Origin of the sequence: Hyphomonas sp., assembly GCF_046313975.1 — a bacterium.
GTDB lineage: Bacteria > Pseudomonadota > Alphaproteobacteria > Caulobacterales > Hyphomonadaceae > Hyphomonas.
Map to the genome: position 1 here is coordinate 1 of NZ_JBKBXB010000027.1, position 45,089 is coordinate 45,089.

Annotated in this window: 41 protein-coding genes and 1 tRNA gene; 11 read left to right on the forward strand and 31 right to left on the reverse strand. The window is 63.2% G+C overall.

Going from position 1 to position 45,089, the window contains the following annotated elements; genetic code table 11:
- From ACK4TE_RS10545 to ACK4TE_RS10560, 4 genes are all read left to right on the forward strand, one after another.
- The coding region (locus ACK4TE_RS10545; RefSeq protein WP_409911470.1) for a membrane dipeptidase at positions 1-458 on the forward strand (458 nt) is incomplete at its 5' end.
- Complete coding sequence (locus tag ACK4TE_RS10550) at positions 459-1,817, forward strand: Na+/H+ antiporter NhaC family protein (RefSeq protein WP_409911471.1); 1,359 nt, start codon at positions 459-461, stop codon at positions 1,815-1,817.
- A 77-nt stretch (positions 1,818-1,894) separates the two neighbouring features.
- Complete coding sequence (locus tag ACK4TE_RS10555) at positions 1,895-2,638, forward strand: SDR family NAD(P)-dependent oxidoreductase (protein WP_409911472.1); 744 nt, start codon at positions 1,895-1,897, stop codon at positions 2,636-2,638.
- Between the two features lie 116 nt (positions 2,639-2,754).
- Positions 2,755-4,872, forward strand: coding sequence for a TonB-dependent receptor (locus tag ACK4TE_RS10560; protein ID WP_409911473.1), 2,118 nt, complete (start codon positions 2,755-2,757; stop codon positions 4,870-4,872).
- 2 nt (positions 4,873-4,874) lie between these two features.
- Here ACK4TE_RS10560 and ACK4TE_RS10565 read toward each other — a convergent pair whose 3' ends face one another.
- From ACK4TE_RS10565 to ACK4TE_RS10635, 15 genes are all read right to left on the reverse strand, one after another.
- Complete coding sequence (locus ACK4TE_RS10565; protein WP_409911509.1) at positions 4,875-5,720, reverse strand: biotin-dependent carboxyltransferase family protein; 846 nt, start codon at positions 5,718-5,720, stop codon at positions 4,875-4,877.
- A 74-nt stretch (positions 5,721-5,794) separates the two neighbouring features.
- The gene (locus ACK4TE_RS10570; protein WP_409911474.1) at positions 5,795-6,436 is read right to left on the reverse strand and encodes a 5-oxoprolinase subunit B family protein; all 642 of its coding nucleotides are present in this window, start codon (positions 6,434-6,436) and stop codon (positions 5,795-5,797) included.
- Positions 6,433-7,185 (reverse strand): 5-oxoprolinase subunit PxpA, encoded by a 753-nt coding sequence (pxpA, locus tag ACK4TE_RS10575; RefSeq protein WP_409911475.1) that lies wholly within the window; start codon positions 7,183-7,185, stop codon positions 6,433-6,435. The genes ACK4TE_RS10570 and pxpA overlap by 4 nt, the downstream gene beginning before the upstream one ends.
- Positions 7,182-8,390, reverse strand: coding sequence for an Nramp family divalent metal transporter (locus ACK4TE_RS10580; protein ID WP_409911476.1), 1,209 nt, complete (start codon positions 8,388-8,390; stop codon positions 7,182-7,184). The genes pxpA and ACK4TE_RS10580 overlap by 4 nt, the downstream gene beginning before the upstream one ends.
- Before the next feature lie 169 nt (positions 8,391-8,559).
- Positions 8,560-9,975: a dihydrolipoyl dehydrogenase gene (gene lpdA / locus ACK4TE_RS10585; RefSeq protein WP_409911477.1), complete on the reverse strand. Its 1,416-nt coding sequence runs from the start codon at positions 9,973-9,975 to the stop codon at positions 8,560-8,562.
- Positions 9,976-9,999: 24 nt separating this feature from the next.
- Positions 10,000-11,361 (reverse strand): pyruvate dehydrogenase complex dihydrolipoamide acetyltransferase, encoded by a 1,362-nt coding sequence (locus ACK4TE_RS10590; RefSeq protein ID WP_409911478.1) that lies wholly within the window; start codon positions 11,359-11,361, stop codon positions 10,000-10,002.
- Entirely contained in the window at positions 11,361-12,743 is a 1,383-nt protein-coding gene (locus tag ACK4TE_RS10595) for a pyruvate dehydrogenase complex E1 component subunit beta (RefSeq protein WP_409911479.1), read from the reverse strand. Before ACK4TE_RS10595 ends, ACK4TE_RS10590 begins: the two co-directional genes overlap by 1 nt.
- Before the next feature lie 64 nt (positions 12,744-12,807).
- Positions 12,808-13,818, reverse strand: coding sequence for a pyruvate dehydrogenase (acetyl-transferring) E1 component subunit alpha (pdhA, locus tag ACK4TE_RS10600; RefSeq protein ID WP_409911480.1), 1,011 nt, complete (start codon positions 13,816-13,818; stop codon positions 12,808-12,810).
- Between the two features lie 66 nt (positions 13,819-13,884).
- Positions 13,885-14,184, reverse strand: coding sequence for an FtsB family cell division protein (locus tag ACK4TE_RS10605; RefSeq protein WP_409911481.1), 300 nt, complete (start codon positions 14,182-14,184; stop codon positions 13,885-13,887).
- Between the two features lie 35 nt (positions 14,185-14,219).
- The gene (locus ACK4TE_RS10610; RefSeq protein WP_409911482.1) at positions 14,220-15,359 is read right to left on the reverse strand and encodes a toll/interleukin-1 receptor domain-containing protein; all 1,140 of its coding nucleotides are present in this window, start codon (positions 15,357-15,359) and stop codon (positions 14,220-14,222) included.
- An 81-nt stretch (positions 15,360-15,440) separates the two neighbouring features.
- Positions 15,441-16,721 (reverse strand): phosphopyruvate hydratase, encoded by a 1,281-nt coding sequence (gene eno / locus ACK4TE_RS10615; RefSeq protein WP_409911483.1) that lies wholly within the window; start codon positions 16,719-16,721, stop codon positions 15,441-15,443.
- A 74-nt stretch (positions 16,722-16,795) separates the two neighbouring features.
- Positions 16,796-17,767: a glycosyltransferase family A protein gene (locus ACK4TE_RS10620; RefSeq protein ID WP_409911484.1), complete on the reverse strand. Its 972-nt coding sequence runs from the start codon at positions 17,765-17,767 to the stop codon at positions 16,796-16,798.
- 142 nt (positions 17,768-17,909) lie between these two features.
- Complete coding sequence (gene rpmF / locus ACK4TE_RS10625; RefSeq protein WP_409911485.1) at positions 17,910-18,092, reverse strand: 50S ribosomal protein L32; 183 nt, start codon at positions 18,090-18,092, stop codon at positions 17,910-17,912.
- Positions 18,093-18,431: 339 nt separating this feature from the next.
- On the reverse strand, positions 18,432-19,175 hold the full coding sequence (locus ACK4TE_RS10630; protein ID WP_409911486.1) for a histidine phosphatase family protein: 744 nt from the start codon (positions 19,173-19,175) through the stop codon (positions 18,432-18,434).
- Positions 19,172-20,272: a CaiB/BaiF CoA transferase family protein gene (locus ACK4TE_RS10635; protein ID WP_409911487.1), complete on the reverse strand. Its 1,101-nt coding sequence runs from the start codon at positions 20,270-20,272 to the stop codon at positions 19,172-19,174. The genes ACK4TE_RS10630 and ACK4TE_RS10635 overlap by 4 nt, the downstream gene beginning before the upstream one ends.
- A 124-nt stretch (positions 20,273-20,396) precedes the next feature.
- Between ACK4TE_RS10635 and ACK4TE_RS10640 the strand changes: the two genes are divergently transcribed.
- Entirely contained in the window at positions 20,397-21,662 is a 1,266-nt protein-coding gene (locus ACK4TE_RS10640) for a hypothetical protein (RefSeq protein WP_409911488.1), read from the forward strand.
- On the opposite strand, the gene mfd is transcribed toward ACK4TE_RS10640, so the two are convergent.
- A complete protein-coding gene (gene mfd / locus ACK4TE_RS10645) occupies positions 21,659-25,219 on the reverse strand; it encodes a transcription-repair coupling factor (RefSeq protein ID WP_409911489.1) in 3,561 nt (1,186 codons plus the stop codon). The genes ACK4TE_RS10640 and mfd overlap by 4 nt on opposite strands.
- 22 nt (positions 25,220-25,241) lie before the next feature.
- Complete coding sequence (locus ACK4TE_RS10650; RefSeq protein WP_409911490.1) at positions 25,242-25,508, reverse strand: succinate dehydrogenase assembly factor 2; 267 nt, start codon at positions 25,506-25,508, stop codon at positions 25,242-25,244.
- A gap of 107 nt (positions 25,509-25,615) precedes the next feature.
- On the opposite strand from ACK4TE_RS10650, the gene recG reads away from it, so the two are divergent.
- Complete coding sequence (gene recG / locus ACK4TE_RS10655; protein ID WP_409911491.1) at positions 25,616-27,694, forward strand: ATP-dependent DNA helicase RecG; 2,079 nt, start codon at positions 25,616-25,618, stop codon at positions 27,692-27,694.
- On the opposite strand, the gene ACK4TE_RS10660 is transcribed toward recG, so the two are convergent.
- The gene (locus ACK4TE_RS10660; RefSeq protein WP_409911492.1) at positions 27,695-28,396 is read right to left on the reverse strand and encodes a DUF502 domain-containing protein; all 702 of its coding nucleotides are present in this window, start codon (positions 28,394-28,396) and stop codon (positions 27,695-27,697) included.
- Positions 28,397-28,474: 78 nt separating this feature from the next.
- Between ACK4TE_RS10660 and ACK4TE_RS10665 the strand changes: the two genes are divergently transcribed.
- The 3 genes from ACK4TE_RS10665 to ACK4TE_RS10675 are packed head-to-tail and all read left to right on the forward strand — an operon-like array spanning position 28,475 to position 30,656.
- Entirely contained in the window at positions 28,475-29,485 is a 1,011-nt protein-coding gene (locus ACK4TE_RS10665; protein ID WP_409911493.1) for a phosphotransferase family protein, read from the forward strand.
- Complete coding sequence (locus tag ACK4TE_RS10670; RefSeq protein ID WP_409911494.1) at positions 29,478-29,849, forward strand: DUF6285 domain-containing protein; 372 nt, start codon at positions 29,478-29,480, stop codon at positions 29,847-29,849. Before ACK4TE_RS10665 ends, ACK4TE_RS10670 begins: the two co-directional genes overlap by 8 nt.
- An 18-nt stretch (positions 29,850-29,867) precedes the next feature.
- Positions 29,868-30,656: a hypothetical protein gene (locus ACK4TE_RS10675; protein ID WP_409911495.1), complete on the forward strand. Its 789-nt coding sequence runs from the start codon at positions 29,868-29,870 to the stop codon at positions 30,654-30,656.
- Between the two features lie 3 nt (positions 30,657-30,659).
- On the opposite strand, the gene maiA is transcribed toward ACK4TE_RS10675, so the two are convergent.
- The 12 genes from maiA to ACK4TE_RS10735 all read right to left on the reverse strand — a co-directional run bounded on the left by maiA (position 30,660) and on the right by ACK4TE_RS10735 (position 42,248).
- The gene (maiA, locus tag ACK4TE_RS10680) at positions 30,660-31,301 is read right to left on the reverse strand and encodes a maleylacetoacetate isomerase (RefSeq protein ID WP_409911496.1); all 642 of its coding nucleotides are present in this window, start codon (positions 31,299-31,301) and stop codon (positions 30,660-30,662) included.
- Positions 31,298-32,620, reverse strand: a complete 1,323-nt coding sequence (locus ACK4TE_RS10685) for an N-succinylarginine dihydrolase (RefSeq protein WP_409911497.1) — start codon at positions 32,618-32,620, stop codon at positions 31,298-31,300. Before ACK4TE_RS10685 ends, maiA begins: the two co-directional genes overlap by 4 nt.
- On the reverse strand, positions 32,617-33,444 hold the full coding sequence (locus ACK4TE_RS10690; protein ID WP_409911498.1) for a class I SAM-dependent methyltransferase: 828 nt from the start codon (positions 33,442-33,444) through the stop codon (positions 32,617-32,619). Before ACK4TE_RS10690 ends, ACK4TE_RS10685 begins: the two co-directional genes overlap by 4 nt.
- Positions 33,445-33,453: 9 nt before the next feature.
- Positions 33,454-34,908, reverse strand: a complete 1,455-nt coding sequence (gene astD, locus ACK4TE_RS10695; RefSeq protein WP_409911499.1) for a succinylglutamate-semialdehyde dehydrogenase — start codon at positions 34,906-34,908, stop codon at positions 33,454-33,456.
- Positions 34,908-35,948 (reverse strand): arginine N-succinyltransferase, encoded by a 1,041-nt coding sequence (locus ACK4TE_RS10700; RefSeq protein WP_409911500.1) that lies wholly within the window; start codon positions 35,946-35,948, stop codon positions 34,908-34,910. Before ACK4TE_RS10700 ends, astD begins: the two co-directional genes overlap by 1 nt.
- 1 nt (position 35,949) lies before the next feature.
- Complete coding sequence (locus tag ACK4TE_RS10705; RefSeq protein WP_409911501.1) at positions 35,950-37,209, reverse strand: hydrolase; 1,260 nt, start codon at positions 37,207-37,209, stop codon at positions 35,950-35,952.
- A gap of 112 nt (positions 37,210-37,321) precedes the next feature.
- Positions 37,322-38,494: an OmpA family protein gene (locus ACK4TE_RS10710; RefSeq protein WP_409911502.1), complete on the reverse strand. Its 1,173-nt coding sequence runs from the start codon at positions 38,492-38,494 to the stop codon at positions 37,322-37,324.
- A 319-nt stretch (positions 38,495-38,813) separates the two neighbouring features.
- Positions 38,814-38,890 (reverse strand) — tRNA-His (locus ACK4TE_RS10715).
- 85 nt (positions 38,891-38,975) lie between these two features.
- A complete protein-coding gene (gene nusG / locus ACK4TE_RS10720; RefSeq protein WP_409911503.1) occupies positions 38,976-39,518 on the reverse strand; it encodes a transcription termination/antitermination protein NusG in 543 nt (180 codons plus the stop codon).
- A 44-nt stretch (positions 39,519-39,562) separates the two neighbouring features.
- Positions 39,563-39,799, reverse strand: coding sequence for a preprotein translocase subunit SecE (gene secE / locus ACK4TE_RS10725; RefSeq protein ID WP_409911504.1), 237 nt, complete (start codon positions 39,797-39,799; stop codon positions 39,563-39,565).
- A 206-nt stretch (positions 39,800-40,005) separates the two neighbouring features.
- A complete protein-coding gene (locus ACK4TE_RS10730; protein WP_409911510.1) occupies positions 40,006-41,223 on the reverse strand; it encodes an MFS transporter in 1,218 nt (405 codons plus the stop codon).
- A 95-nt stretch (positions 41,224-41,318) separates the two neighbouring features.
- On the reverse strand, positions 41,319-42,248 hold the full coding sequence (locus ACK4TE_RS10735; RefSeq protein ID WP_409911505.1) for an oxidoreductase: 930 nt from the start codon (positions 42,246-42,248) through the stop codon (positions 41,319-41,321).
- A gap of 77 nt (positions 42,249-42,325) precedes the next feature.
- On the opposite strand from ACK4TE_RS10735, the gene ACK4TE_RS10740 reads away from it, so the two are divergent.
- Positions 42,326-42,928: a TetR/AcrR family transcriptional regulator gene (locus ACK4TE_RS10740; protein WP_409911506.1), complete on the forward strand. Its 603-nt coding sequence runs from the start codon at positions 42,326-42,328 to the stop codon at positions 42,926-42,928.
- A 9-nt stretch (positions 42,929-42,937) separates the two neighbouring features.
- Here the strand turns inward: ACK4TE_RS10740 and ACK4TE_RS10745 are convergent, their stop codons facing one another.
- On the reverse strand, positions 42,938-43,717 hold the full coding sequence (locus ACK4TE_RS10745; RefSeq protein ID WP_409911507.1) for a DUF2189 domain-containing protein: 780 nt from the start codon (positions 43,715-43,717) through the stop codon (positions 42,938-42,940).
- A 164-nt stretch (positions 43,718-43,881) separates the two neighbouring features.
- On the opposite strand from ACK4TE_RS10745, the gene ACK4TE_RS10750 reads away from it, so the two are divergent.
- A complete protein-coding gene (locus ACK4TE_RS10750; RefSeq protein WP_409911508.1) occupies positions 43,882-45,048 on the forward strand; it encodes an acyl-CoA dehydrogenase family protein in 1,167 nt (388 codons plus the stop codon).
- Positions 45,049-45,089: the final 41 nt, after the last annotated feature.

Consider the following 45,089-nt stretch of genomic DNA (forward strand, 5'->3'; position numbering starts at 1 on the left):
GTGTCATCCAGATCAATGCGCTCGGCGCTTATCTGGAATTGCTGACGGCAACATCGGAGCGCACGGCGGCGCTGGCAGCCCTGCAGGAGCAATTCGGTGGCAATCTCAGCGCCCTGACACCCGATCAGCGCGCCAAATACCGTGATGCCCGCCGGGAACTCGACAAACAGTTTCCGCCGCCGCGCTCCACGTTCGAGAAATTCATGGAGCACCTCCTCTACACACTCGAACTCGTCGGGCCGGATCATGTCGGTATTGGTGCTGACTGGGATGGTGGCGGCGGTGTCGAAGGCATGAAAGACGTCAGTTTCCTGCCGAAGATTACCGAAGCCCTGCTCGAGGCAGGCTATACCGAAGAGGACCTTGCGAAGATCTGGGGCGGCAACCAACTGCGCCTGATGCGTGCGGCGGAAGCAGCCAGAACTTCGACGATCACTTCACCCAATGTCCTGAACTAGATGGAGTGGCTTGCCGCCCTGCCCCCGCTCGCAGCCCTGCTGGTGGCGGTGCTGACGCGGAATGTCTATTGGGCGCTCGGCTTTGCGATTTTCCTCTCGGAAATGTTCATGGCCGGCCTCAACCCGGCCATGGGCGCGCTATCCAGCATTGATCGGGCGGCAGGCGTGTTTTCGGATGCCGGCAACACGCGCGTGCTCATGTTCTGCCTGATCATCGGCGCGCTGATAGCCTATCTCGAACGGGCAAATGCCTTCGGCGCCATGGTGATCTGGCTGAGCCGCACCGGGCTAGCAGGCGGCCCGAAACGGGCGGGCTTCGTCACCGCGCTGTCCGGCGTGATCATCTTTGTGGAGACAAATGTCAGCCTCCTGGCGACAGGCCTGCTGGGCCGGCGGCTGTTTGACCGGACGGGCCTCAGCCGGGCTCGGCTCGCCTATGTGATCGACTCGACCTGTGCGCCGATCAGCGTGCTTGTGCTCCTGAATGGCTGGGGCGCTTTCGTGCTGGGCTTGCTGGCGACCAATGGGGTCGAGGCGCCGCTGGGTGTGCTGGTGGAATCCGTGCCGCTGAACGCTTACGCGCTGCTGACCGTGGGGATCGTGTTCCTGGTGGTACTGACGAACCGGTCCATCGGCCCGATGCGCGAAGCGGACGCGAGGATCGCGGCTGCGAGCACAGAGGAAGCAGACACCTCTGAAGAGGGCTCGTTGCTGGCTTTCGTGCTGCCGATGCTGATTCTCGTCGGCGGTTCGATCGGGTTCATGGCCTGGACAGGTGGCGGAAACATTCTGGCAGGCTCGGGCTCACGCTCGATTCTCTGGGCGGTGTGCCTCGCGACAGCGGCGGCCTTCATTCTCCTCTGGGTGCGCCGCCAGCCTGCGAAGGAACTCATCGACTCCGGCTTCAAGGGCATGGGCGATCTGCTGCCGGCCGTGACGATCATCTTCATGGCGCTGGCGCTGGGTGACAGCCTGCGGGCGCTCGGCACAGGCGCCTTCATTGCGCAGCTCGCCTCGACAATGCCCTATGACTGGGCCATTCCGGCGATCCTGTTCCTAGCGGCTTCCGTCACATCCTTCACCACGGGCACCAGCTGGGGCACCTATGGCATTCTTGTGCCGCTTGCCATTCCGCTGGCAGTCGGCGCAGGTGTGCCGCTGCCGCTCGCACTCGCCGCAGTGCTTGGCGGCGGTGTCTTTGGCGACCATTGCTCGCCGATTTCAGACACGACCATCATCGCCTCCCTCGCTTCCGGATGCGATCACATCGAGCATGTGCGCACGCAGCTGCCCTATGCGCTGATTGCCGGTGCCGGAGCGATCCTGTTCTATCTCGCCGCCGGCCTGCTCTGGAGCTGAGCGCGCCTTTCCGCGCGGACAAGGATTGATCTCGCCAGACTGGTGCAGAACACTTCCTGCCAAAGGGAGAAACGCTCATGACGTCGCCATACTTCGATCTGACCGGCAAAGTGGCTCTCGTAACGGGTGGCAGCCGAGGCCTTGGCTATCAGATGGTGAAGGCGTTTGCCGAACATGGCGCCGACATCATTGTCGCCAGCCGCAAGCTGGATGCGTGCGAGGCCGTTGCGGAAGAGGTCAGGAACATGGGACGCCGCGCGATGGCGCATGCGGCACATTGCGGCCGGTGGGATGATATCGATGCCCTGATCGAGGCGAGTTACTCCGCCTTCGGACGGGTCGACATTCTCGTCAACAATGCCGGGTCCGGTCCGCGTATGCCGAGCCATGACGTGACCGAAGCGCTGTTCGACAGTGTGCTGAATCTCAACTTCAAAGGCCCCTTCCGGCTCGCGAGCCAAGTGGCGAAGCGGATGGCCGACGGAGAGGGCGGCAGCATCATCAACATCTCGTCCTCTGGCAGCCTTGTGCCCCTTCCCGCCGTGGTGCCGTATGGCTCGGCAAAGGCCGCCTTGAACGCGATGAGCCTGTCGCTGGCGCATGAGTATGCGCCCAAAGTGCGCGTGAACACGATCTGCCCCGGGCCGTTCCTGACCGACATCTCCAAGGCCTGGCCGGAAGAAATGCGTCAGAGTGCCAGCAATGCCCTGCGGCGGCCGGGCAAGCCGCACGAAATCATCTCTGCCGCGCTCTACCTAGCTAGCCCCTCCTCGTCTTTCACGACCGGGTCCCTGCTGCGCGTGGATGGCAGTGGAACCTGACACCCGGTGCCGCGAAGAAACCTGTAAACGACAACCTGACGCAGCCGCCGAATTGACGCTTGCCAATACTCTGCCGGCCTCTTAGTGTTACGGTATTACATTACGGAGATTTGGACATGAAACGGATGCTGATGGTAACGGCGGTTTCGGCGCAGGCCCTGCTGGCCGGCGCGGCGCACGCTCAGGGCGCAGACCCGGACCGGCGGATGGAACCCGTCATCATCACAACCGCTCCCGGCCCGGACCGCTCCAGTGACGAATTGATCGGCAATGCAACCGCGCTTGACCGGGAACAGATCGTCCGCACGCTTTCCTCGACGCTGGGCGACACGCTTTCCGGCGCGCCCGGCGTTGCCTCGACTTATTTCGGACAGGGCGCCAGCCGGCCCGTGCTTCGCGGTCTGGGAGCGGAACGTGTGCTGGTGCTGACAAACGGGATCGGCGTGATCGACGTGTCCGCGGCAAGCCCGGACCATCAGGTTACGGCTGACGGTATCGACGCAAACAAGATCGAAATCCTGCGCGGGCCTGCCGCGCTCGCTTATGGCGGCCAGGCGATTGGTGGGGTCGTCAACGTGATCGACGGCCTTATCGCGGAAGAGCTGCCCGGAAAGGCAATGTCCGGAGAAGGGTTCGGCGCCTGGAACAGCGTCAATGAAGGCTCCGAGCTGGGCGGCCGCGTGAACCTTGCCACCGGCCCGTTTGTAGTCGCCCTGTCGGCGTCGAAACGCGACTTCGGAGACTTTGACATCCCCGGCCTCGCAGAGTCTCGGCAGCTGCGTCACCGCGAAGAGCTTGAGCATTACGAAGAAGACGAAGATCACGATCATGAGCACGAAGACGCAGGCGCCGGCATCGTTCCAAACTCTTTCCTCGAAACGGAAACGTATGGCGCAGGACTCTCATGGGTCGGAGACCGGGTATTTGCCGGTGTCGCTGTCCGCCGCCAGACCGCACTCTACGGCCTGCCGGGTGCTCACGCACATGAGCACGAAGAAGAAGAAGGCGAAGAGGAGGAACACGAGGAAGGTGCGCCTTTCATCGACCTGGAGCAGACGCGGTATGATTTTCGAGGAGGTATCCGGTTTGACGGACCTGTCCTGAAAGCCCTCACCGCCACGCTCAGCTATTCCGACTACGAACATATCGAGTTCGAAGCGCCTGGCGAAGCCGGCTCCATGTTCAAGACAGACGGTCTCGAAGGGCGTATTGAACTGGATCATTCGATTGCGGGTCTCGAAGGCGCAGCCGGAGTGCAATTCCTTGACAAGTCTCTGGACGCGAGCGGCGCGGAAGCGTTCCTGACGCCTACGGATACAAAGTCCCTTGCTGTTTTCATCTATGAGACGAAGGACTGGGAGTCCGGATTCGGCATTGAAGGCGGCGCCCGTCTCGAGACCCTCGAGCATGACAATCAGGTCGAAGGCAAAGTCGACTTCAATCTGTTCAGTGCTTCTGCAGGGGTCCACCAGCATTTCGGCGACGGATGGTTTGCCGGTGCGCAGATCGCGCTGACTGAGCGCGCGCCGAATGAAAGCGAACTGTTCGCTTTCGGTCCGCATCTTGCGACCTCGCAGTTTGAAGTGGGCGATCCTGAACTCGACAAGGAACGCGGCCTGAACCTGGAAGGCACGCTGCGCTGGCGCGGAAACCGCGCGAGCTTTGGCGCCAATATCTTCGTCACGCGCTTTGACAATTTCATCTACCTGACGCCCGGTGTGATCATCGAAGATGGCGAAGAGATTGACGAAGAGGACGGCCTGCCGGTGTTCCTGTTCACGCAGTCGGATGCGGACTTCAAAGGTGGTGAGCTTTACGGCGAATATCATTTCGGCCGAGGTCTTCTCGGCGCCGAGTGGAGCGTTCGCTCCGGCCTAGACTATGTGTTTGCCGAGCTCGACGGCAACGGCCGCGCGCCTTTCATTCCGCCTCTGCGGTTCACCTCCAGTGTCGATGCCGATTGGGGTTGGCTTGAGGCTGGCGCATCGCTTGAATGGGCTGACAACCAGAAACGCGTCGGCGCAGGCCAACTCGGCACCAGCGACTATACGCGGGTCAACTTGCGCACTGCCCTGAACCTCGACGAACTCGGCTACGGGAATGAAGGCACGCAACTGTTTGTCGAAGTACGGAACGTGACGGACGAGGAGGCACGCCTTGCCACCTCCGTTTTGCGCGACACTGTGCCCCTTCCCGGACGCAACGTGCGCGCGGGCCTGCGCGTGACGTTCTGACCCTAGAGACGGAAGCCGGGCAGCCATGTTTCAAGCAGTTTCTGCTTGGCCTTGAGTGCGGCTTCCGCTTCCGTCTGTGAACGGAGCAGAAACTGGAGCCTGTCACTCGGGCGGAGTTGGCCAAGCAGGTGGCGATCCGCCCGGATGACTTGCAGGAGGTGGGGATAGCCGCCGGTTGTCTGTCCGTCCGCCAGCAGAAGAAATCCGCGCCCGCTCGGCGTCACCTGAAGCGCGCCGGGCATGACAGCAGAACTGGGCCGCACTGACTGACCGCTCAGGACCGGAAGCACGCCTTCAATCTCTGCGCCCATCCGGCTGATCCGCTGCGTGACGGTATATGTACCGAGCTGTGCTTGCTGGCCGTCCTGCCAGTCCGGTCCGGCAACGGCGCGCAGGGCGTAGCTGCGCGATGCGGCAAACCTGAGATCTACGGGCATACGGAGGATAGGCACAGAGGCGATATCCTTCACACCGATGACATCCCCGGTTTGGAGCGCACGGCCTTCATGCCCTCCGAGGCCCGCAGGCAGATACGTCGAGGGCGATCCGAATGCGACCTGCGCCGGTAGCTTGCCGGACACTGCAAGATACAGTCTTGATCCAGCCCGCAAGGCAGACACTTCAAGCGTTGCGCCTGCATCTATGCTCAAGGTCTGCCCATATGGTTGCAATATGCCATCAAGGCGCAGTTCAGCGTCTGCGCCCGCAACTCCCGCCTGCATCGCGGCATCAAAGCGTAACGTGGCTGGCCCGTACGAGATTTCAAATGCAGTCGCCTCGGCTTCCTGACCCGCCAGCCGGTTGGCGATGGCCAGGGATACCGGATCAGCGGCCCCGGCATATGGCATCCCGAAATGACGAAGGCCGCGGCGCGGCGCACCTTGGAGAGTTGCCTGAGGCCCGGGAGCGACAACGACAATACTCACCGGCGCGCCTCCGGCACAAGTCGAACCCGGTCTCCCGGCATCAGACGGAAGGGCTTATCCGCGTACGGATCGAACAGGCTCACCGTCACACGCCCGATGATCGGCCAACCACCCGGACCATCCAGGGCGTACAGGCCTGCCTGCCCGGTGAGGATGCCGACTGCCCCGGCGGGCACGCGCACCCGCGGCACCGCAAGACGTTCCGCCTGCACCGCAGGGGCCATTCCCGTGAGATACGAAAATCCGGGCGTGAACCCGATCAGATCAACTTCAAACTCGGCTTGCGTAACCGCTTCTATCAGAGTCTCCACTGAAACGCCGTTGAACCCGGCAACCTGTTCGAGGTCTGGACCCTGCGGACCCCCGAAGACGACCGGCAGAGTATGTGAAGCAACTGACAAGCTGTCACCGGCAGGCAATGCGGACAACTGCGCGCGCAATTTCTCCGCCGCTTCCGTGAGCCTATATGCGTGCACATCGACAAGCACTGTGACATCTTCCTTGCCCGGAACAATCTCGGACCAGTCTGCGAATTCTGAAAGGTGCCGTGCCAGTTGGTAGCGGATGTGGCCGGGACCGCACAGGATGCGCAGTGCATCATCACCGCATGGCATGATCCGGAACGGTCCTTCAGTCATGCCTCTATACGCACTCCCGCTGATTGCAGCGCCGCGCGCACCTGAGCCGCATGCTGCGCGGCGCCAGGCGTATCACTATGCAGGCAGATTGTTCTGATACCGAGCGAAAGAGTTTCCCCCGTCCGCGCAATCACAACCCCTTCCAGTGCCATGCGCCGGGCTACGGCCTCAACCAGATTCTCGTCCGAAATTACGGCGCCCGGCACACTGCGCGGTGTCAACGCGCCATCGGATTCATACGTGCGATCCGCAAAGCCCTCTGCGATATACACCAGCGCCGCATCGCGCGCGGCAAGCTCCAGAGCGGACTTTGGCGGCCCGACCAGTTCGTGCAATCCGGCGCGTTGGGTTGCCTGAACAATCATACGGGCCAACCCGGGATTTTTTGCAGAGTCATTGTAAAGCGCGCCATGGGGTTTGAGATGGGTAATGCTTGCACCCTCCTCGGAGGCAATCTTCAGGAGCGCCTCGACCTGATCATCCAGCGCCGCAGCAAGCTCTTCCGGCGCCATCTGCAAACTGAGACGGCCAAAATTCGGCCGGTCCGGATAGGACGGGTGAGCACCGATGCGCACGCCATATGCCGAGGCGCGCTGCACTGTTTCGCGCATTGATGCTTCATCCCCCGCATGGCCGCCGCACGCAATACTGCAACGCGTCACAATACCCAGGATCGCCGCATCCAGCGCGCGCCCTTCGGGGCCCGGCAATTCGCCCAGATCTGCGTTCAGGCAGATGGACCGCGTCATGGCCAGACACCCATCGCACGGAGGATCAGACGGGCGCCCAGTCCGATCGTGACGATCAGGACCAGCCCTCCCAGAAGGTTCTGCACAGGGCCATTCACCTGGTCTCCGAGTAGGCTCCTGCGGTTCATGGCGATCAGCAGGAACACAGCCACCACGGGCAGCAGTATGCCATTAGCTGCCTGCGCCGCGAGGATGACCTGAAGCGGGTTGAATCCCGCGAAGGCGACCAGCGCCCCGGCCATCAGCACACTGAGCGCCACACCGCGGAACATCCAGCCATCCGGCCGCCTTCCGGATAGTTCACACACGGCAAAGGCTGCTGCCATGGGCGCGGTGATCGCCGAGCTAAGGCCTGCGGCGAGCAGGCCTGTTCCAATGAGGTATTGGGCGAAAGGTCCGTAAGCCGGTTCAATTGCGCGCGCAAAATCCGCGGCACTGTTCACGCCGAGACCTGCAGAAAAAATGCTGGCCGCGGCAGTCACCAGAATGAAGATCGAGATCAATCCGCCGAGACCGACGGAGATTGCCGTGTCGGCACGCGCTTCCTTCAAGGCGTTCACGTCCCCGCCCGGCCATTTCGTCTTGGCGGTCGCCGCATGCAGGAAGAGATTGTACGGCACAATCGTCGTTCCGATCAGCGCCATCGTTGTGAACAGGCTGCCTTCCGGCAGGCGCGGCACAAATCCTGCGGCGAGGGCGGCGATGTCCGGGCGTGCGATCAGGACGCTGCCGGCAAAGGCAAGGCTCATCATCACGACAAGCGCGATCAGAAACCGTTCCAGCACTTTGTAGCTGCCGGTCAGCAGCAACGCTGCGGCAGCCACGGCCAGTACACCGATCACCGCCGCACGCCCGGGCGACTTGTCTCCCAACAGGGCCTCGCCGCCCAGCGCCGCGCCGGTAAGGTTGCCCGCCTGATAGGCCGCGTTGCCGATGGCGAGTGCGATGACAATCAGCACAGCGACCGCGAGGCGCAGCGGTAACGAGCCTGCGCCCGCCATCAGGGCCTCGCCAAGACCCTTGCCCGTGACGACGCCCAGACGCGCCGACATTTCCTGCAGGATGATGGTTGCCGCCGTTGCGAAAGCGAGCGCCCAGACGAGCGCATACCCGAAATTCGCACCTGCCAGCATGCAGGCCGTCACCGTGCCAGGGCCGATGAAGGCGGCTGCGACGAGCGCTCCGGGACCAATTCGCAGTTTCATGTGGCCGCGATGCCCTCGCGAGGACATCGGGCGTACATGCCGGGATCAGTAGACATGCGTGCCCCTCCGCTGGCGACGAAGGCCGGGAGAATGGTACACACCCTGATCCGACCCGCCTGACTTGACAGGCGTATCAGGCGGCAAGGCTGGACGGCAAGCCGCGGGCGCCTCAAATGTGCAGCACACGGCCCTCAGCATCGAGCACGGCTTCGTGCATCGTCTCCGACAGGGTCGGATGCGGAAAGATTGTGTGGATCAGGTCCGCTTCTGTCAGCTCGCCTTGCCGGGCGATAACATAGCCCTGGATCAGTTCGGTCACTTCCGCACCGATCATGTGGGCGCCGAGAAGTTCACCGGTCTTCTTGTCGAAGATCGTCTTCACGAGGCCATTCTCCGCCCCCAGAGCAATCGCCTTGCCATTGCCGATGAAGGGGAAGCGCCCGACCTTGATGTCATGGCCTTTCGCCTTGGCGGCGGCCTCCGTCAGACCGACGCTGGCGACCTGCGGATGGGAATAGGTGCAGCCCGGAATGTTGGACGCATCGAAGGGCTCGGCATGGTTCTTCCCGTGAATGCCCTCGACGCAGACAACGCCCTCATGGCTCGCCTTGTGTGCCAGCCAGGGCGGACCGGTGAGATCGCCGATAGCATAGAGACCCGGCACGCCTGTGCGCCCGAAACCGTCTACCACGACATGCGTCTTCTCGATCTTCACGCCGAGGGCTTCAAGGCCAAGATTTTCCACGTTTCCGACAATGCCGACGGCAAGGATGGCCCGGTCGAATTCCTTCGTTTCCTTCTTGCCATCCTTCGTGGTGATGTCTGCGGTGAGTGTATCTTTCCCGGGTTTGAGGTTTTCCACCTTTGCGCCGGTGAGGATGTTCAGGCCCTGCTTCCTGAAGTCCTTCTCGGCCAGCGCAGAAATCTCCGCATCCTCCACCGGCAGGATGCGCTCCATCACTTCGGCGACAGTCACTTCGCTGCCCAGCTCGTTATAAAAACTCGCAAACTCGATGCCGATGGCGCCGGAGCCGATGACCAGCAGCCGCTTCGGCATCACATCCGGCGTCATGGCTTCACGGTAGGTCCAGACCAGCTTGCCATCCGCCTTCAGTCCCGCCTGCGGAATATCGCGCGCGCGGGCGCCGGTGGCGAGTAGGACGTGTTTGGCCGTGTACGGCGTATCCTTGCCATCCTTGCCATTGACGATGACCTTTGGCGCAGGAGCGCCTTTCTCCAGCCGGGCCGTGCCCTCGATCACGTCGATCTTGTTTTTCTTCATCAGGAACTTGACGCCGTTCGACAGCTGCGAGGCGACGCCGCGCGAACGTTTCACGACCGCGTCCAGATCAAAGGACGGGTTTTCGATCTTCAGGCCGAACGCCTTAGCGTTCTTCGCGAGATGCAGCACTTCAGCCGAGCGTAGCAGCGCCTTGGTCGGGATACATCCCCAGTTGAGACAGATGCCGCCAAGGCTCTCGCGCTCGACGATGGCTGTCTTCATGCCAAGCTGGCTCGCGCGGATGGCGGCGACGTAACCGCCGGGACCGGAGCCGATGACGATGAGATCATATTGAGTGGACATGATTCAGATCCTTGTCATCTGCTGTTAGAGCAGCATCGCTTCAGGTGTTTCGACATAGCGCTTGAACGCGGCGAGCCATTTCGCGCCCTCGGCGCCGCCGATGACACGGTGATCGCAGGTCAGGGTGACGCTTATCACGTTGCGCACGACGATGTTGCCCTTCTCGTCCACCACCGCGCGTTTGTCGCCCGCGCCGACTGAGAGGATCATGCCCTCCGGCGGGTTGATGATCGAAGCAAACGACTTGATGCCGAACATGCCAAGGTTCGAGATCGAGAAAGTGCCGCCCATGTATTCCTGCGGCTTCAACTTGCGCTCGCGGGCGCGGGCGGCAAGGTCTTTCATCTCGTCCGAAATCTCGGCGAGGCCTTTTTCTTCCGCCTTGAAGATCACCGGCGTGATCAGGCCACCCTCAATAGCCACAGCGACAGAGATGTTGGCATGCTTGTGATAGGCGATACCCTTGTCCGTGTACGAAGCGTTGCAGTCCGGCTCATCGATCAGCGCAAGCGCGGCCGCTTTGATCAGCAGGTCGTTGACGGAAATCTTCACATCCTTCGGCGCCGCCGCGTTGATCGCCGTCCGGCTCGACAGGAGATTGTCGAGCGAGATGTCGATGTTCAGCGGGAAATGCGGCACCTGCATGAAGCTCTGCGTCAGGCGCTTCGCCACGGTCTTGCGCATGCCGTCAAGCGGTTTCAGTTCGTAACTGTCCGGCGCATAGACGCGGTCATCCAGGATTTGCGGCAGGATCAGGCCATCGGCCGTCAGCGGCGCAGATGCTCCGCCCACGGAGGCAGGCGCTGCGCCGGGCTTTGCGTTCTCGACGTCGCGCCGGATTATCCGGCCATGCGGGCCGGAGCCTTTCAGTGCCCGCAAGTCGATGCCCTTGTTGGCCGCAATACGTTTGGCGAGCGGGGAAGCCATGATGCGGGCGCCGCTCGGGCGCTCCATAACCGCTGCAGCCCCCTCCGTCCCGGCACCTTTCGGTGCCGGTCCACCTCCCCCGCTTCGCGAGGGAGGATTGAGAGCCGATGCAGGCGCAACGTCTTTCTTCCCCTGCGGAGCGGGGGAGGTGGCAGCGGGCTCTGGCCGGCTGACGGAGGGGGCAGTCGCCGGCGCCTTCACGGACGACGCGTCTTCACCCTCCTCTGCCAGCACGGCGATCACGGCATTCACTTTCACGCCTTCGGTGCCTGCCGGAACGATAATCTTCGCGACCTTGCCTTCGTCCACGGCTTCGACTTCCATCGTGGCCTTGTCGGTCTCGATCTCGGCGATGATCATGCCAGATTTGATCTCGTCGCCTTCCTTGACCAGCCATTTGGCAAGCGTGCCCTCTTCCATCGTGGGGCTGAGGGCGGGCATGGTGATGTTGATACTCATCAGACCGCTCCCTCGCAGACTTTCTTCGCCGCCTCGACGATATCATCCGTATTCGGAAGGCTCAGCGCTTCGAGGTTTGCCGCATAGGGTAGCGGAACATCCTTCTGATGCACCCGCACGGGCGGCGCATCGAGATAATCAAACGCCTCGGCCACGACAGTTGCCGCGATCTCCGCGCCGACGCCCATGAAGCGCCAGCCTTCTTCGCAGCAGACTAGGCGGCTTGTCTTCTTCACGCTTTCAACCACTGTCGCAGTGTCCAGCGGGCGCAGCGTGCGCAGGTCGATCACTTCCGCGCTGATGCCGTCTGCCGCGAGGCGCTCGGCTGCCTGCAGCGCAAAGCCGACCATGCGCGAATGCGCCACCAAAGTCACATCCGTGCCTTCGCGCTTCACCGCTGCCTTGCCGATGGGCAGGATATGATCCTCCACATCCGGCACAGGGAATGAGGTGCCGTAAAGCAGCTCATGCTCCAGGAACACGACCGGGTTCGGATCGCGGATCGCGGCTTTCAGGAGGCCCTTCGCATCGGCGGCATCGTATGGCGCGATAACTTTCAGACCCGGGATCTGCGCATACCAGGCTGAATAGTCCTGGCTGTGCTGAGCGCCGACGCGGCTCGCTGCGCCGTTGGGGCCGCGGAACACGATGGGGCAGCCCATCTGGCCGCCGGACATGTAGAGCGTCTTGGCGGCGGAGTTTATGATCTGGTCAATCGCCTGCATGGCGAAGTTGAAGGTCATGAACTCGACAATCGGGCGCAGGCCGGCAAAGGCCGCACCGACGCCGAGACCGGCAAACCCATGCTCCGTGATCGGCGTATCGATCACGCGGCGCTCACCAAACTCCTGCAACAGCTCGCGCGTCACCTTGTAGGCGCCCTGATACTGCGCGACTTCTTCGCCCATGACGAACACGCGCTCATCCCGGCGCATCTCTTCGGCCATCGCATCGCGCAGCGCGTCGCGAACGGTCGTTTCGGTGAACGTCACGCCTTCCGGCAGCGATGGATCATGCAGCACGCGGGCGACAGGCGCTTCTGATTTCCGCTCATCCCCGCGAAGGCGGGGATCGGGTTCGGTGGATTTCTGAGGCGCGGGGTCCCCGCCTTCGCGGGGATGATCGGCGGATACACTTTCCCCATCCCCCGCCAGCACGGCGATCACGGCGTTGACCTTCACGCCTTCCGTGCCTTCCGGCACCAGGATTTTTGCCAGTACGCCCTCATCGACGGCTTCGACTTCCATCGTCGCCTTGTCGGTCTCAATCTCGGCGATGATGTCGCCGGACTTGATCGCATCACCTTCCTTCTTGAGCCACTTGGAAAGCGTGCCCTCTTCCATGGTCGGCGACAGGGCCGGCATCAGGATGTCTACAGACATTTATTATACTCCGGATACGGAATGATTTGATCAGTGACGAAAGCGAGACGCGCGGAGCCGCGCATCAGGCCGTCTCTTCCAGCAGGACATCGGTCCACAGCTCGCTCGGGTCGGGCTCCGGGCTCTCCAGGGAGAAATCCGCCGCCTCTTTCACGATAGCCTTGATCTCGTTATCGAACTTCTTGAGATCGTCTTCGGTCGCGTGGCCCAGCTCGAGGATCTGCCCCTTCAGGCCTTCGATCGGATCATGGTGCGTGCGGATGTCGTCGACTTCCTCACGCTTGCGATACTTCGCAGGGTCGGACATCGAGTGGCCGCGATAGCGGTAGGTCTTCATCTCGAGTATGTACGGCCCCTTGCCGCTGCGCGCATGCTTCACGGCCTTCTCGCCCGCTTCGCGCACGGCCAGCACATCCATACCGTCGACTTCCTCGCCCTCGATCTCGAAGCTGATGCCGCGCTTGTAGAGTTCCGTCTCGGAGGCATGGCGCTCAACGCTCGTGCCCATAGCGTACATGTTGTTCTCGATGACGTAGATCACCGGGAGTTTCCAGAGTGAGGCCATGTTGAAGGCTTCGTACACCTGGCCCTGGTTGGCCGCGCCGTCGCCGAAATAGGCGAGGCTGACATTGTCATTGCCGCGATACTTGTTGGCGAAGGCGAGGCCTGTGCCCAGCGGCACCTGCGCGCCGACGATGCCGTGGCCGCCATAGAAGTTCTTCTCTTTCGAGAACATGTGCATCGAGCCGCCCTTGCCGCGCGAGAGGCCGCCGATCCGTCCGGTCAGCTCTGCCATCACGCCGTTGGGGTCCATGCCGCAGGCCAGCATGTGGCCGTGGTCGCGGTATCCGGTGATGACCTGGTCGCCGTCCTTCAGGCAGGCCTGCATGCCGGTGACGACCGCTTCCTGGCCAATATAGAGGTGGCAGAAGCCGGCAATCTTCCCCATGCCGTAGAGCTGGCCCGCCTTCTCCTCGAAGCGGCGGATCAGCAGCATGTCGCGATAATACTGCAGCATCTCGGCCTTGCTGGCCTTGGCGGGTGCCTTTTTCGAACCCTTAGGTTTTGTAGCCATGACGATGTGCCTCCCTGACTTCGTTATGTCGCCGCAATTTTGCAACGACAAGTCAGAACATCGTTGTCATTTTGCAGAGCTGCGTTCCGGCGTGAGTAAAACGACCTCTCCGGGGTAAACAAACGCAAGTTTATCCCTCGCGATCGCTTCCACATAGTCTTTATCGACCGAGCCGGGCGTCAGGCGGCGGATATCTACGCGCAGGCGCTCGTTTTCCGCCTGAATCGCGGCCAGTTCGCGCTGTTTTTCCTCCAGCGCAATCTGTGCATCGGTCCAACGGCCCAGCCCCTTCTCCCCCGCAAAAGCGTGGAAGGCGAAGTAGAGCACCAGAAGACTGAGCCCGAGAGCCTGAAGACGAGACACCATGGAATCACTGGTAAATGCGGCGGGTAACCAATCCCTTACCGCACCAGGAGGGCGGTCAGGCGCGATGCGCGTTCTTCCGGAGCAATGCCCGTAAGATCAAGCCATTGGCGGTCGATCAGGAAGTATTCGAAATCTTCCGGCATCTCCGCCGAATCGAGCCGGACCGGCAGAAGCTTTCGCTTGTACTTGTCGGCTATGTATATCTCGCGCCGGACATTGTCGGACTGGAAAGCCTCCGCGGAACACATCAGGCAGAACGTATCCGCGTCGCGAATGGCGCGGACGATCATGCCCGCCCAGTTGCCGCCTGCCTCGATCGCCTGCCGGTCGATCCAGACAGCCCGTCCGGCCGCCTCAACCTCCGCAACCAGCGGATAGACGATCTCGCCATTATGCCGCGAATAGGAAACAAAAACCGGCGCAGACTGCCCGTGCGCGGGCGCCATATCCGGTGCGGTTGGGGCCGAGCGGGCTTCTGCAGATCGCCTTGGTGCCGGACGCGGGTCTTCGGCAGCCTCAGGCAAATCTTCAGTCCGCGCGCCTGCCAGATACCCTGCAAGCACACCGGCAACCACGCCCCATACAAGCGCCGCGAGCCCGACGAGCAGGTTGGACGCATGGGGCATCGACAGAAACCCCATCGAAACAAAGGCGCACGCGGCCACCAGACCGACAATCCATGCCGGACCGGACGCGAATCTCCGCACCGGCTTCTCGGCCGTCGCCGCAGCGCTACCGCTTTCCTCGTCCCGGGAGAAACCGTCATCGCTGCCGCCGCCAGCTTCTTCCGACGGCTTAAGCTCCGCAGCCCTGTCTATTGCCTGAGCGGCCTCGACAATTTTCCAGACAGAGGCAATCCGTGCCGGCGCGAACGAGAGATCGATGGCCTCAATATCGCTGAGCCCACGCGGCAGCAGGGTATGATCCAGCCGCGCGAAGATCAGCCGACCTTCCGTCCACGCATCAATAGCCCGGTTCGTAAACAGGATCTGTTTGGAAGAGAACTGCGCAGCATGGGACCAGAGCGCAAGGGTCACTTCCTGCCGCCGTGCTGGCGGAAAGGCAAATTTCTCCTCAGCGCGCCGCACCATGTAGCCCCGCTGGTGCAACAACGTTTCAATCTCATCGGCGGCAGCTGAATCCGCCTCCATGGACAGGAGATAAATCTGGCGCATGCCCGTGCCCCAAGCTCGGTAAAGGACTTGCCTCTAGCACGAACCGGGACCGGGGTCGCCTTTCGGTAATTTAATCCGTACTCAGCCCGCGTTGATGCGCGAAAGACCGGCATAGATTCCAATCGGGCCCAGTTCTTCCTCAATCCGGATCAACTGGTTGTACTTCGCGATCCGGTCAGAACGGCTGAGCGAACCTGTCTTGATCTGACCGCAATTGGTTGCCACCGCCAGGTCCGCAATCGTTGCGTCTTCTGTCTCGCCGGAACGGTGCGACATGACTGCCGTGTAGCCATGCAGATGCGCCAGTTCGACCGCGTCCAGCGTTTCCGACAGCGTGCCGATCTGGTTGACCTTGATCAGGATCGAGTTGGCCGCGCCGCGCTCGAGCCCCATCGCGAGACGGTCCGGATTGGTTACGAAGAGGTCATCGCCGACGAGCTGGACCTGGCCGCCGATCATTTCGGTCAAGGCAACCCAGCCCTCCCAATCGTCCTCCGCCATGCCGTCTTCGATCGACAGGATCGGATACCGGCCGCACAGGTCGGCGAGGTATTTCGCGAACTGCTCGGACGACAACGACTTGCCTTCACCGGCTAGCTCATACTTGCCATTCTTGAAAAACTCGGTCGAGGCCGCATCCAGCGCGAGACCGATATCTTCGCCCGGTTTGTAGCCGGCCTTCTCGATCGCCTTCAGGATGAAGCCGATGGCTTCATCGGTCGACCCGATATTCGGCGCAAAGCCGCCTTCATCGCCCACGTTGGTGTTGTGGCCGGCATCATGCAGTGTCTTCTTCAGAGCATGGAAAACTTCCGCGCCCATTCGCACCGAATCGGCAATCGACTCCGCGCTGACAGGCATGATCATGAATTCCTGGATGTCGATCGGATTGTCCGCATGCGCACCGCCATTGATGATGTTCATCATCGGCGTCGGCAGGATGCGGGCATTGGCCCCGCCGACATAGCGGTAGAGCGGCATGGAGGAAAACTCTGCCGCCGCCTTGGCCACTGCCAGCGACACGCCGAGGATCGCATTGGCGCCGAGGCGCGACTTGTTCTCGGTGCCATCGAGATCGATCATCAGCATGTCGATCATCCGCTGGTCCGTGGCATCGAGACCCGTCAGTTCGTTGCAGATTTCGCCGTTCACGGCATCCACCGCCTTGAGCACGCCCTTGCCATTGTAGCGCGACTTGTCACCATCGCGCTGCTCGTGGGCCTCATAGGCGCCCGTGGATGCGCCAGACGGAACCGCTGCGCGGCCGGTGGAGCCGTCTTCCAGCGTCACATCGACTTCGACCGTCGGGTTGCCCCGGCTGTCGAGAATTTCGCGGGCGTGAATGTCGATGATTTCGCTCATGGGGCCAGTCCTTCAGCATGCTGCCGGTGAGATTGCCGCAGGCGTTAGAGCGCCGCGCCGAGCTTCGCAAGCCCCTACCCGGCGCAGGCGTCCCCGGGCAGCGGCGGGAAGGGACCCTTCAACGCGCCTTTTATCCGGCCGATATGCCAGTTCAGGCCGTAGAGCGCATTGAACACCCGGCGATCCGGAACAGACCGGTCCGCCATCACGCAGCGCGGCGCCAGCCACAGGGCGCGTGCCAGAGACGACGCCACAATAGCGCTCCGGCGTGCCATGTCCCGCTCCTCGCCCAGAGCACGGAGGGCAACGCCCCGCCCATGATTCTGTGCCCGCTGCAGCATGAAGCCGAGATCGGTCTGAAACCCCCGCACCATGTGCTTCACCCTCGCCTCAGGCACGAAGATCGCCTGCGCCCCGGCCGCCTCCAGCCGGCTCAGCATTTCCGACTCGTCGCCGAGCGGAAACACGCGCTTGCCGTTCTTCACGGCCGGCGAGGGTCCCAAAGCCGTGGACGCGCTCAGGCCGGCCTTCGCCGCGTCCAGCCGCAACATCATGTTCGGCCCGAAAATAGTGTCCGCCCCGATCACTGGCCCGGCTGGCGCGTCTGCCTTCGAGAACAGGTCCACTTCATAATCGCATGCCGCAGCGTACCAATCGCCGGTCGCCTCGATCGGAATGGGCTCGATTGCGCCGCCGAAAATGCCGGCTTCGGGATGCCGGTCCGCCGCTGCTTCCAGCTGGGCCAGCCAGCCAGGTTCGGGAAGGATGTCATCGTCTGTCAGGACGACGAGGTCCCCCTCAAGTTCAGAGGCTGCCTGCGCCAGAGCCGGAACCTTGCCGCTGCCGGGGCCCTGCAGGACGCGCATCGGCAGGCGCCCCGACCAGGCGGCCAGGATCTGTCCTGTCGCGTCAGTTGAGCCGTTGTTGACGGCAAGTATGCGCAGCGGCCTGCGCGTCGGAAGCTGACCGGCAAGGCCCTCCAGCATGGCGGGCAGCGTCCGCGCGCCATTATAGCTGACAAACAGAAGGTCGATCTGCCGCTTCATTTTCAAGGCTTTCTGACCGTTTCCCTTGAAACTGCGCCGGTTTCAGCTGGCAATAGGATCGACCGTGAACACGGCTCCCAAATGCAAAAACCCCGCCACTTGGGCGGGGTTTCAGCAATTCTGCAATCGGATCAGGCAGACCTCAGTCTTCCTGCGGTTCCAGGATCTGGCGGCCCCGGTACTGGCCAGACTTCAGGTCAATATGGTGCGGACGGCGAAGTTCGCCCGAGTTCGCATCCTCGATATAGGTGTTCATGTCCAGACGGTCGTGCGAACGGCGCATGCGGGTGCGCGACTTCGATTTCTTACTCTTTGGAACGGCCATGACGTATCATCCGGAATCTGATTTGGCCGCAGGCCCTGTGGCACGCGGGAAAGCGCGCCTGTTAACGCAGCCAGCCGGGTCTGGCAAGCGCCAAACGGCAGGATTTTCAGCCGGGTGGGCCCAGACGAAAATGGCCGGCCCGAAGGCCGGCCAAGGTATGCAAGAAGGACGTCGGACCTTTGCCCTGGCAAGCAGCCTGATTGGCTCCGGGCCGACACCTATAGTTAATAAGGGATTGAGTCTGAACGATGGCGTTCGCGCGCGTTGTCCGGGGTTCATTTGAAAATCCCGGACCGCCAAGGCCGCGGCGCCTTCCGGCCGGCTCGGACCGGCCCCGCTCTATTCTGCTCCCTCTGATGGCCGCGTGAAAATAGCCTCGAGGCTGCGCAAATTCATTCCGTTTTTCAGGTAGTTAGCCGGGGTCAGGTTGACCGCCTTGATGACGCCGCGCTCAATCCGCGTACCCATCCCGGCCTCATCCGGCACCATGTCGAAGTCCAGGATATTGATACATCCGGTATCCTGTTCGAAGCCAACGCTCGCCCCCAGAGGCGCCCCGATAACGTCCGCCAGAAGCATCCGGTTCACGACTTCGTGTGCCACGACCAGTGCGCAGGCCCAGTTCGGGCGGTGCAACAGGTCAGTCAGCCCCGCCCTGATTCGAATCAGCGCATCGGCAAACCGCTCCCCGCCCGGCAAAAATTCCGCCCCCGGCTCTCCGGCCTGCTCAAATGTGAAGGTCATCACGGCGGCGAGGTGCTCGGCGGAGTGGAAGTCCATGTAGCTGCCGGAGCGCAGTTCTCCGAGCCGCTCCTCCACTTCCAGAACAGGGGCCCTGGGGTGCTCGGCCAGCACGATCTCTGCAGTCTGTCGGGTCCGCTTGAGACCGGAACAGACGGCAATGTCGAAATGCACATCGGCAAGCGCCGCTCCTGCCGCCCTGGCTTCCGCGATGCCGCGCTCGGTGAGTTCTGCAACCTTCGGATCGCGTGCCTTGCGGACAGCGGCCGAAGTGTAATCCACGAAGCCGTGCCGCATCAGGTAGATGCGGCGCCGGCCTGTGGTGCCCGGCAGCGCGCTCATCCGCGCGCGACGCCCCAATCCTTCAGGATTTCATCCGTGTGCTCACCAAGGCCTGCCGGGCGGCGCTGGATGGCAGGCGGGGTCGCCGAGAAGCGCGGCGCGGGAGCGGGCTGCACCACGCCGTCGACTTCAACGAAGGTCTGACGATCCACATTGTGCTTGTAGCTCGGTGCCTCGCTCATCGAGAGCACCGGCGCGAAACAGATATCCGTGCCTTCCATGATCGCGCACCATTCGTCGCGCGTCTTTGTCTTGAACACAGCAGCAATCTTCTTCTTCAGCTCAGGCCACTTCGCCTTGTTCATCTGGGCATCGAACGCCGGATCCGTCAGCCCCGCCTTCTCGCGCAGGATCGCGTAGAATTGCGGTTCGATCGACCCGATCGACACCCACTTGCCATCCTTGGTTTCGTAAGTGTCGTAGAAGTGCGCGCCCCCATCGAGCATGTTGGCCTCGCGGTCATCGGTCCAGATGCCCATCGCCTTCATGCCGTAGAACATCGTCGCCAGTGACGCCGCACCATCCGACATGGCCACATCCACAACCTGCCCCTTGCCGCCATTCTTGACGTTCAGGATGCCGGCGAGGAGGCCCATCGCGAGGTAGAGTGCGCCGCCGCCATAATCACCAACGAGGTTGAGCGGCGGACGCGGGCGGCCATCTCCGTCGCCCATCGCATGCAGGGCACCGGTGATGGCGATATAGTTGAGGTCATGTCCCGCCGAATGGGAGAGCGCGCCAAACTGGCCCCAACCCGTCATGCGGCCATAGACCAGCTTCGGATTGCGCTTCAGCACTTCGTCCGGCCCTAGCCCGTTGCGCTCCATCACGCCCGGACGGAACCCTTCGATCAGGCCGTCCGCTTTCTCCAGCAGCTTCATCGCCACTTCCACGTCCTTCGGGTCCTTGAGGTTCAGCCCGATAGAGCGGCGGCCCCGGCTCATCACATCCGCAGCGCGGCCCGGCCGTCCATCGCCCGGACGGTCGATTCGGATGACATCCGCGCCCATGTCCGACAGCAGCATCCCGCAGAACGGTCCCGGCCCGATCCCGGCGAATTCAACAATCTTGACGCCCGAAAGCGGTCCCTGGACCATATTTTGCCTCCCAAATTACTCAGTGTTCATGCTCGAATTAGCCGAACCTTAAGTGTCCGGACCGCAAAAGGAAGGGGTGCCGCCGCGTCCGCCCGGCGGCGTGCAGTTGCAGGCGTTTTTGCGTATGTCCGATCTCTCTTTCTTCGATCCGCCCATCGAGATCGCGGCCGGCAGCCCCCGCCAGGAGATGATCAGTTCCCGCCTGCGCGCCAGCGGCATGCGTCCTTATCCGGCAAGTACGCCAATTGACTTCAGCGCACCGGACCCACTGCTGATCGACATTGCCACCGTTTCCCGAGAAACGCTCGACGGGCTCTCGCGCGCTACGATGGTTCAGGTCCACCGCCATATCGTGATCCTTGATCTCTCGGAGACACAAATCCCCTCCGCTGGTGAAGCGGTGCTCCTGCGCCGCGACCGCGACCTCAGCGGCCTGCGCAGCCGCCTTGCTGCTCTCGCACGCCGCGCCAGCCGCCTTAAGGAAGCCGAAGCACGCCGTGACACGGCCAGCGCCCTCGGCGTACGCATCCCGCCGGCCGACCTCAACGCGGTCCCCACGCTCCTCTATCTTGGCGAAGGCTCGGCCCTCTTCCTGTCGCTGCAGGGCCTCCTCAGGCAACGCGGCATCGCCGTCACCGCCGCGCTCAGCCGCCACACGGCGCAGCAATACATGGCTGAGCGTCGCTTCGCCGCCGCGCTCGTTGACCTCGATTCCTACAAGGAAGAAGACAGCCTGACCGGCCACTGGATCGCCGATGAAAACGGCCTTGGCATCCTGCCTGTCATCGCCCTCTCTCATCCTGGTCTTCCGCTTACGGAGCGTCAGAACACCATTATCGCGCAGGCGACAGAAGTAGTCGACGCAGCAGGACGCATGGCAAAGATCGTCTCGCTGATCGAAACTGTCTGCCGCCGCCTTGTCGCCTTCACCCCGCTGATGCCTCATCCCGGCGAACACCGCGATTTGACTGATTTCACCACCGGCCTGTTCAATCTCGCCTTCATGGAAACCCATGTCGCGCGCCAGATGGAGATTGCCACGCAGCGCGCAGAACATCTCAGCGTGCTGACCTTCTGCCTTGATCCAGCGCTCAGCCAATCGCTTCAGGCGCAGCAGGACTTTGCCGGCATCATCCGCTCGCAGATCAGGGACTCAGACTGCCCCTCGCTCCTGCGCCCCGGCACGTTCGCAATATCGCTCCCCGCAACGCCCTATCGCGGCGCCATACGGCTCGCTGAACGCATCGCCAGCGCCATCGATAAGAGGGCGCCTGGCATCGGCACGCGCTATGGCTGGCGCATCACGGAGAAGCGCGCTTATCACACACCCAAAACCCTGCTCGTCACCGGCCAGGTCGGCCCGATGCTGCGCCCAAGTATTGCAGCCTAGTCTTCGGTCAGAAAGCCTGACGATAACTTCTTCTTCCACTTGTCTTCCGGCTCAGCCGGCCCGCGGCTCGCCATGCGGGCCACCGCATCCGCCGCTTCAGCCGAGGCGAGTCCGCAGGCTGCCTCCAGCTCCTTCAGGAACGCCTTGACCAGCGGAATGCGCCGCTCAGGCGCGCCACCCAGGCCAGAGTGCACCAGCTTCGAATCCGGGCGAAGCTTCAACTGGTTCGGCCGTGAGCGGACGATCTCCATGATCTTCGCCGGATCCATGATCGTGTCCGGTCGGAAGGCGAACACCGCGCCCTTCTCCCCGCAATCCATCTTCGATATGCCAAGCACCTTGCACTGCACCTTGATCGCCATCACGTCGAGCAGCTGCCGCGTTTCCGGCGGCAGCGGACCGAACCGGTCAATCAGCTCAGCCGCAAATGCTTCCCTGTCCTGCGGCGTCACGATGTCTGACAGCCGCCGGTACAGCGACAGGCGCACGTTGAGATCTTCGACATAGTTCTCCGGAATGAGAACCGCCACGCCAAGATTGATCTGTGGCGACCAGTCGTCCGCCACGTCCTCATCATCCTTCGCACCAGCGCGCAGTGCCTTCACGGCATCTTCCAGCATCGACTGATACAGCTCTACGCCGACTTCCTTCACCTGCCCGGATTGCTGGTCGCCGAGCAGATTGCCCGCGCCGCGCATATCGAGGTCATGGCTCGCCAGTTGGAAGCCCGCGCCCAGCGAGTCGAGCGATTGCAGCACCTTCAGCCGCTTCTCCGCGCTCTCGGTGATCACCTTGTCCTTCGGCGTCGTAAAGTACGCATACGCGCGAAGTTTCGACCGGCCCACGCGGCCGCGCAGCTGGTAGAGCTGTGCCAGGCCGAACATATCGGCCCGGTGAATGATCAAAGTATTTGCGCGCGGAATGTCGATGCCGCTTTCCACAATCGTCGTCGACAGCAGCACATCATATTTGCCGTCATAGAAGGCCGTCATGATGTCTTCGAGTTCCCCGGAAGCCATCTGTCCGTGTGCCACGATGAAGCTCACTTCCGGCACATGCGTGCGCATGAAGTTTTCAAGCTTGTCGAGATCGACCACGCGCGGAGCGACGAAATAGGCCTGCCCGCCGCGATACTTCTCCCGCAGCAACGCCTCGCGCAGGGTTACGGTGTCTTCTTCGGTGATGTAGGTGCGCACCGCGAGACGGTCGACAGGCGGCGTCGCGATGATCGACAGGTCGCGGATGCCCGTCAGCGCCATCTGCAGCGTCCGCGGAATCGGCGTCGCTGAAAGCGTCAGAACGTGCACATCAGATTTCAGCTCTTTCAGCCGCTCCTTGTGCTTCACGCCAAAGCGCTGCTCTTCGTCAACGATGATGATCCCGAGCCGCTTGAACTCGATCTCCTTTGTCAGCAACGCGTGCGTGCCGACCACCACATCAATGCTGCCATCGGCAAGGCCCGCACGCACTTCAGCTGCTTCCCGCGCGCCTACGAACCGCGACAGCGGACGCACCTTCAGCGGCCAGCCGGCAAAGCGTTCCTCGAAAGTCTTGAAATGCTGCCGGGCCAGCAGCGTCGTTGGCGCAATCACCGCCACCTGCTTGCCGTTCATCGCTGCAACGAAAGCCGCACGCAGCGCTACCTCGGTCTTGCCGAAGCCCACATCGCCGCACACCAGACGGTCCATCGGCTTGCCGGAAGCGAGGTCTCCGAGCACATCTTCAATCGCAGAAAGCTGATCTTCCGTTTCCTCATACGGGAAGCGCGCCGCGAACTCCTCATAGAAGCCCTGCCCGGCCGTTACCGCCTCAGCGCGGCGCAGTTCGCGCGCTGCCGCAATCGCCATCAGTTCCGCGGCCATCTCGAGGATGCGTTTCTTGGCTTTCGCCTTGCGCGTCTGCCATCCCGCCCCGCCGAGCCGGTCAAGCGCGCCTTCGGCATCTTCCGATCCATAGCGGCTGATCAGATCGATATTCTCGACCGGCAGGAAGATCATGTCGCCGCCGGCATATTCGATCTGCAGGCAGTCATGCGGCGCGCCGGTCACTTCTAGCGTGCGCAGGCCCACATACCGCCCGACACCGTGATCAACGTGCACTACCAGGTCGCCCGCCGTCAGCGAGGTTGCATCGGTGATGAAGCTCGCCGTCTTGCGCTTGCGCCGCGGCGCGGCGAGCCGGTCGCCCAGCACATCCGCTTCGGAAATCATCGCGATACCCGGCAGCGAGAAACCCGCCTCGATGGGCACTTCGGCCACCGTGAAATCCGTCTTCGCTGCTGCCTGCAGCGAGTGTACCTGCGCCAGCCCCGTCAGGCCATGGTCGCCCAGCACATTGATCAGGCGGTCGGCCGAGCCCGTTGACCAGGCCGCGAACACCACAGGCTTGCCGCTCGCATAGAGGGCCCTTGCATGATCAATGACCGTCTCGAAGATGTTTTCGTCCGTCCGCAGACGTTCCGGGGCAAAGTCGCGCCCGCGCCGGCCGCCCATGTCGAAGGCATTGGCATTCGGTTCCGCCGGATTGAAGCGCACCACCGCGCGCTCCGCGAGGCGCTCATCCAGTTCATCCAGCGTAAGGTACAGCCGCTCCGGCGGTAACACCTTGGCCGAGCGCACATCGCCGCCGCCAGCATCAAGACGCGCCGCGTAATAATCAGAGGCCTGCGTCAGGCGTTCATGCGCCGCCTCGCTCGCCAGGTGGCTCAGCCCCCACAACGCGCCCTCGCCCGCGTAGTCAAACAACGTATCAAGCCGCTCATGGAACAGCGGCAGCCAGGCCTCAACGCCCTGCCGCCGGATCGAAGCCCGCGCCGCCTCATACATCTGATCGCCAGATGGCGGCCCGAACACAGCGAGATACCGGTCGCGAAATTTGCTGAGAATGTCATCGTCAAACAGAACCTCACTGACCGGCGCGAAGGTCACGGCCTCCGCCGTTCCGGTTGAGCGCTGCGTCTCGGTGTCAAACGTCCGCAGCGTCTCCAGAACATCACCGAAGAAGTCGAGCCGGTAGGGCTCCGGCGCCGTCGGAGGAAAAATGTCGATGATCCCCCCGCGGATCGCAAACTCACCCTGCTCGCGCACCGTGCCCGCGCGGATATAGCCGTTGACGGCAAGGTACTCGGTGAGTTCTGCCTGCTTGACACTCTGCCCCTTGCGCAGCGCAAAGGAGGTCTTCTTGAGGGTCGCCAGAGGCGGCGCACGCTGCACCAGCGATCCCGCCGTCGTCACCACGAGCAGCGCCCCCTGCGCCGCTTCATACCGCGCCAGCCTGGCAAAGCCCGCACAGCGCCGCGCTGCGACCGCAGGCGTCGGGCTGATCCGGTCATACGGCAGCACATCCCAGCCCGGCAGGTCCACCTGTTCAAGCCGCGGCGCGGCAAACAGCGCCACCCGCCGCGCTGCCTGCGCCATCCGGTCATCGCGCGCGACATACACGCCAACCCCGCCGCGCTTCTGCAGCGCCTCACAGAAAACGATCAGGTCTGCGCCAAATGGCGCTCCGGCAAAAGCAGCAGGGCCGCTCAGCGATTTCAGGAAATCAGCGGGGGTCATATACTTACCTTGTCACCCGGCCTCAGCCGGACTGCGCGGCGTAGCGGAATGCGATCAGCTGGTCCAGCACCGGACCCTTGTGAATCTCAGGCACCGCTTCCTGCCCGACCAGCCATGCGAACATCTCCCAGTCGGGAATGTCCAGCAAGCGCTCGAACTCGTCGAGCCCCTCAGAATCATAGCCGCCGAGGTGTTTGTCCGCGAAACTGCCCATGAGCAGGTCCAGCTCCCGGAATCCCCGCCTCCAGGCGCGGAATTGCAGCTTTTTTTGGCGCGTTTCGTCAGTCATCTGGGCTCAATTTCCGTTTGGACTCTCTGTAGCGACATATGGACGGTTTTTGGACCGGGAAAGCTCAGATTGTACACATGCCCGGCTGCGCCTAGCTTGCAGGGACCATGCGCGACGAAAGGCTCTATCCCCTCTTTGCCGGTCTCGACACGCTCACGGGTGTCGGCCCCAAACTGCTGCCCCTGCTCCAGCGCCTGACGGGCGGCACCACAGTCTGGGACCTAGTCCTCCTGCTGCCCGACCGCTGGGTCGATCGCCGCGTCCGCGCCACCTTCGAGGAAACCGTGCCCGGCGAAGTTGCCACCGTGCGCGGCGATGTCATCGTCCACCACGCCCCTTACAATGACCGCTCCCCCTACCGGATCCAGCTCGGCGACGAGACCGGCTTCCTCACCCTCGCCTATTTCCGCGCCGATCCCCGCTGGCTGAAGTCACAGTTTCCCGTCGGCGCCTCCCGCATCGTCTCGGGCCGAATCGAGGATTACAAAGGCGAGCGCCAGATCACCCATCCGGATTTCGTCGTTGATCCGGCCAAGGGCGACTCCCCGCCGGAGGTCGAGCCGATCTACCCCCTAACCGCCGGCCTAACCAATCGCCGCGTCCACACCCTCACCCTCCAGGCCCTCGGCAGGGTCCCACAGGACCTGCCCGAATGGTCCGACCCGCATCTCGTCCGCCAGCGCGGCTGGCCCGGCTTCCATGCCGCCCTCGCCGCCCTGCATGATCCCAAGAGCTACGATCCCGACGCTTTCGATCTTGCGCGCGAACGCCTCGCCTATGATGAAGCCATCGCCCGCGGTTCGGCTTTCGCCCTCGCCCGCGCTGCACGGCGCGCGCGCCACGCACCGGTCATCAAGGCGCCGCCCAGCGCCATCAACCGGCTGACGGATGTGCTGCCATACCGGCCGACCGGCGCGCAGCTTCGCGCGGCTGCCGATATCAGCTCGGACATGGCCCGCGGCTATCCGATGCGCCGCCTGCTGCAGGGCGATGTCGGCGCCGGCAAGACGCTCGTCGCGGCAATGGCCGCCGTCGAGGCTGCCGCCGCCGGCTACCAGTCCGCCTTCATGGCCCCCACCGAAGTGCTCGCCCGCCAGCAGTTTGAAACACTCGACCAGCTGCTATCGCCGCTCGGCCACACAGTCGGCGCCCTCTCCGGCCGCGACAAAGGCAGCGCCCGGCAGGGTACAATGCTGGGCCTTTCTGACGGCTCCATCCAGATCGTCGCAGGCACCCATGCCCTGTTTCAGGAAGCGGTCAGCTTCCGCAAGCTCGGCCTCATCATTGTCGACGAACAACACCGCTTTGGCGTCGCAGACCGTATGCGCCTCGCCAGCAAGTCTGACAGCCCGCACATGCTGGTGATGAGCGCCACGCCGATCCCGCGCACTCTGGCACAGGCCGTACACGGAGATCTTGAGGTCTCCGTCCTTGATGAAAAACCACCCGGCCGGAAGCCTGTCGAAACCCGCGCCATTCCCGACACCCGTATCGAGGATGTCATTGAGGCGGTCGGACGCGCGATTAAACGCGGCGAGCGGGTCTTCTGGGTCTGCCCCCGTGTTGATGCGGATGAAGACGATTCCTCCGCCGTCGCCCGGCACGCGGCGCTTCAAGATGAGCTGCGGATCAAGGCAGGCCTCGTGCACGGCCGTCTCAAGCCCGCAGACAAGGATACGGCCCTCGAAGACTTCCGCACCGGTGCCACGCGCCTGCTCGTCGCCACCACGGTCATCGAAGTCGGCGTCGATGTGCCCGAGGCCACCATCATGGTGATCGAACGCGCCGAAGGCTTCGGCCTCGCCCAGTTGCACCAGCTGCGGGGCCGCGTCGGGCGCGGCGACAAGCCCTCCTTCTGCCTCCTGCTCTATCGCCCCCCGCTCGGCGAAACCGCCCGCGAACGTCTCGATACGCTCCGCCGTACAGAAGATGGATTTGCAATCGCCGAAGCCGATTTCCGCCTGCGCGGCGCGGGCGATGTCCTCGGCATGCGCCAGGCCGGCGCAACAGAATACCGGATCCTTGAAATGTCGCGCCACGCAGACCTGCTCGCCATCGGCGCCAAGGATGCGGAGGCCGTCATCACAGGCGCCGCAGGTCCTGCCAGCGAACGTGCCAACGCGCTGCGGATCGTCCGTGAACTGCTGACCCCGCGTATCGCCGCAGACATCGACAATGGCTCGTGATTACTTGCCCGTGACCTGCTCTTTCGGAGCCGGCGGATACTCCGGTATAACGAGGCCGCCCGAGAAGATCACCTTCGCGCCTTCTTCCACTGTCATGTCCATGCGCACGACATCTTTTTCCGGAACATAGAGCAGGAAGCCCGAGGTCGGGTTCGGTGTCGTCGGCACGAAAACGCCGATATAATCCGCCCCAAGACGATGCCGCATCTCGCCTTTTGCCGGGCCGGAAACAAATCCGATGACCCAGCTTCCGGCGCGCGGATACTGCACCATCACCACTTCCTTGTACTGGCCCGCAGAATTGCTCTGGAACACATCCCGGATCTGCTTGAACACGGAGTAGACGCTGCGCACGACCGGCACACGCGTCAGGATCCGGTCCGTCAGCGACACAAAATAGCTGCCGAGATAGTTGGTCGCCACTGCGCCAAGCAGCGTCAGAAACAGGATCAGGATGATCAGGCCAAAACCCGGCACCGCAAAATCGAGATAGGTCTCCGGCCGCAAGGCCGGCGGGATCAGCGGAACCACCCGGCTGTCGATCAGGTTGATCAGGAAATCCAGGATTATGAACGTTGCCACGATCGGCAGCGCGATCAGCATGCCGGCAACAAAGCGTTCGCGCAGCCAGGCGAACAGTCCCTGCTTCGCGGGCGGCTTCACGACACCCAGCGGATCATCCGGCAAATTGTTCTCGCTCATTCCCATTGCCTCCCGGCAAGCCGCCTTACTCAGCGTTACCGCTTGGCGACTCCCTTCTTCCGCGCAATTGTGGCGAAGATGGGAACTGGAAACCAGATCGAAAAGCCCCTTGCTGACTGGGCGCATGCGCATTTCGGCGCAGGCGCGCAGCTTGTGTCCTTGAAGAGACTTTCGGGCGGCGCCAGCCAGGAAACCTGGGCCTTTGATGTCGAGACCAGCGGCGCCAGCACCCCACTGATTCTCCGCCGTGCGCCAGGCGGCGCAGCTGCCGCACGCGCATCGGAAGCGGTGTCACTCGCAACCGAGGCGGTTCTTCTTGCGGCCACAGGGAAAGCGGCGGTCCGCGTGCCGGAAGTCCTCCACGTTTCCCCTCCGGGCAGCGAACTGGGCGAAGCCTTCATCATGCGCCGCGTCGCCGGCGAAACGCTCGGCCGGAAAATCCTCCGCGATGAGGAGTTCACGCTTGCCCGCACGCGCCTCACGCGGGATTGCGGCGAAGCCCTCGCGCGCATTCACGCCGTCCCGCTCACTAGCTCGGGCCCTCTTCCGCGCAGTCTCGGCGCTGATCAGATCGCCAAATACGAAACCATCTACCAGAGCTTCAACTTGCCCCGCCCGGTTCTGGAACTCGCCTTCGCCTGGCTGAAAGCCAATGCGCCCGACCCCGCAGAACCCGTCCTCGTCCACGGCGACTTCCGCCTCGGCAACCTGATTGTCAACCAGGACGGTCTCGGCGCCGTGCTCGACTGGGAACTCGCCCATATCGGCGACCCCCGCGAAGACATTGCCTGGCTCTGCGTCAATTCCTGGCGCTTCGGCCACACGGAGAAGCGCGTTGGCGGCTTCGGCGACCTGCCCGAATTGCTCGATGCCTACGCCGCCGCCGGTGGCCAGCGTTTCGCTCCCTCAGAGATCGACTGGTGGGAAATCATGGGCAGCCTGAAATGGGGCGTCATGTGCATGACAATGTATGGCGCCTACAAGACCGGCGCCGACCCCAGTGTCGAGCGCGCAGCCATCGGTCGTCGTGTGTCTGAAAACGAGATCGACCTCATAAACCTGTTCGAAGGGCTGGGCCGCCATGCATGACGCACCCTCAGCGAAGGAACTGATAGAAGCGGTCAAATCCTTCATCGACAAGACCGCCGCGCCGCAGCTTACCGGTCACGCCGCCTTCCATGCGCGCGTCGCCTCGAATGCGCTCGCTACCGTGCTGCGCGAACTCGACATCCGCCCGGCCGCGGAAGCCGCCGAAAAAATCCGCCTCGAAGCGCTTCTCGGCACAAGCGGAGAGAGTGTCACCGCGCTTAACCAAAAGCTCTGCGAGGAAATCCGCGCTGGCCGCATGGACCTTTCAACAGAAGGTCTCCTTTCGCATCTGAAAACGACCACAATTGACCAATTGTCTGTCGACCAGCCGGGTTATTCGGGGTTAAAGACCGCGACCCGCTGATACCGGATGCCGCGCCTGATGAAACGTTACCTGCCAATAGTCCTGATCGCCGCCCTGCTCGTTGCGGCCATTGCGGTCGCCGTCTGGTTCATGCGCCCGGCCAAACCCATTGCGATCTCGGCGCTGCCAGACTTTGACTATGGGGCGCCAGAAAGCTGGGCCGTGCGACCGGAAACGCCGCCACCCGCTGTCTGGGAAGCAGGCTGGGATATCGACGCGGTGATCATTTCCACCGGCGCCTCCATCGAAACAGGCGCCGCCGAAACCGAAGAACGCCGCCTTCTCGCCTCCGCGAAATCACTCGGCAGTCTGAGCGAAGTCTTTGCGTCCATCGGACCTGTCTATGCGCCGCTTGTGCGCGCCGGGAATGCAGAAGCCGATATCGCCGCCGCGCTTCAGCAATACATCGAGGAAGACAATCGCGGCCGCGCTTTCGTGATCGCCACGGATACCGCCCTGCCGGCAATCCTCGCCGAGAAACTGGCAGCAGACAGCCTGCTGCGTGACCGGTTTGTCGGCGTCCTGACATTCGGCGAAACGGCGGACTCTGCCGGCTTTGCTCCGGGCACGAACAAAGCGGATGTCTGCTCCCGGAAATTCGAAAGGGAGGAAAGTTGCACGCTCGCCATCGAGATTCGCAAGTCCGGCCCAAACTATTCCTATTCCGGAGAAGGCACTCCCGGCGGCGCCCTGACGAGCGGCTTCACCACTTGGCTTCATGGCAATGCCTCCAAGCTTGCCGAGCCGCTAGGCGATCTTGAAGAAGTCGAAATCGTCGAGATCCAGACCGCTCCCGAAGGGCAATAGGCCTCAGTCTTTCGGTTGATTTTCCGGCGCCGCGCGCTGAAATGCCTCCAGCGCCTGACAGGCCTCGTCAAGGGCTACAAGCCTGGGAAACGCCGCAAGATCCACATTGAACCGGCGCGCATTCGCCACCTGCGGCACCAGAACGATTTCGGCAATCGTTGGCGCCTCGCCAAACAGGAACGCGCCGCGTTGATACTCTCCGGCCATTGCCTCCAGCGCCGCAAAGCCCCGCACGATCCAGTCGCTGTACCAGCGGTTTATCGCCGCCTCATCCGCCCCGAAATCCCGGCGCAGCACCTCCAGCGGGCTGAGATTGTTCAGCGGATGAATGTCGCATGCAATCACATCGGCAAAGGCCCGCGCCTGCAAACGAAGCCACGGATCCATCGGCAGCAGGGCCGGCCCTTCAAACACCTCGTCAATCCATTCGATGATCGCGAGTGACTGGCCCGCCACCCGGCCGTCCACTTCGACGGCCGGCACACGCATCTGCGGGTTCACGGCCTGATACGCCGTCTCCAGCTGTTCGTCCTTGCCCGGAAGAATGTTCACTGGCACACGCGCGTAAGGCACGCCTTTCAGGTTGAGCGCAATACGCACGCGGTAGGCTGCAGAAGACCGCCAGTAATCATACAGCCGGATCATGTCAGCTCCTCCAGTTCCAGTACGCGCAACAGCGCTTCGCGCGCCGCGCGGCACTCGTCCGCAAAGACGGGGTCCGCCAGATCGGATGGTGACAGCTTGTCCCGGTAAGTCGCGCGGATCACCGCCTGCAGTTCATCAATCCGCACTTCATCCAGCAACACGCCCTGATGACAGGCCTCAATCTGTTCCGGCGTCATCACCACGCGCAGCCGCAGACAGGCAGGCCCGCCACCGTTGCGCATTGACTGACGCACATCGACATACTCCACCCGCCCGATAGGCCCGTTGGATTGAACTAGCCGATCGCAATACTCCCGCGTTGATCGCATCTCCTGCGTCTCGGTTGGTGCCACAAGCACGAGCCGGTCTTCATCCGGGAACTGAAGGAGCTGCGAGTTGAACAGGTAGGACGAAATCGCATCTTTCAGCGGAACCTCGGCATCCGGCACCATCACCGGCTGCAATTCAAACCGTCCGGCGCTGGCGATTCGCAAGTCCGCAAGCGCCGCCGCTGTGTCCTCGAACGCAAACTCATGGAAAAACAGCGTATCGAGAGCGCCGACGCACACAACGTCATTGTGGAACGCACCCGCCTCGATCGCCCGCCGTGCCTGCCGGGCAAACACGGTGCGCGCAGGATCTAGACCATGCGCACGGGCCACAGATTCCGAAGCGAGCCGCGTCTGCCGTGCCGGAAACCCCGCGGCGGACTCGCCGGCTTCCCGTCCAAACACGAACAATTCCACGCCCGGCGCGCCATGTTCCGCACACAGACGCACATGGTTGGCTGCGCCTTCATCGGCAAAGTCGGCGTGCTCCGGCAAGGCGCCATGCACCGCATAATGCTCGTCCGTCTGAAAGATAGATATCAGCGATGCGGTCGTATCCGGATGCTCCTGGCTCCGGTGCAGCATTGTCGAAAGGTTCGCCGCCGTCAGATGTAGACGGCCGTCAGACGTGTCCGCAGAGGGCGAAACCGTTGCAGCATTCGCCGTCCACATACTGCTCGCCGAATATGCAGCTTTCAGAAGGCGAGGCGCGGCCTTCGCCGCCGCTTCAATCATCTGCGCATTCGTGCCCGTGAAACCCGCGGCCACGAGTAAATCAAGATTGGGCCTGCCCAGCGGCGGCAGCACGCCCTGCACAAGGCCGGCCCGCACGAGCCGGCGCATCTTCTCCAGCCCTTGCAAGGCCGCGTCCCGCGGATTGGACACATCCCCCGCATTCCTGGCGCTCGCAAGATTGCCATCGGACAGCCCGCCATAATTATGGCTCGGCCCGATCAGCCCATCAAAATTCACTTCTACAGCGAAACTCATGCCCGCGCCTCGACGATCCAGGCTGCAGCCTTCAGCAGCGTTCGCCTGCTGCCGCGTGTCATCTCGCCAATCCGCGCCACCAGCGCCGCCTTCACCGGCGCAGGATCAACCCCCTGATCCACCATTGCCCGCGCCAGCGGCCCGATCTCCATCATGAAGTCTGCGGTTTCCTCTGCATTGCCACCCGGCAGCTCCATCAGCCCTTCCCAGGGCGCAATCCGGATTGCAGACCATGCGCTGTCTGACAAAATCCCGGTCACACGCTCCTTGTCGCCAAAGGCAAACGGCCCCGGCGTTCCGGGTGGCGGCGGCGCGGGCATTTCCTTCAGGAACTCCGCCCCGGTCATCAGCGGCAGCAAGGCCCAGTCATTCACCATCAGCGGCTGCCAGCAGGCGAACGCCAGTCGTCCCCCCGGTGCCATGCCGGCGCGGATATTGCGGAACGCCGCGACAGGGTCCGCAAAGAACATCACGCCAAAGCGCGACACTGCCAGCTGCACCGGCTCCGCCGGCCGCCAGACAGAGGCATCGGCCAGCTGAAAAGCCGCCTCAATTCCCTGCGCATCCGCCCGCTGCCGCGCCAGTTGCACCAGCGGCGCAGATATATCCACCCCCGTCACCTGTGCGCCCGCTCCGGCCAGCATCAGGCTCAGCGCGCCCGCTCCGCAGCCGATATCCACCGCCCGCTCACCCGGTGCCGGCCGCGCCACGTGAGCAACGGCAACCGCAAAAGACCGCAGCATCGCATCAAGACGGTCCGCATCCCGCACCCATTTCTGCCCGGCGGGTCCGTTCCAGTAGTCGCTTTGCGCGGTGTTATCCATGGGGCTCTCTCAGGAAGGAAATCCGGGTGCGGACAATCTTGCCGCCTTGTCTGCCAGCTGACTCGCCTGCGGCCAGGCGCAGTAGTCGGCTGCGTAATACGCCCCCGGGCGGAAATTCCCGGAAAGACCGGGCCCGCCAAAAGGCATGGCTCCGCTCGCGCCCGCTGTTGGCCGGTTACGGTTCAGGATACCGGCGCGCATCTCAGCATAAGCCGTCTGCCAGCGCGCATCCTCATCACACACCAGCCCGCCCGATAGGCCGTACTTCGTCGCATTCGCCCGGGCAATCGCCTCCTCAAACGTCCCTACCCGGATGATCTGCATAAGTGGCCCGAACAATTCCTCGTCCGGCACATCTTCGGCGCCGGTCACGTCCACAACGCCCGGGCTCACAAATCCACCACCGCGCTCCATGCCGGAAAGCGGCAGCAGCGCCTTTCCGCCGTGCCCGAGGATGGCGTTCTGAAAGGCAATCGCCTGTTGCCGCGCGCGCTCCGAAACCAGCGGACCCATGAAGATTCCCGGTTCGTTCCACGCCCCGATTTTCAGACCCCGCGCCCTGGCCACAATCGCCTCGGTCACCGCGCCGCCAAACCGTCCCTCCGGAAGAATGATCCGGCGCGCGCAGGAACAGCGCTGCCCCGTCGTCAGGAAGGCCGACTGCGCCGCAATGTCCGCCGCTGCATCGACATCCGCAGGCTCCCAGATGATCAGCGGATTATTCCCGCCCATCTCCAGCGCGAGGATCACATCGGGGCGTCCCGCAAAATGGCGATGGAAGAATACGCCCGTCGCCGCAGAACCCGTGAACAACAGGCCGTTGATGTCCTGATCGATCAGCGCGCCGCCCGTCTCGCGTCCGCCATGAACAATATTCACGCAGCCCGGCGGTAGCCCGGCCGCCTCGAAACACGCCGCCATCAGCGCCGCCACGCCCGGCGCCAGCTCGGAGGGCTTGAAAACGCAGGTATTCCCTGCCAGCAGGGCCGGCACGATATGCCCGTTCGGCAGGTGGCCCGGAAAGTTGAACGGCCCGAATACCGCCATCACGCCATGCGGCCGGTGCGTCAGGCGCGCCGAGCCGAACGCGGCACTTTCGGTCTTCTCGCCGGCGCGCTCCTTCTGCGCGGCGATCGAAACGGCGATCTTCGCCTTCATCGTTGCCGCTTCGCCTTCTGCGTCCCACAGCGCCTTGCCCATCTCGCGGCTGATCGTTTCGGCAATCGCCCCGGCGCGCTTTCCGATTTCCTCCGTATACCGCTCCATAACGGCGCTGCGCTCAGCCTGCGGGGTGCGCGACCAGCCTGCGAAGGCCTTGCGGGCGGAGGCGACCGCCTCAGCCACATCCCGTCCGTCTGCGGAGGATCCTTCCCAGACAAGCTCACCTGTCGCCGGGCAGGTCTTGGAAAACACAGCCCCGCCGCCTGCGCGCCATTTGCCATCAATATACACGCCGCCTGCCATCACTTGCTCCGCATCCAGACCCGCGCCTGCGCGCCCGGCTTCAGTTTCAGCGCGTCCAGTACGTCCTCGGGCACAATCAGGTTCGTTTCGTCGCGGCGCACGAACTTGCCCAGCGATACCCTGAAATCGGGCAACCGGTTACTCGACAGCATGCCCTGCCGCGCCTCGCCGTCGCCCTCAGTGTCGCCCGCGATCAGCGTCACGACCCGGCTCTCCTGGATCGTGCGGATATGGCGGCGCTGCGCCGCCACCAGAGGCCCCCCATCAAAAATATCCACCGTCCGGTCGAACTCAAAGCCTTCCCATTGCAGGAGCTTGTAGGCGCCGACGCCGTCCGAATGGCACCGCCCGATCACTTCGCGCGCTTCCGGCGGCAAGAGATCCACATAGATGGGGTATTTCGGCATCAGGTCGACAATGAACTGGTTGTCCGTCGTCGCCGACAGACGGTCCGCTTCGGCAAAATCCATCCTGAAGAAATGCCGCCCCAGGCATTCCCAGAAGGGCGAGGTGCCTTCGTCATCCACGACCCCGCGCAGCTCCGCCAGAACGCGGTCGCTGAACCGCTCGGGGGCAGCTGCCATCAGCAGGTAGCGCGACTGTGCCGCCAGACGCCCCGCGCCGCCGCCGCGATGGTCCGCCTTGAGGAAAAGGGTGCCAACCTCCGTGTACCCCACATATTCATTCGTCAGCACAAGCGCATCCATGTCGAAGCGCAGATTGCCCGCCGCATGGCTGGCCTGCGCCAGCGTGATGATGCGATAATTGAAGAAGGGCTGGTCGATACCCGTACCCGCCTTCACGGCGGAGCACCCGACCACCTGCCCGGTCGGCACATGCTCCATCATCATCAGGTACTTGCCATATTGCAGGTTACGCTGGCGGCCATGGAATGCGCGGTCGGATTTGGCGAGGCGTTCGGCAAGGATCGGCTCATCCACAGGCAGGCTGGTAAATCCGGGTCCGGACAATTCCGCCAGGTGCATCAGCGCCCCAAGGTCATCTGGCCGCGATGGGCGCATCACATACTGCGTGGCCATGTCAGTGCCCCATCAGGTCCTTGATTTGCCGGCCGTTCAGTCGGCCATCCGCAAGCCGGTTCAAGATCAGGGCCGACAATAGCGCGCGCTCGGAAAAGCTCTCTGTAATGACGAATTCCTCGTTCGAGTGAATCCGCCCGCCCCGCACGCCCAGCGTGTCGACATTCGGCACGCCCGCCGCAAAGATATTGTTGCCCTCGCAAACACCGCCGGTGTCGACAAATTCTAAGTCCAGCCCGATGGCCCGGCCGGTGGCGTGAACCGCATCGAACAGTGCCTGCTGCGCCGCATTGCGCGGCTTGGGCGGGCGGTAAAATCCGCCATGCAGGTGGCCATGAATTCCGTCGCGGGCTGTGGCCTTTGCAAACAGACGCTGCACTTGCTGTGTCGCCCAGTCCGCCGCCGCCTGATCCGGCGCGCGCGCCCCGAAGCGCACCACTGCAAGATCCGGCACGATGTTTACCGGCGCGCCGCCATCAATCGAACCGACATTGAATGTCACGCCTTCAAACTGGCCATTGAGTCCTTCGAGCCCGATGACAAGTTCCGCTGCCGCTTCGATCGCGCTGCGGCCTTCTTCCTTCGCGCGCCCGGCATGCGCCGCCTTGCCGTGCAGCACAATGTCGAACACCGCCGAGCCCTTCCGCCCGCCGGACATCGCGCCGGTTTCCATCGCCGGCTCATACGTCATCCCGATCAGCGCCCCGGACGAAGCTGCGCGCCGCAGCGCTTCCGCGCTAGTGAAATTGCCGATCTCTTCATCCGGCGTCAGCACAATCCGGTAGCCGAGCTTGTGCTTCGACGGGCCGGCCTCGAACGCCTTCAGCGCTTCCAGCATCACGCAGAGGCCACCCTTCATGTCCGCCATGCCGGGTCCGTTGATCCGCCCATCACCGAGATCGGTCACCGTTTCGAACACGCCCGGTGCAAACACGGTGTCATAATGGCCCGACATGACAACCTGCAGCGGCGCCTCAGGCCGCGCCGTGATCTCGATCACCGGGCCCGTATGCGCCTCACTCACCCTGCCGTCATTGCCGACCGACTCGAAACCCGGCCCCTGGACCAGCTCGATCGCCGCATCGAGTTCCGAGAAGGCATCAGCCAGTTTCGGCGCGAAGGATTTCAGCCCGTCTACATTGCTGCTGCCGGTATTGTGCAGCGACCAGCCACGCGTGCGCGCCAGCATCGCGGCCGCAGCCGCATTCAGGCGCTCCCGCGCCGCTTCGTCGTCAGACGTCAGGATCGATAGTTCGCTCATAGGTCCTTGGTTTCACAGCTGGAACCGGGCGGCAAGCCTCGGGCCGGGCTGGCCTCGAAACAAAAACGGCCCGGCGTGGAGCCGGGCCGTCTGATTGAGAGGCGCGAAGGCCTTACTGGACGATGATCGTCACTTCCGAACGGCGGTTCAGAGGCTCACGGACACCGTCAGCGGTGGCCTTGGCCAGGGCCGATTCGCCCTTACCGTCCTTGGTGATGATCGTAGCCGGAATACCACGCTGCTCGAGAGCAGAGGCAACGACGTCTGCGCGGCGAACCGACAGGCGATCGTTATATGCCGGGGCGCCCGAAGTATCGGTGTGGCCAACGATCGTCACCGAGCCCGGGGCGCAGCCCGTGCCGGCAGTGATGTTGGCGACAGCCTGGTCGATAACCGTGGCAGCTTGGCTGGTGAGGTCCGAGCGATCCCACTCGAAGTACACAACGAACTGCTGGTTAAGGGCCGAACACTGCTGCACCACTTCCTGCACTTCTTCCACCGGCGGAGGCGGCGGAGGCGGCGGGGGCGGCGGCGGAGGCGGAGGCGGCGGGGGCGGCGGCGGAGGCGACTGCACAACCGGCGGCGGCGGCGTCACGCCAAAGGCGTAGCGCAGACCAAGGGTCGCCGTGTGGTCGGTATAGGCACCATCATACTTCGTGCCGCCATGCAGACCGTCAAAGTTCAGGTCATCCGTCGAGAAGTATTTGTAGCCGACATCCATGGTGAGGCGGTCAGACAGAGCAAAGCCGACGCCGAGCAGGCCCTGATAGGCCAGTGCGGTCGATTTTTCCGAGAAGCCATTGGCGGCGTTCAGGTTCGGAGAGGTACCCGTGGTGCGGTTCGATGCTTTCGCATCAACGCGCGCGCCACCGACGCCGACGCCGATGTACGGACGGATCGTGCCGTCCTTGTTGAAATCGTAGATGCCGTTGATCATCAGGTCGATGACGTTGACATAGCCGCTCGGGTTGGCGGTCGTGCCAGCCAGGGTTCCATTGATGCCGTTGCTGACATCCAGGTCGCCGCCTTTGTAGCCGAGAGCGCCTTCAAAGCGCAGGCCGTTCGACATGCCGTAGCCGAGGCCGACAGTGCCGCCGATCAGTTCAGACGCGTCCGAATCGCCGGCGATCGAGCCCACGACGTTCGCGGTTGCCGGATCATGATCCAGTTTGCCGTCAAACGTGTACTGGAGGTCGGTACGGCCGTACCAGCCTTCCGCGTGTGCAGTGAGACCAGCAGACGCAAATGCGGCTGCGGCGGTCGCGCACATCAGAGTTTTCTTCATACTCAATCCCCTTTTGTGTGCCGAGGAGACGGGATTGTCTTCGGCCGCAGGTTCATACGGATATCACCGCATAGTCCGGTGTTAATGCGTTTTCGGGGATTCCGCGAGCAAAATCCCCGGGCAATCCGCCGCATTTCGTGGAATTTTCCACCCACCGCGGCCCTTTTGCAACACGTTCTTAGCGTATTTCGACGTCGTTTTGTTAACATCCGGACAGAGACATCAGGCCACCGTCCTTCTGCCCGATTTCGCCACATTACGGCCCGCTGACTTCAACTGTCAGGCAAGGCCGGGCTACAGATTCGCGTAGGGGGAGAGATGGTACCGCCTCCCCGGTTTGAACGGGGGACCTCTAGATCCACAATCTAGCGCTCTAACCAACTGAGCTAAGGCGGCAACCTTCCGCGGGACATACAGTCTGCGGGGTATGCATTCAAGCCGGGGACAGTCCAGAAACTGTCCACACGGCCGTGTGGACGGATCAGACCTTGACGACCTGGTCGAATTCCAGATCGACGGGCGTTCCGCGACCGAAAATCGACACCGTGACCTTCAGGCGGCCATTGGCTTCGTCGATTTCCTCGACCGCGCCCTCGAAGCCCTGGAAGGGGCCGTCATTGACCTGAACCTGCTCGCCGATCTCGAACGACACTTTCGGACGCGGGCGCTCGGCGGACGTATCAGTAGTCTTGCCGAGGATGCGGTCCACTTCGCGCTGGCGCACCGGCAGGGGCTTCTTGCCGCCTTCCGCACCAAGGAAACCCGACACCTTCGGCGTGTCCTTGACGAGGTGGTAAATGTCGTCCGTCAGCTGCGCCTTCATGAGCACATAGCCGGGAAAATAGCGCTTCTCGACGGTTTTCTTCTTGCCGCGGGCGACCTCGACAACCTCTTCGGTCGGCACCTCGATCTCCTCGATGAGGTGGGTCAGGCCCTTGCGTTCCGCCTGTTCACGGATGGTGGCCGCAACCTTCTTCTCGAAGTTCGAGTAGGCATGGACGATATACCACTTGGCTTCGGGCATGGACCGGGCGCGCTCCTGGAGTTCAGAATTGGGGGCCAGCGTCATCACGCGCCCCGGATGAAGTTCACGAAATAGGCTATGACCATGTCCGTCAGGAAAAGAAAGATCGCGATCACGATCGACATGATGATCACGAAGATCGTCGCCTGGATGGTCTCCTGGCGCGTCGTCCACGTCACCTTGTTGCCCTCTGCCCGCACTTGCGAGAAGAAGGTCAGCGGGCCGACCCGCTTTTTCTTTTCCTTGGGCGCCTGCGGCGCCTTGGGGGGCTTTTCGGCCATAGTCTCACTCATAGCTTGAAAGGCGGGCGGATAACGCGTTTGCAGCCCTGCGTCCACGGCAAATCTGCATTGGAAGCGCCCTGCCTCCCACATGTGGTCCCGGCCTGGCCATGCGGCAAGGCCGGAAAGTCCGGGTTCTGCCACCGTTCCCCGCCCCTCGGGCCTCCTCGCGGAAAAGGGAAGGTAAACAGGGCCGCGGCCCGGCCTCACCTGCCCTTCACGAACTGCGCGATGCGGGCATTGGCGATGAGCATGGCGATACCGGTGAGGACCGATGCCGCCGGCACGAGCAACAGCGCCCAGCCGAGGCCGTTGGATATGCCCGCCGCCGTTACGGTATCGCTGGCAATGCCGACCATCAGAGGCCCCAGCGCCGGTCCGAACAGGCCTGATCCGATAATCACCAGACTGGACGCCTGCGCCTGTCGGCCCGGCCCGGCGACAAGGTGCGCTGCGCCGAACGCCCAGGGCAGCATGAACGAAAAGGACAGCATCGCCGGCACCATCAGCGCAATCGACAGCCAGCCTTCAGGCGCGAAAAGGGCCGCCGTGGTCGTGAGACTGCCGATCAGGAACAGGATGGCCGGCGGGCCGAGCACCTGGCCCGACCCGGAGCGGACGACCCGGTCGAACCACGGCCCGCCGATCAGCGTGCCGACTATCCCCATCAGCCCCTGCAGCAGGCCGAATGTCAGGCCGACTTCGGCAGTGGTGTATCCGTAGGTGCGGATCAGGAACGGCGCGGCAAAGGCATAGAAGGGGGTCGCGGCAAACCCGATGATGACCGAACCGATGAACAGCCAGCGGAACGCCGGCGAGGACAGAAGCTTCAGGCTCGAGCGGAAAAACGGCTCGGCTCGGGCCGCGCTTTCGCGCCGCGGCGGTGTCGGGCCCGCGGCCAGGAACAGCAGCAGCGCCAGAACGCCGCCTATCGCCCCCGCCCCGAAGAACGCTGCGCGCCAGCCGAACGCATCGCTGACCGCGCCGCCCGCCGCGAAGCCGACCATCGAGCCCAACGGAATGCCCATCGAGAAAATGCCGATCGCCATTCCCCGCAGCTGCGGCCGCACCCGGCGCGCGATCAGCGCGTGGCCGGACGGCACAGCGCCGGCCTCTCCGAATGCCACTCCGAACCGCGTGATGGCGAGCACCGCGAAACTGGCGGCCAGACCAGAAAGCGAGGTCATTGCGCTCCACACCACGAGGCAGAACACCAGCACCAACCTTGGCGACCCGCGATCCGCAAAGCGCGCCAGCGGCAGGGACATCAGTGAATAGCAGACCGCAAAGGCGATGCCGGTGACAAGGCCGAGCTGCGTGTCACTCAGCCCCAGATCGGTGCGGATTGCCTCGGCCAGAATGAAGGGCAGGATGCGATCAATCTGGCAAAGCATGCTGACCAGCAGGAGCACGAACAGGAGCATGCCGGTCCGTGCGCCGGAGAAGTACTCCGCAGGCGGATCGTATTCATGCGGAACAGTAGCTGGCGGATGGTAGGCGTCGGCAGTATCCCGGGCGGTCATGCGCCCTGCCTTTCTGCTGCGAAGGCGACGCCCGTCAGGTCTTCCGAAAGACGCCACAGGCGCGCGGCTGTCTCCGGATCCTGGGCCTTGTCCGGAACAACCGAGGGCGCAGGATAGCCCCTCAACTCCGCGGGCCCATCCGGGCCATAATATCCACCGGGGGCCGCGCCCGGCGCGGTCGCAGCATAGAGCGTCGGCAGCGCACCTTTCGAGGCCGGCTGGAACATCAGCCGCGCCAACCGGCGTGACAGGCTGATACTTTTCTGGCCCGGTGCGTTGAGCAGCAGATTGGTGCGCGACAGGCCGGGATGCGCTGAAAGGCTGGTGACACCCCAGCGCCCGGCCATGCTGCGGCGATGCAACTCCAGCGCAAAGATCAGGCAGGCGAGCTTGGACTGGGCATAGACCGGAAACGGCTCATAAGACCCTGCCGCCTGCAGGTCGTCAAAATTGATCCGGCCGCGCCGCGCCGCAATGCTGGACACCGAAACAACCCGCGCGTCCCGGCCTTTCTGAAGCAGCGGCATCAGCCGCGCTGTGAGTGCAAAATGCCCGAGATAGTTGGTGCCCAGCTGAAGCTCGAAACCATCCTCTGTCTCGAGACGTTTCGGCGGCACCATCACGCCGGCATTGTTGACCAGCAGATCGATGCGGCCGAGCTGCCCTTTCAGGCGCTCTGAAAACGCCTCGACCGATTTCAGGCTCGCCAGGTCGAGTGGTTCAAACCGCACCTTGCCGGAGCGGGCCCTGGCCTGGATCCGTCCGACAGCGGCATCGCCATTGCGGAAATTGCGGCCGGCAACGATCACTTCCGCGCCGGACCGCGCCAGCGCCAGCGCGGTTTCGTATCCCAGCCCCACCGTGCCCGTGACCACCGCCACACGGCCCTGTTGCGAGGGCATTTCAGAAACTGTCCATTTTGTCATAGGCTCGCCTTCTCAAAGATTCGCACTTGGTGTAATATTAAATTACACTGAGTGCAATATTGCATTGAAGGTAAATTATGACGACTCGCCAGACCGGGCGCATGCAGACTGAAGGATTGCGTGAGCGCAAGCGGCGCGAGACCCTGCAGCGCATCACGGCAGCAGGGATGCAGCTGTTCATCCGGCAGGGGTATGACAACACGACGCTCGACGAGATTGCGGAAGCGGCAGGCATCTCGCGGCGCACGTTCTTCTATTATTTCAAGTCCAAGGACGAGATCCTGCTCTCGATGCAGCGCCTCAACAGCGACAAGCTGACCGTGGCCGTGCGCGGCGCCCCGAAAGCGGCCAGACCGCTCGAGACGATCCGCGATGCCGTCATCCGCGTCAGTGAAGCGATCCCCGCGAAGGAGATGATCGGCATCCACCGCCTCATGAAGTCCAGCGCGGCCGTGCAGGCGCGCAAGCATGTTACCTATGTCGAGAACGAGAATGCCCTGGTCGACGCCTTGCGCGAGAAATTCCCGGACCCGAAGCAGGAGACAGCCCTGCGCCTCGCGGCGATGATGTCCGTCGGCGCGATGCGCCTGGCGGTCGAAACGCTGGATGCGGAAAACGGCAAGCGGCCCCTGCCCGACATCCTGCGCGAGATCTTCGCGACGATGGACAAGGGCATCTAGGAGCCCCGCTCAGGCGCCGCGGATCAGCGCCTTGTAGGCGTGCCAGCTGGCCATGCCGATGATGGGAAAAACGATGGCGAGGCCGATGAAGGCGAAGAGGATGCCAAGGAGCGTCAGCGCCACGATCAGCACGGCCCAGAGCAGCATCGGGAAGAAGTTGCGGTTGACCGCGCGCACGCTGGTGGCGAGGGCCATGAAGACGGTGTAGCGCCGGTCGAGCAGCATCGGGGCAGCAACGGCGGCGAGTGCGTAGTTGCAGAAGGCGACGAAGCCGCCGGTCGCAAGCCCGATCAGCACCATCAGCTGGCCGGCGGGGTCGAGCAGCACGAAGTTCAGGAAGTCCGAGCGGTCGCGCAGGATGCGCCAGGTGGAGAGGGCGTAGATGACCTGCGCCATCCGGGTCCACAGGAAGTAGAGGAAGACGAGCAGGAGACCGAGGATCAGCTGCTCGATATGGGCCGCGTCGCGTACCCAGAAGACGTCGATCAGTCGGGGCTTTGCCCCTGCGGCGAGGCTGCGGGAGGCGGCGTAGAGGCCCATGCCGAGCATCGGCCCGACCAGCAGGAAGCCGCCGAGCAGGACGTAGAACCAGCTGGCCGAGCCCGTGGACCAGAGCAGCCAGAAGATGCCGGCGCTGACGGCAGCGAGGATGAGACCGTAGAGGGAGGCAGTGGCGGGAATGGCGCAGAAGTCGCGCCAGCCGGCGGCGAGCCAGTCCAGCGGTGCGCGGAGCGGGATCGTTTTGATATCCGGCAGGCGCACCGGCGCCGGGCTCTGTGCGTCGTCCAAACTCTCCTCCCCGGCATTTTGCCTTTGGCAGATATTGAGGCGCAAATCGCCCCTAGGTATCTCCGTAAAACTGCGTAGGGCGGGATGAAAACCGCCGCGGCGTCAGGCTTGCGGCATATCAGGCACTGTGGCGTGTTGCAGGTGGACAGACGGAGGCGCCGCAAATGCAATTCGAACTGGAGGAAGACCACCGGATGCTGCGCGATCTGGTGCAGCGGTTCGTGCGCGAGGAGGTCATTCCGCTGGAACAGGCCATGCTGGCGCGGGACGCTGCCGGCCAGGGCGCCTACCTGACGGCCGAAGAGAAAGCCCGGCTCGACAAGGTGTCGAAGGAGATGGGCCTGTGGAGCCTTGATGCGCCGGAGGAAGTGGGCGGGATGGGCCTGCCGCATGTTGCCCTCGTCGCAGTCAATGAAGCCCTCGGCTCCAGCGCCGCGACGTACACCCTCCCGCCGGACTCGCCGAACCTCCGTATGCTGATGAAAACGGCGAACGAACGGCAGAAGGAAGCCTATCTGGCGCCCTATGCGCGCGGCGAAACGGTTTCGGCCATCGGCATTTCGGAGCCGGGCGCGGGTGCGGACCCGGCGGGCATGAAAACCCATGCCGTGCGCGACGGCAATGACTGGGTGATCAATGGCCGCAAGATCTGGATCACCCGCGCGGCGGAAGCCGACTTCACCATCCTGATGGCGATCACCGACAAGGCGAAGGGCGCGAAAGGCGGCATGTCCGCCTTCCTCGTCGACAAGGGCACTCCGGGCTTCAATGTGCTGCGGCGTATTCCGATGCTCGGCGGCGAGTTCACCTATGAGGTGGTGCTGGAGGATTGCCGGGTGCCGGGCTGGAAGCTTCTGGGCAAGGAAGGCGACGGCTTCGGCCCGATGCAGGTGCGCCTTGGCACGCGGCGGATGGAGATGGCGGCGTGGTGTATCGGCGCAGCGCAGCGCGCGCTGGACATGATGCGGGACTATGCGCCGCAGAGGAAGACGTTCGGCGCGAAACTGTCAGAACGGCAGGCCGTCCAGTGGTGGGTGGCAGATGCGGCCATGAAGATTCATGCCGCGCGGCTGATGGCGTATGACTGCGCGTGGAAGATTGATCAGGGCAAGGACGTTCGTACCGAAATCTCGATGATCAAGGTGTATGCGACCGAGATGGCGACCGAAGTGCTCGACCATGCGATGCAGACTTTCGGCGCGATGGGCATGACCAAGGAAATGCCGCTGCACCTGATGGCCGGGCGTATCCGCAACATGCGGATTTATGACGGGCCGAGTGAGGTGCACCGGATGGTGATTGCGCGGAATCTAATGGATACGCGGCCCTGAATCTCTATGCCCCTTCTCCCTTAGGAGAGGGATTCTCAGGT

Coding starts and splice junctions, on each gene's coding strand:
- ACK4TE_RS10550 (WP_409911471.1), top strand. CDS start 459: ATGGAGTGGCTTGCCGCCCTGCCCCCGCTCGCAGCCCTGCTGGTGGCG.
- ACK4TE_RS10555 (WP_409911472.1), top strand. CDS start 1,895: ATGACGTCGCCATACTTCGATCTGACCGGCAAAGTGGCTCTCGTAACG.
- ACK4TE_RS10560 (WP_409911473.1), top strand. CDS start 2,755: ATGAAACGGATGCTGATGGTAACGGCGGTTTCGGCGCAGGCCCTGCTG.
- ACK4TE_RS10565 (WP_409911509.1), bottom strand. CDS start 5,720: ATGCCATATGCCGGGGCCGCTGATCCGGTATCCCTGGCCATCGCCAAC.
- ACK4TE_RS10570 (WP_409911474.1), bottom strand. CDS start 6,436: ATGACTGAAGGACCGTTCCGGATCATGCCATGCGGTGATGATGCACTG.
- pxpA (WP_409911475.1), bottom strand. CDS start 7,185: ATGACGCGGTCCATCTGCCTGAACGCAGATCTGGGCGAATTGCCGGGC.
- ACK4TE_RS10580 (WP_409911476.1), bottom strand. CDS start 8,390: ATGAAACTGCGAATTGGTCCCGGAGCGCTCGTCGCAGCCGCCTTCATC.
- lpdA (WP_409911477.1), bottom strand. CDS start 9,975: ATGTCCACTCAATATGATCTCATCGTCATCGGCTCCGGTCCCGGCGGT.
- ACK4TE_RS10590 (WP_409911478.1), bottom strand. CDS start 11,361: ATGAGTATCAACATCACCATGCCCGCCCTCAGCCCCACGATGGAAGAG.
- ACK4TE_RS10595 (WP_409911479.1), bottom strand. CDS start 12,743: ATGTCTGTAGACATCCTGATGCCGGCCCTGTCGCCGACCATGGAAGAG.
- pdhA (WP_409911480.1), bottom strand. CDS start 13,818: ATGGCTACAAAACCTAAGGGTTCGAAAAAGGCACCCGCCAAGGCCAGC.
- ACK4TE_RS10605 (WP_409911481.1), bottom strand. CDS start 14,184: ATGGTGTCTCGTCTTCAGGCTCTCGGGCTCAGTCTTCTGGTGCTCTAC.
- ACK4TE_RS10610 (WP_409911482.1), bottom strand. CDS start 15,359: ATGCGCCAGATTTATCTCCTGTCCATGGAGGCGGATTCAGCTGCCGCC.
- eno (WP_409911483.1), bottom strand. CDS start 16,721: ATGAGCGAAATCATCGACATTCACGCCCGCGAAATTCTCGACAGCCGG.
- ACK4TE_RS10620 (WP_409911484.1), bottom strand. CDS start 17,767: ATGAAGCGGCAGATCGACCTTCTGTTTGTCAGCTATAATGGCGCGCGG.
- rpmF (WP_409911485.1), bottom strand. CDS start 18,092: ATGGCCGTTCCAAAGAGTAAGAAATCGAAGTCGCGCACCCGCATGCGC.
- ACK4TE_RS10630 (WP_409911486.1), bottom strand. CDS start 19,175: ATGAGCGCGCTGCCGGGCACCACAGGCCGGCGCCGCATCTACCTGATG.
- ACK4TE_RS10635 (WP_409911487.1), bottom strand. CDS start 20,272: ATGGTCCAGGGACCGCTTTCGGGCGTCAAGATTGTTGAATTCGCCGGG.
- ACK4TE_RS10640 (WP_409911488.1), top strand. CDS start 20,397: ATGTCCGATCTCTCTTTCTTCGATCCGCCCATCGAGATCGCGGCCGGC.
- mfd (WP_409911489.1), bottom strand. CDS start 25,219: ATGACCCCCGCTGATTTCCTGAAATCGCTGAGCGGCCCTGCTGCTTTT.
- ACK4TE_RS10650 (WP_409911490.1), bottom strand. CDS start 25,508: ATGACTGACGAAACGCGCCAAAAAAAGCTGCAATTCCGCGCCTGGAGG.
- recG (WP_409911491.1), top strand. CDS start 25,616: ATGCGCGACGAAAGGCTCTATCCCCTCTTTGCCGGTCTCGACACGCTC.
- ACK4TE_RS10660 (WP_409911492.1), bottom strand. CDS start 28,396: ATGAGCGAGAACAATTTGCCGGATGATCCGCTGGGTGTCGTGAAGCCG.
- ACK4TE_RS10665 (WP_409911493.1), top strand. CDS start 28,475: ATGGGAACTGGAAACCAGATCGAAAAGCCCCTTGCTGACTGGGCGCAT.
- ACK4TE_RS10670 (WP_409911494.1), top strand. CDS start 29,478: ATGCATGACGCACCCTCAGCGAAGGAACTGATAGAAGCGGTCAAATCC.
- ACK4TE_RS10675 (WP_409911495.1), top strand. CDS start 29,868: ATGAAACGTTACCTGCCAATAGTCCTGATCGCCGCCCTGCTCGTTGCG.
- maiA (WP_409911496.1), bottom strand. CDS start 31,301: ATGATCCGGCTGTATGATTACTGGCGGTCTTCTGCAGCCTACCGCGTG.
- ACK4TE_RS10685 (WP_409911497.1), bottom strand. CDS start 32,620: ATGAGTTTCGCTGTAGAAGTGAATTTTGATGGGCTGATCGGGCCGAGC.
- ACK4TE_RS10690 (WP_409911498.1), bottom strand. CDS start 33,444: ATGGATAACACCGCGCAAAGCGACTACTGGAACGGACCCGCCGGGCAG.
- astD (WP_409911499.1), bottom strand. CDS start 34,908: ATGGCAGGCGGCGTGTATATTGATGGCAAATGGCGCGCAGGCGGCGGG.
- ACK4TE_RS10700 (WP_409911500.1), bottom strand. CDS start 35,948: ATGGCCACGCAGTATGTGATGCGCCCATCGCGGCCAGATGACCTTGGG.
- ACK4TE_RS10705 (WP_409911501.1), bottom strand. CDS start 37,209: ATGAGCGAACTATCGATCCTGACGTCTGACGACGAAGCGGCGCGGGAG.
- ACK4TE_RS10710 (WP_409911502.1), bottom strand. CDS start 38,494: ATGAAGAAAACTCTGATGTGCGCGACCGCCGCAGCCGCATTTGCGTCT.
- nusG (WP_409911503.1), bottom strand. CDS start 39,518: ATGCCCGAAGCCAAGTGGTATATCGTCCATGCCTACTCGAACTTCGAG.
- secE (WP_409911504.1), bottom strand. CDS start 39,799: ATGGCCGAAAAGCCCCCCAAGGCGCCGCAGGCGCCCAAGGAAAAGAAA.
- ACK4TE_RS10730 (WP_409911510.1), bottom strand. CDS start 41,223: ATGCTCCTGTTCGTGCTCCTGCTGGTCAGCATGCTTTGCCAGATTGAT.
- ACK4TE_RS10735 (WP_409911505.1), bottom strand. CDS start 42,248: ATGACAAAATGGACAGTTTCTGAAATGCCCTCGCAACAGGGCCGTGTG.
- ACK4TE_RS10740 (WP_409911506.1), top strand. CDS start 42,326: ATGACGACTCGCCAGACCGGGCGCATGCAGACTGAAGGATTGCGTGAG.
- ACK4TE_RS10750 (WP_409911508.1), top strand. CDS start 43,882: ATGCAATTCGAACTGGAGGAAGACCACCGGATGCTGCGCGATCTGGTG.